Raw genomic sequence first — 57,671 nt, forward strand, 5'->3', positions numbered from 1 at the left:
GCACCATTTATTAGCAACTGTTGCGTAAAGCAGCATTGCAAAAGTTAAAGCCTAACCGCTTTTGCTTTTGCCTCGATAGCTCAGTCGGTAGAGCAGAGGATTGAAAATCCTCGTGTCGGTGGTTCGATTCCGCCTCGAGGCACCATATTAATAGAGCCGAGATTCAAGGTTCGAGAATCGAGTTGTTAAAACTCGATACTCTCCACTCGACTCCTAGAGATAATTCCCCCTTAGTTCAGTTGGTAGAACGGCGGACTGTTAATCCGTATGTCGCAGGTTCGAGTCCCGCAGGGGGAGCCAAACTTCGATTTAAGCTTCGGCTTGAAAAGAATAAAAATAAGTAGTTCATCTTTATAGAGATAACTGCACTTGTGCCGACTTAGCTCAGTAGGTAGAGCAACTGACTTGTAATCAGTAGGTCACCAGTTCGACTCCGGTAGTCGGCACCACTCTTTGAAACCTCATCTTTTGATGAGGTTTTTTTTCGTCTGAATCCCCGCCATAAACATTCCGTATCATATTGGGTCACTCGGCAGTTATAGTTTACAATATTAATAATTAAACAGTGTGCTATCAGTCTCATTGATTGTCTGACATTAATATTCTTATCAATCATTTTTCCAGCCGTCAGCTGATATCCACTAACTGGCTTGAAAGGAACGGCCCCACAGGTGTAAAGAATCATAAAAAGTAACAGGTTGCGCTAAATATAATGGCAAGTATAAAACTCTCAGTAGAGCGCTTAACCGAAGGTTTATATATTAAGCTACCATTGCAATGGACTGATCATCCTTTTCTACTGAACCATTTCAAAATCAAAGATCACCAGCAAATTCGCCTGATTAAGAATCTCGGGGTGAAGTTTGTCTACCTGATCCCGGAGAAAAGTGACAACAAACCACTGGACCCGGAGACACCTGTCGAAGAAATGAGCGACGATGAAAGCCAGTTTCTGGATAAGCAGGCTGAAAAGCTGTGGCAGGAAAAGCAGTGTCGCATCACAAAACTAAAAAACTACAAAAGAAAGCTGCAACGCTGCGAGAAGAACTTTGATCGCTCGATGTCTCAGCTACGCTCGATTGTCGGCAAGATTAAAAGCCGCCCTGTCACCGCAATTAGAGAAGCGGAAAGTCTGGTCGAAGAAATGGTTGATGCGTTAATGGAAAGCGACAACGTTGCCCTCCATCTGATGAACGATGCCAAAGAGTCTGAGGATATCTATTTTCACTCCCTGAATGTGGCCATCATGTCAATGATGCTGGCCAAGTCCAGCGGTATGCCGGCCAGTGACATCAAAACCATAGCCCTGGGGGCTTTGTTTCACGACATGGGCAAACTGAAGGTGCCGACGGCTATCACCCGTAAGACAACGCCCCTGACGGCCCCTGAAGAGAATTACCTTAAGCTGCATACCAAATACAGCCTTGAGCTGGCAAACATTGCAGAGGATTTCCCTCCGGCCGCCAAGCCCATTTTGAGCCAGCATCACGAGCTTTTGGACGGCAGCGGCTATCCGCAGCAGCTCACAGCCAAGAAAATTGATTTGAAGGCCCAGCTTGTCTCGGTTGTCAATGCCTATGACAACCTGTGTCATCCGCAGGATCCGAGCAAGGCGCGTATTCCGTACAGCGCCCTCTCCTACCTGTTCAAAAACAAGAAAGAGCAATACAACAGCGATTTTATGGCGCTGCTGATCCGCCTGATGGGTGTCTACCCTCCAGGTAGCGTCGTACAGCTCTCCAATCAGCAGCTGGGGCTGGTGATCTCGGTCAACTCGGAAAGCCTGCTGTTTCCGAATGTCTTGCTCTATGACCCTTCGGTGCCTTCCAACGAAGCGCCTATCCTCGATCTCGAAGAAAGCGATCTGCGCATTGAGCAGGCCATCCCTCCGAGCAAACTGCCGGAGAAAGTCTATACCTATCTCAATCCGCGTATCAGGATCTCTTACTACTTCGATCCCAACGACTAACAGTTGCTCTGACGAGCAACTGTGCATTAGGCTGCTGCCACTGAGCCGTTACAGGCTAAACATATCTTTAATCCAAGCCGCAGGCTGATTGCCCTTACATTGTGCCTTCAGCGAACCATCCCGGTCCCACACTGGCAGGGACTGCTGACCGCTACAGTCCTGGCTCAGGGTACCATTGGACAAGCGGTTATATTTCATCGTGGTCAGCTTCTTGGGCCAGGTCAGGCGCAAAGGCTCCGGCTGACGACGCTGAAGGTAGTCGCTATACAGACGCAGGGCCCCGGCCGAGCCGGTCAGGTTGACGGGCTTGTTATCATCCCTCCCGACCCAGACAGTTACCACCTCGCGACCATCGGCCCCGACATACCAGCTATCCCGGGTTTTATCGGTTGTACCGGTTTTCCCAGCCAGTGCCGCCCAGCCGAAGGTCGGCTGCAGAAAGCGCGCAGTCCCCTGGCTGACCACATTCTTCATCCCGTAGGTAGTCAGCCACGCCGCCTGTTCCGGTACCGCCTGGGCTGATTTGGGATAGTTCTGGTAAAGCATACTGCCCTGCTGGTCAATGACAGCTCGCAGTGCAGTTAGCTCTGCCTTGCGTCCACCGCTTGTTACCGTCTGGTACATCTGGGTGACCTCAAACGGCGTCAGGGTAAAAGCACCGAGCAAAATCGACGGCAATTTAGGGATCTCATTACGGTCGACACCGAGCTGCACCATGGTATCGATCACCGGGTCGAGGCCGACTTGCAGCCCCAGGTTCACGGTCGGTACATTCAGCGATTTCGCCAGCGCATAATACAGCGGTACCTCGCCACGGAACTTGCGATCATAGTTCCTCGGCTTCCAGGCGGTTCCCCGGCTTCCTTTCAGCATAATGGGCTTATCGTCAATCGTCGTCGCCAGAGAGTATTGTCCCGGCTTGCGAAGGGCAGCCAGATACACGGCAGGCTTCACCAGTGAGCCTATCTGACGGCTTCCGTCCAGCGCCCTGTTGAATCCGGCATAGCCCGGCCTACTGCCCCCGACCATCGCACGAACCTCTCCGCTACGGCGGTCAACGGCAACGATGGCCGTCTCGACTTTTACGCCAGCCTTCTTGTTTAGCTTCGGCACCATCGCCATCACCGCTTTTTCGGCTTCTTGCTGCGACAGCGGATCCAGGGTACTGAACACTCTCAGGCCCACACCCGGGGTAAAGTTATCACCCACTTTCTGCTTCAGCTCTCGCTGCAACTGCTGGAAATACGCGGGCTGGCGACTGGCAATCATCGGACGGCTCTGCACATCCAGCGGACGGGATGCTGCCTGCTCGTATTGGTCACCGTCCAAAATACCGTTGTCCATCATCAGCCGCAGGATCAGATCCCGGCGCTGGCGGGCACGCTCAGGGTTACGCCACGGGTTGTAATAAGACGGGCCCTTTGCCAGCCCGACCAGCAATGCCTGCTGATCGATACGCAGTTCCTGCAGCGGTCGGCCAAAGTACAGTCGTGCCCCCAGGGCAAAACCGTGTACCTCTTTGCCGCCGTTCTGACCAAGGTAGATTTCATTGAGGTAGGCTTCGAGGACCCGATCTTTGCTGTAACGATAGTCGATGATCAGGGCGATATAGGCCTCACTCAGTTTCCGCAGCAAGGTACGCTCGCGGGAAAGGAAAATATTTTTTGCCAGCTGCTGTGTCAGGGTACTTCCCCCCTGTACTGTCCTGCCGGCTTTCAGGTTCACCAATAGCGCACGTACAATCGCCAGCGGGGAAACACCGTCGTGATGATAAAAATCACGGTCTTCGGTCACCAGCAACGCATCGACCAGCACCTCTGGGAAGCGCTCACGCGGCAGGAAAATTCGCTGCTCGCCTTCATTGGCACCCAGCATCCCCAGCATTTTCGGCTCGATACGCAGATAGCCCAGCTGACGCTTGCTGCCAACTTCGTGGATCCTGCTCAGCGTTCCATCGGCAAAAGTCAGCATCACATGCCGCTTGCCCTCGTGGCCATCCTCGAACTCAAAAGGCCGGCGGATAAGCTCAATACGGGTAGACGATGACGAATACTCACCGATCCGCTGCGGCGTTTTGACTTTGTGGTACTGCAACAGATCAAGCTCCCTGCGAACTTCCTGCAGGGTCATTGCCTGCTCTGGCTGCAACGTCAGCACCCGCCCGTAGACAACGGCCGGCAGGTTCCACAGCTGGCCATCAAACTTATCCCGTACCACATTGTCCAGATAGATCCCGACCACCAGCAGTACAGCCACTACAACAATAGCGACTTTGACCCCGAACCCTATCAGCCATTTCAGCCAACGCGGTAACCGGGAATACTTCTTGGTCGTTTTTTTCTTGCTACGGCGAGGTTTGGCCGTGCTTTTTTTAGCGGGGGCTTTGGCCGCTGTCTTGCGCCGGGTACCGGTTTTCTTCTCTGCAGGCTTCTTCGCGACAGGCTTTTTGCCTCCCGGTTTCTTTGGGGCTGGCGCTGCAAGGCGAACTGGCAACTTAATCTTCATGCTGTTCATCATTCCCGAAATTCAATCCCTGTATGGCTATAGCCTGAACACCGGGATCAAAAGGCTTCTGTCAGCCATCACGCTGTTCGCGACAGCTGACAATACAATTACATATACTTCTTGGTTTTTTTGGTTGGCGCATGGTTTGCCGGATCATCCGGCCACACATGTTTGGGATAGCGCCCTTTCATCTCTTTCTGGACCTCCCGATAGGAGCCTTGCCAGAAAGCGGCCAAATCCTGGGTGATCTGCAACGGTCGCTGCGCCGGGGAAAGCAGCTCCAGTACAACAGCAACCTTTCCGCTGGCAATCAGTGGTGAGGATTTTTCTCCGAACATTTCCTGCATTCGTACCGCCAGTACCGGTTTATGACCCAACTGATAACGGATCGGATAACGCGATCCTGTCGGCACCTGGTAATGCGTGGGCAGTATCGAGTCCAATGCCTTCGCCTGCTCCCAGCCAAGACGGGCTTCCAATGCCGCCACCAGATCAATTCTATCAATCGCTTTAAGCGTTTTTATACCATTCATGAACGGCAGCAGCCACTGCTCGGCTTCGGCCAACAAGCTCTCCTCGTCCATGGCAGGCAGCCCCAGCTCAGGCAGCCATTCGGCCGCACAACGAGCACGGTTGAGCAAACTCTCCGCGCGTTTATTCCACGGCAGTATACCAAGCCCCTTGCGCACAATCGCATTGAGCAGGGCTTCGCTGGCCTTGGCCGGATCCGGCTCGGCCATCGCGCTGCGCTTCAGGATCAGCTGGCCGCAGCACAAGTGCTTCTCGGCACTCAGACGCCCTTTCTTGTCATCCCAGTCCAGCCATTCACGTTCATCGAACAGCTGCGGCAGTAACTGTTGCAGCCGATCGGCATCTGCCGCAATCGCCGAGAAGATACGGCTGTCGCCCTGGCGCGTCTTGACGACATCGGCCACCACCAGCATGGCTTCGCTCGCCATCGGCTCGTCAGGCAACAACATCGCCCCCTGACCGTTGGCTAGCTGATAGCGTCCGTCCCTTCCTCGCGACAGAGCGATACGGTCTGGGAACCCCGCCGCCATCAGAGGAGCAATCCATTCGGCATCCACCTGTAAACTTGCCGCTGCCGTGGTCGTTAATTTACTCAGGTGATGCCTGGCACGCTGCATATACTGCCTGCTTCGCGGGAGCTTTCCGCCTTCCAGCAAGTTGAGCTGAAAATGCAGATCCGGGTTATTCATACCACGCGGAGGCTCTTCCAGCAGCGCCACCAGCATCGCGGCAGTCGTCATCGTCGACATACTCTGACTCTTGGCCATCATCAATACCGCGGCATGACGGGGATCGGCACCCAACTGCTGAATGTGCTTGCCCCTGGCGGTGAGCTTGTTATCGGCATCCAGCGCCCCCAGGCTTTGTAACAAACGTCGAGACTGGTGCAGAGCCTGAGCGGGGGGAATATCCAGCCAACGCAGCTCTCCAGCCTCCATACAGCCCCACAGGGCCAGTTCCATCGCCAACGCGGTCAAATCGGCCCGCAGGATTTCGGGCTGCGGTGTGGCAGGTTGCCTGATCAGCAACTCTTCACTGTATAAACGCAGGCAGATCCCCGGTTCAAGACGTCCGGCACGACCGGCACGCTGCTCGGCAGACGAGCGGGCAATGCGGACCAGCTCCAGCCGGCTGATCCCGGTCTTGGGATCCCATTGCGCGATCCGCTCCAGCCCGCAGTCAACAACGATGCGGATCCCCTCGATGGTCAAACTGGTCTCGGCGATATTGGTTGCCATCACCACCTTGCGCTTACCTTTCGGGGCCGGGGTGATCGCTTGCTGTTGCTGGGCAGTCGTCAGCTGTCCGTAGAGCGGACAGAGCTCTACCTCACTTCCAACCTTCTCTTCAAGCAATGTCGCCAGGCGCTTGATCTCGCCGGCACCCGGCAGAAAGACCAAAATAGAGCCTTGCTCGCCATTGAGCAGCTGAACCACTTCCCGCGCGGCACTATCGACAACCTGCTGGCTATCGGCGACCGTTTTGTATCTGTGCTCCACCGGAAAACAGCGGCCTTCGGATTCTATATATGCAGCATCGGGTAGCAAGGTGGTAAGCGCCTCGGCATCCAACGTCGCTGACATCACCAGCAACTTGAGATCGTCACGTAAGGCCTCCTGCACCTCCAGTGCCAGTGCCAGTGACGTATCAGCATGGATACTTCGCTCGTGAAACTCATCAAAAATCAGCAGCCCGATCCCCTCGAGCTCGGGATCCTGCTGCAGCATTCGGGTCATCACACCTTCAGTCACAATTTCCAGCCGGGTAGCCGCGCTGACACGGGTCTCGCCCCGCACCCTCATGCCGACGGTCTGTCCCACACTTTCCCCCAGCTGCGAAGCCAGATAGCCGGCAATATTGCGCGCCGCCAGGCGACGCGGCTCCAGCATGACGATTCGCCCCTCAATTCCGCCCTGCCGCAAAATCGCCAAGGGTAGCCGGGTCGACTTACCCGCCCCGGGCGGTGCCTTCAAAATAAGCTGAGAGCAAGACGTGAGCTGATCAAGCAACGGAGATAAAACGGTATCGATAGGCAGCTGTGACAATGTGAAAACCTTGTGTCATATTCAAACTATGCTGAAAGCTATTGTACAAGAAAGTCATTTGGCAAACTGAACAATTATCCGCCATCTCCTTATCCTGCGGGCTCACTAAGGTGAAAATCGGTTTTTATGGGGCGACTATCGATGAATGCGAATAAGCAAGAGCGTCTTTTCTTTGCCTTGGCACTGGATACCCCGGCCAATCAGCGCGCTTTCCTGCAGCTTTGCCAATTGATGCGGATCCTGCCCGGCGAGGGACGTCGGGTGCCGGACAGCAACCTTCACCTGACCCTGGCCTTTCTCGGGCCTGTCGACGAACAACAGAAAACGCACCTCATTGATTTGACTAACGCTGTCGTTGTTCCACCGTTTACCTTCCACGCCTCCGCGCTGAAATACCGCAAGCGAAGCCGGCTAATCTGGTTAGGGGGAGACACTATCCCCGCCCCGCTGGCACAATTGGCTTCTAATTTGAAAGAAGCAGTCTTACAAGCCGGGCTTGAACAGGAAAAGCGTAGCTATACCCCCCACATTACCCTCAAAAAGCAGGTCCGGCAGCGACCTGATCCGATGCCGGAAAATGTGGATTTCAGCTTTCATTTTCAGCACTTTGGATTGTATATTTCAGAACAGGTCAATACAGCCCGAGGCTCCGGCGTCCGTTATAGGTGTCTTCGCCAGTGGCCACTGGCCCCAACCCAACCGGACAACCAGGATCTTGAATGAAATTTGACCCACCGCTACAGGCTGCTAAATTAATCAGACGCTATAAACGCTTCCTCGCTGACATTGAATTCCCAGACGGCGAAGTACGCACCATTCACTGTGCCAATACCGGTGCGATGACCGGCTGTGCCGAGCCAGGAAGTACGGTGTGGTACTCCACATCAGATAACCCGAAGCGTAAATACCCCAACAGCTGGGAGCTTACTCACACCCTTGACGGAGACTGGATTTGCGTCAATACGGCTCGGGCCAACCGCCTGGTCGAAGAAGCAATAAACAAGAATGTCATCACAGAATTACAAGGCTATTCATCACTCCGTACTGAAGTAAAGTATGGTTGTGAAAACAGCAGGATAGATATATTGCTGACTGCCGGTGACAAACCACCGTGCTATATTGAAGTAAAGAGCGTTACCCTGCTGGAGGATGGACAAGGCTTTTTCCCCGACGCAGTCACCTCGCGGGGCCAGAAACACCTGCGGGAGCTGATGGAGGTAGCTAAGAACGGAGACAGAGCCGTACTTTTTTTCGCTATTTTACATTCAGGGATTGAAAATGTATCCGCGGCACACCATATAGACCCGGACTATCATACTTTAATTCAACAGGCAGAACGGGCAGGCGTTGAGATCATCTGTTACAAAGCGGTATTGAACCAGGATGAACTCTATTTAAACAACTGTATAAAATTTCATCAACAATTGTGAAAAATGATGCTTTCTTCACATTGGTATAAAATTGAATATATGCAGCAATTGCCACACATACCCCTTTCTGCTATAGATACCGCCCAAAATTAACCAGTGACGGTTATTAGGTATATTAGGAGATGCTATATGCCAGAGAGCAACGTTAAAAAATCGCTAGGCATCCTGGCTATTGCTGGGGTAGAGCCATATCAGGAAAAAGCCGGCGAAGAATACATGGGTGAAGCTCAGCTAGAGCACTTCCGTAAAATTCTTGATGCTTGGCGTAACCAGCTTCGTGAAGAAGTTGATCGCACCGTTAACCACATGCAGGATGAAGCGGCAAATTTCCCTGATCCTGTTGATCGTGCTGCACAGGAAGAAGAATTCAGCCTGGAGCTTCGTAACCGTGACCGCGAACGTAAACTGATCAAGAAGATCGAAAAAACGCTTCAGCGCATCGAAGACGATGACTTTGGCTTCTGTGACTCTTGCGGTATCGAGATCGGCATCCGCCGCCTTGAAGCCCGCCCGACAGCCGAACTATGTATCGACTGTAAAACGCTTGCAGAAATCAAAGAAAAGCAGATGGCAGGCTAATACTTCGGTATTATACATCAACTGTTTTAAGGGGGAGCAGCAGCTCCCTCTTTCATTTTTTATGATTTGTTTATGAGTACAAAAAGCTACTATATCGGCCGCTTTGCGCCCTCTCCGTCAGGCCCCTTGCACTTTGGCTCTCTTGTCGCTGCCCTCGGCAGCTACCTGCAGGCCAGATCCCGGCAGGGCACCTGGCTGGTACGTATGGAAGATCTCGATCCGCCCCGGGAAATGCCCGGTGCCGCGGACGATATCCTATATACGCTGGAAGCCTACGGGCTAACCTGGGACGGCAGCATCATGTATCAGAGCCAGCGCCATGACGCCTACCAGGCCCAGATTGATGCCTGGCTCCACAGCCGAGAAGCCTACTATTGCCAATGTACCCGTAAACAAATCAAACTTGCCGGTGGATTTTATCCCGGAACCTGCCGCGAACTGAACTGCAGCGCCAATAACAGCGCCGTTCGACTTAAAGTTAATACACCTGTTACCTTTTTTAATGATGTGCTGCACGGCCACATTGAGATCCCGCAGTCCCTGGCCCGGGAGGATTTCATTATCCATCGCCGTGACGGACTGTATGCCTACAACCTCGCCGTCGTCCTGGATGACATCGAACAAGGCGTCACCGAGGTCGTTCGCGGCGCGGATCTCATTGAGCCGACAGGCAGACAAATCGGCCTGTATCGCCAGTTAGGACAGCCGGAAGTCAGCTATCTGCACCTACCGCTGGCTGTCACCGACAACGGCAACAAACTATCGAAGCAGAACCATGCCCCGGCAATCGACAAGGCCAACCCGAAGCCTGCTTTAATTAGGGCAATGATGTTTCTCGGCATGCAGCCGCCTGCTGATTTGGCTGCCTCCAGTCTGGAAGATATCCTCCGCTGGGGCTGTATGCACTGGCAGGTTGACAGGCTGCCGCAAACCACAGCTATCACACTAGGATTCTAAAATGGCCCGCCGTGATATATGATATGCGGCTGTTTGTTGAACCCGATCCACGTTTATGAGGTGTATTATCTTTAATCGAGTAGCCAGCTTTTGCCGTAAGGTATTGAATCGCGACAGTAGTACTCTCGTTACCGAGGACCTAACCTTGCAAATTTTTCAACGCCAAGAGCACGGTATTTCACGTAAAGATATCAGCGAAAATGCGCTGAAGGTACTTTATCGTCTCAATAAGGCCGGTTTTGACGCCTACCTTGTCGGTGGCGGCGTCCGCGATCTGTTACTAAACAAACAGCCGAAAGATTTTGATATCGCAACCAACGCCACACCGGAAGAGATCAAGAAGCTCTTTCGCAACTGTCGACTAATCGGCCGTCGCTTCCGCCTGGCACATATTCTGTTTGGCCGCGATGTTATCGAAGTGGCAACTTTCCGTGGCCACCATGCCGATGCCAAGCCGAATCCAAGGGACAAACAACCAATTGCCTCGCAAAACCAGGAAGGCATGCTGCTGCGCGACAATGTCTACGGCACTATCGATGAAGACGCCGAACGCCGCGACTTCACGATCAATGCCCTTTACTACAGCATCAAGGACTTTACCGTCAGCGACTATGCCAACGGTGTCCACGATCTGGAGAACCGCATTATTCGCCTGATTGGCGATCCGGAAACCCGCTACCGCGAAGATCCGGTACGCATGCTGCGTGCAGTCCGTTTTGCAGCCAAGCTCGACATGACGATCGAAAGCAAGACAGCCGACCCTATCCACGGGCTTGCCACCTTGCTGCAGGACATTCCGCCTGCCCGCCTGTTTGAAGAAAGCCTGAAGCTACTCCAGTCGGGCAACGGACTGGCAACCTACAAGCTGCTCCGCGAGTATAACCTGTTCCAGCAACTGTTCCCGCTACTCTCTGAGCACTTTACCGAGGATCACGGCAGTCAGACCGAATTAATGATTGAGCACATTCTCGCTGCGACCGATAAACGTATCGTCGATGAGAAGCGTGTCAATCCGGCCTTCATGTATGCAGCGATGCTGTGGTACCCGATGGTGACCCGGGCCGAGGAAATTTCGATTACCAGCGGCCTGTCGTACTATGATGCCTTTATGGTTGCCTCGAACGATGTCCTCGACGAGCAAGTGAAGTCGATTGCGATCCCGCGCCGCTTTACCACCACTGTTCGCGATATCTGGCAACAACAGATGCGCTTTAGCCGCCGCAGCGGCAAGCGTGCCTTCAAGATGCTGGAACACCCTAAATTCAGGGCTGCATACGATTTTCTTGAAATGCGCGGCAACTTCGAGAGCGCCGACATTGCCGAGCTGGCCAACTGGTGGAACGAATTCCAGTCCGCCGACCGTAACAAACGCAGTAAGATGGTACAGAAAATCAACGACGAGGGTGGCCAGCGCCGTCCTCGACGCCGCCGTCCTCAGCGTCGTAAAAAGCCGCAAGTGAAGTCATCGTCATGATCCGAGCCTATATCGCGATCGGCAGTAACCTGGGCGATCCCGTCGCCCAGGCGAAAAAAGCCATTGCCGCCCTGAAAGAGATTCCTGAAACCCAGGTGGTTGCAGAATCATCGCTCTACAGCAGTACCCCGATGGGACCTCAGGATCAGCCCGACTACATCAATGCGGTGGTGGCGATTGATACCACCCTGTCCCCGCTTGACCTGCTCGATCGCACTCAGGCAATCGAGCTTGAGCATGGCCGGACTCGCAAGGCCGAGCGCTGGGGACCGAGAACACTGGATCTCGACATTATCCTGTACGGCGATCTGGTACATAACTGTGAACGGCTGACCGTTCCGCACTACGGGATGAAGGTACGTGAGTTTGTACTTTACCCGCTGGCAGAAATTGCCCCTGATTTAATCCTGCCTGATCAGACAGCCCTCCAGACGCTGCTTCGTCAGGTAGATCGCAATGGCCTCGCCATCTGGCATGCTTAAGGCATTGTTTTAGGGAGATAAAATTATGAAGAAAATTACTATCAACGACCTGATGAAATGGAAGCAGGAAGGTCGTAAATTTGCGTCTGTCACAGCCTATGACGCAAGCTTTGCTCAGCTGTTTGAGCAACAGGAAGTCCCGGTCATGCTGGTTGGCGACTCGCTGGGTATGGTCCTCCAGGGCAAACCCGATACCCTGCCGGTCAGTGTCCAGGATATTGCCTACCACACGCGCTGTGTTCGCGCTGGCAGCCCGAATGCGCTGCTGATGGCCGATATGCCATTTATGAGCTATGGCACCCCTGAGCAGGCCTGTGAAAGCGCTGCCGAGCTGATGCGAGCCGGTGCCAATATGGTCAAGCTGGAAGGCGGCGCCTGGCTGGCCGAAACGGTCTCCAAGCTAACCGAGCGTGCCGTGCCGGTTTGTGCTCACCTGGGGCTAACCCCTCAGTCAGTCAATATTTTTGGTGGCTATAAAGTTCAGGGACGTGACTCTGACCACGCAGAGCAGATGGTGAAAGATGCTATCCTGTTGAAAAACGCTGGTGCCCAGATCATTTTACTCGAGTGCGTACCAGCCAGCCTGGCTGAGCGCATAACCAAAGCCGTCGAGGTACCTGTTATTGGTATCGGTGCCGGTAATGTCACCGACGGCCAGATCCTGGTCATGCACGATATGTTCGGGATCTCAGCTAACTACATGCCACGTTTCTCAAAGAACTACCTGGCTGAAACCGGCGAGATGCGCGCGGCAGTCACCAAATACCTAGAAGATGTCGAGGCCGGTGTTTTCCCGGGCCCAGAACATACCTTTGAGTAAGGAATAAAAATGCAAACATTCGCTGAGATCGCCCCGATTCGCGAACAAGTACGAGTATGGCGCCGAGAAGGCCGCCGTATCGCTTTTGTTCCAACCATGGGCAATCTTCATGAAGGTCACCTTACGCTGGTTCGCAAAGCCCGTGAGCACGCTGATGTGGTTGTTGTCAGCATCTTTGTCAATCCGATGCAGTTCGACAAAGCCGATGATCTGGCCAACTATCCGCGCACGCTGGAAGATGATCTCGCCAAACTAAATGGCGAAGCCGTCGATATGGTATTTACGCCAACGCCGGATGTCATGTACCCGAAAGGCCTGGATCGCCAGACATTTGTCGATGTACCTGAGCTATCGACAATGCTTGAGGGAGCATTGCGCCCTAACCACTTCCGCGGCGTTTCTACCGTGGTTACCAAGCTGTTTAACATTGTCCAGCCGGACGTCGCATGCTTTGGCGAGAAAGACTACCAGCAGCTGGCGCTTCTCCGCCAGATGGTTATCGACATGGCCATGGATATCGAAATCATCGGTGTTCCGACAGTCCGTGAAATGGACGGCCTGGCCATGAGCTCGCGCAACGGTTACCTCACCGTAGACGAACGCCAGCGCGCACCTGTACTGGCACGTACGATGCGCTGGATCAGCAGCCAGATGCGTGGCGGGCGTACCGACTATGCCGAAATCGTTGTCGATGCCAGCGACCAGCTGCGTGCTGCCGGCCTGCAGCCGGACGAAATCTATATCCGCGATGCTGTCAGCCTCCAGCTGATCGGCGAAGAGACCCAGCAGGCTGTGATCCTGATGTCGGCCATCCTCGGCAAGGCACGCCTGATCGACAACCAGGTGGTTGACCTGGCTGCACCGCAGCAAGCTTCTGAATAATCCCCAAAGCAAGATATGTACAAGGCCCGGCATCAATGATGCCGGGCCTTTTTGTTAGAGCAAACACACAACAAAGCCCTGCGACAAACTGGGCTTTGCTGACGATTTAGCGTAAAGCACGCCGTTATGACTATGAACGCAAGCCAATCCCGCGCGAGATCAGGTAATAGACAAACCCGTACAGCGCGGCAATAAACACCCCGAGTACAGCAAAGGATGTTCCGATACCGACATCCGACACCCCGAGGAAACCATACCGGAACGCATTCACCATATACACGATCGGGTTGAGCTTGGAGACCCCCTGCCAGAACTCAGGCAGCAGGCTCAATGAATAGAACACCCCGCCAAAGTAAGTCAGCGGCGTCAGTACGAAGGTCGGAATAATACTGATATCATCGAACGTCTTGGCATACACGGCATTGATCAGCCCGCCCAGCGCAAACACAATCGAGGTCATCACGACCGTCGCCACAATCACGCCAAAGTGGGCAATATTCAAATCCACAAACAGCAGCGAGACGACCGAAACGATAAAGCCGACAGCCAGTCCGCGCAGCACACCACCACCAACATAACCGGCAATGATGATATAGCTCGGCACCGGTGCCACGAGCAACTCTTCGATATTGTGCTGCAGCTTGGCACTGAAAAACGACGACGCCACATTGGAATACGAGTTGGTGATCACCGACATCATGATCAAGCCCGGTACGATGTATTCCATATAGGTAAAACCGCCCATCTCGCCAATCCGGCTGCCGATCAGGCTGCCAAAGATAATGAAATACAGGGTCATAGTAATTGCCGGCGGCACCAGGGTCTGTACCCAGATCCGGGCAAAGCGGTTAACTTCTTTGTTGATCAAGCTTTTGAAGGCAATCCAAAATTGATGTCTCATGCCTGCTCCCTTTTTTCGGCGGCGACCAAATTGACAAACAGCTCCTCTAGGCGGTTGGCTTTGTTTCGCATCGAGAGCACCTCGACGCCCTGGCTGGTCAGCTGATTAAACACAGTATTAAGCCCTGTCCCCTTGGGAATGTCGATTTCCAGGGTATGGTTATCCGGCATCTTCCACATCACATCGTCAAGCACCGGCCGCTTCCCGTTCAGCTTGATATCAAGAATAAAGGTCTCCACCTCCAGCTTGCCCAGCAGCGCTTTCATGCTGGTATTCTCAATCAGCACTCCCCGATTGATGATACCGATATTGCGACAAAGCATTTCGGCCTCCTCGAGGTAGTGGGTCGTCAGGATTATCGTGACCCCCTGACGGTTGATCTCACGCAGAAAGTCCCACATCGAGCGCCTCAGCTCAATATCGACCCCGGCCGTTGGCTCATCGAGGATCAGCAACCTGGGCTCATGCATCAACGCCCTGGCAATCATCAGGCGACGTTTCATCCCACCCGACAGGTTACGGGACACCTCATTGCGCTTCTCCCATAGATCCAACTGGGTCAGGTATTTCTTCGCCCGCTCCCTGGCCACGCCCTTCTCGACCCCGTAGTAACCGGCCTGGTTCACCACGATCTGCTCAACAGTTTCAAACTGGTTAAAATTAAATTCCTGCGGGACCAGTCCAAGCTGGTTTTTGGCTTCTACCAGCTGGGTGTCCAAATCATAGCCAAAGACATTCACCGAGCCAGAGGTCTTGTTAACTAACGAACTAATGATTCCAATGGTGGTAGACTTGCCGGCTCCATTCGGGCCGAGCAAAGCAAAGAAGTCTCCTTCACCAACAGAAAGGCTCATATTTTTCAAAGCTTTAACGCCACCCTTGTAATTTTTACTTACATTTTTTATTTCCAATGCGTTCATAAAATGCAATCTTTATGTTAGAAATTTTCATCAACGGATAACTAATCCGATTTGCTAATTTACCAGCTTGTGTATAGTGGGGCCGGTTTACATAACTTTCAGCCTCTGCGTAAACAGGACTGACACTTATGTGAATTGGTATAACGAATGTATCAAACAAAGGCATCATCATGGCAGATATTAAACAGCTATTCGCAAATAATCTCTCTTGGTCAGAGAATATTAAGGAAGAAAAGCCCGAGTTCTTTTCCCACCTAGCAAAAGCTCAGAAACCTGAATACCTATGGATTGGCTGTGCTGACAGCCGTGTACCCGCCGAACGTCTTACCGGCCTTGACTCGGGAGAGTTGTTCGTACACCGAAACGTTGCCAACCAGGTTATCCATACCGACTTAAATTGCCTCTCCGTCGTCCAGTACGCTGTTGATGTTCTCAAGGTAAGGCACATCATCGTCTGTGGCCACTACGGCTGTGGCGGCGTTACAGCCGCGATTGATAACCCGCAGTTGGGGCTCATCAACAACTGGCTGCTGCATATCCGCGACCTTTACCTGAAGTACCGTCCGGAGCTTGGTGTCCTGCCTCGCGAAGAGTGGAGCGACAAGCTTTGTGAAATCAATGTCGCAACCCAGGTTTATAACCTCGGCAACTCCACTATCATGCAGCAGGCATGGGAGCGGGGCCAGAAAATAAAAATCCATGGCTGGGTTTACGGTATCGGCGACGGTGTGCTTCGCGATCTGGGCGTTGCAGCCACCAGCCGCGAAGGCCTGGAAGAAGCCTACCAAGCTGCAATGGAAACCATTCTGCCAGTCAAAGCCTAAACGCAGCTGTATAGCGCTATACATTGCAACAAAAAAAGCGACCTTACGGTCGCTTTTGCTATTGGGGTAACAAAGCCGGTTCTTCAGCTTAATCTTCCTCCGGAACCACTTTACCAATGAAAGGCAGGTGACGGTATTTCTGGGCATAGTCAATCCCCACACCGACAACAAACTCATCTGGGATCTCAAAGCCGACCCACTCGACATCCACCTTCACTTCACGGCGCTCGGGCTTGTCCAGCAGCGTACAGATGCGGATGGAGTTTGGTTCACGTAGCGATAAAATCTCGCAGACTTTATTCAGAGTGTTACCGGTATCGATGATATCTTCGACCAGCAACACGTCTTTGCCCTGGATATCATCGTCCAGATCCTTCAGGATACGGACGTCACGATTACTTTCCATAGTATTGCCATAACTTGATGCAGTCATGAAGTCGACTTCATGAGGAAGCTCAATCGCACGCGCCAAATCCGCCATAAACACGAAAGAGCCTCGTAGTAAGCCGACCATCACAAGGTTCTCGGAATCCTTGTAACACTCGGTAATTTGCTGTCCCAGCTCTTTGACGCGGGCCTGAACATCCTGCTCAGAAATCATTACTTCAACTGTATGCTTCATCTTTTTCTCCATCAGGACGACTGCATAAGCCGCCTGCAGGCTAACTATCACAACGGATCTCTATTCTAACATTCCTGCCGAACAATAGTTATTTTATCGAAGCTGTCAATTATATGACACAACTTGAACAAAACCAGTTTGAATGCAACTGACTGCTATTGTAAAGTTATTATGTAAAACAAACATATAACTTAAATAAATAATCAAGGCTAGGGAATAAACGAAATGGATACGATCGTCAAAAAGACCAGAACACGTCTTTCTCCAGAAAAACGAAAACAACAGTTGCTTGATTTTGCCTTAGAGGTTTTTGCCCGGCGAGGCATCGGCCGAGCAGGCCATGCCGACATTGCTGAAATGGCCAATGTATCCGTAGCGACCGTATTTAACTATTTCCCGACCCGGGAAGCGCTGGTTGAGCAAGTCCTGACTCAGGTGGAAAACCGCTTCAGTCAGCTGATCACCGAATGTCTGGGTAGCCAGAGCAAGCCGCTCTACCCCCGTCTGAGCTGTATCACCCACCATCTTATCGATGCGGTCATCGAACAGCAAGACTGGATCAAAGTATGGTTCGAGTGGAGTACCTCTGTTCGCGATGAGATCTGGCCGCAGTTTATCGGCGACAACAAGCAAAGCCATGATCGCCTCGCAGAGATGTTTGCCCAGGGAATTGAACATCAAGAGCTGAATACCCAGCAGTCTCCAGACGAGCTTGCCTGGCAACTACACGGGATCTGCTATGTCCTCTACCTCCAAGCCAACATCAACCCGGATCAGGACAAAATGCGCGAGCAGGCTGCCACCTACATTTCAGCGCTATTGGCGAAGTAAATGGCAACATGAGATCCGGCAAATCCTGATTTTTGATCAACAAGGCCAGCATTCCGCTGGCCTTGCTTGTTATACCGAACAGGTCAGCCGGCTATTAGCAGGCAGTCGCGAAAACCACCGGCTCGTGGGGCTCGACTTCCACTTTGACACGATCACCCACCTGCAAGATCAAATGCGAATTCACCACTAATGTGTGCCCCTGAAAATCGACGGTATAACGGCAGTTATCCCCCATGAACAGCTGCTCGGTGATCACTCCCTGCCCATCCTGCGCCTGCCTCACCTTCAGGTTTTGGGGACGCAGCAGCCATTCCACACTGGTCTCCTGACCATACGGCTGTTCGGCCTTCATACCAATCTCACCGAACGGGGTAAACAGCTGGTTATCATTCTTAACCGTGGCCGGAAGATACGAACCCGAGCCGAGAAACTCAGCCACAAAGCGGCTGCTCGGATGGTAATACAGATCCGTGGCACAACCAAACTGTTCAATTACACCATGGTTCATGACAGCTAGGCGATCGGCAAAGGCAAATGCCTCTTCCCGGCTATGGGTCACGAAAATAGCCGTGACTCCCTGGGCCTTGAAGATACGGCGGATCTCTTTGATCAGCCCGTGACGAACCTGGGTATCAATATTGGAAAATGGCTCATCAAGCAGGATCAGGTCGGGCTCGCAGGCCAGTGCACGGGCAATCGCAACCCGCTGCTGCTGTCCACCCGATAGCTGGTGCGGATAACGGCCATCCAGGCCGGTAAGGTGGACCAGCTCGAGCATTTCCTTCACTTTGGCAGCGATACGAGCCTTGTCCCAGTCACGCAGGCCAAAGGCGATATTTTCAGCCACCGTCAAATGAGGAAACAACGCATAGTCCTGAAAAATCATCCCGATATTGCGCTTTTCCGGCGGCAGCCATGTGTGCTGATCGGCAATCGTACGGCCGTTGATATGAATATCACCACTCTCCAGCGGCAACAGGCCGGCAATGGCCTTGAGCAAAGTCGTCTTACCGCAGCCACTGGCTCCCAGCAGACAGACGATTTCATTGTCTTTGACTGGCAGAGAGAGGTTCTGTAATACCGCCTGGCCGTTGTAGGTACAGGTCAGGTTTTGGACGGATAATGCATGGCTCATCAGTGTTTCTGCTCCAAAGAACGGTTAACCATGACCAGCGGGATCAGGCCAACAATTACCAATAAAATCGCCGGCAGGGCAGCCAGTTCCAACTGCTCGTCTGACGCGAAGTTAAATACATAGGTTGCCAGGGTTTCAAAATTAAACGGCCGCAGCAGCAAGGCGGCATTAAGCTCTTTCATCGACTCGATAAAGACTAACAGCCCAGCTATCAGGCAGCCCCGGCGGATCAGCGGCAGGTGAACCCGGCGTAACATCTGGGTCGAGGCATAGCCCATGGTTTTCGACGCCATATCCAGCGACGGCGGCACCTTGGCCAGGCTGCTCTCGATACTGCCGATTGCCACCGCGGCGAAGCGAACGACAAAGGCAAAGATAATCGCGATCATCGTCCCTGAGAACACCAGCCCCGGACGGCCGAGGCCAAAACTAATGGCAACATCATTCAGCAGGTGGTCGGCACTGGTCAGCGGGATCATTACCCCAATCGCCAATACAGTCCCCGGCACGGCATAACCGAGCGATGATGCGCGGATCGGCACCAGGGTCGAGCTGCGACCATCCAGGCGATGGTAGAAATTCACAATCAGTGCCAGCATCACGGCAAACAGGGCCGCAGCCAGCGACACCACAAGGCTGTTGATGCTGTACTGCTGAAACTCGGTCGTCCAGCTCTCGGCAAAATAATGCCAGGCATAGTAGCCAAGCTGCAGCAACGGCATCACAAAGGCACAACCCACCAGTCCCCAGCACCAGCCAAGGGCCAGCCATTTCTTCGCACCGGTCAGGCTGTAGCGAACATCATCGCCGTGCTCGAATTCTTGCTGAAACAGTTTCTGCTTACGCCGACTAAAGCGCTCGGCACTGATCAGCAAAAAAATGACCATCAACATAATAGCTGAAATTTTCGCTGCCGCATTGAGGTTGGAATAGCCCAGCCAGGTATCATACACCGCCGTTGTCAGGGTATTCACTGCAAAATAGCTGACGGTACCGAAATCGCCCAGGGTCTCCATCGCCACCAGCGACATACCGACGGCAATTGACGGACGGGCCAGCGGCAGGGAAATCCGGCGGAAGCTGTCCCAGGGGGAACAACGCAGCAAACGGGCAGACTGAAGCAAGCTGACACTCTGCTCCATAAAGGCCGCGCGCGCCAGAAGGTATATATAAGGGTAGAGAACGAGCGCCAGTACCATGCTGGCACCGCCGAGAGAGCGGATATCCGGGAACCAGTAGTCATGGATACTCTGCCAGCCAAAGACATCACGCAGGAAAATTTGGATTGGCCCGGCATAGTCAAACCAGTCCGTATAGATATAGCCAATGATATAGCCCGGCATAGCCAGAGGCAGGACCAGCGCCCACTGCAATATTTTCTCACCGGGAAGGCGGCACATCGCCATGATCCAGGCCGCAGGCAGGCCAAACAGCAGTGCCAGCAGCACTGTGCCCGACACCAGCCAGAATGTATTACTGGTGTAGGTCGCCATGACGGTGCCCATCAAGTGGGAGAAGACTTCGTCCGACTCACCTATCGCGGTATAGAAAATCGCCAGAATAGGCAAAACCAGCAGTAGGGATAACCCCCAGCCGCTGGTCCGCCAAAACATATATTTTTCTTTCATTGCTTACTACTTAGTATCCTTTGCAATAAATTTATGGCGTCGCTACAACCCGATGCTGCAATAGAACCACACAAAAGTCCCTACTTTTTTTCGGGATAGTGAAGCTACCATAAGTTATTGGAAAAGATACTAGGGCTTAAGCAAAAATGGGGCATCTCGCCCCATTTTTATGTAACAACTTACAGATCAAACTTCACTTCATCCAGTAGTTTGATTGCTGTGCTGTGGTAGTCTGCCACTTTTTCAAGCGATAGATCGTCAGCCTGGAAGTCACCCCAAGATGCAACCAGCTCAGAGCGCTTAACGCCGTCTTTAACCGGGTACTCATAGTTCACTTCAGCGTACATCTGCTGGGCTTTATCGCCAGTCAAAAATTCCATCAGCTTCTGCGCGTTATCCTTATTAGGCGCGTACTTGGCCATTGCCATGCCGCTAACGTTAACGTGTGTACCGTCTGCTTTCTGGCCAGGGAAGTTGATGTAAACCGCTTCAGCCCATGCCTTCTGCTTCTCGTCGTTAACCATCTTGCCTAGGTAGTAGCTGTTGCCGATAGCCAGATCACACAGGCCTTCTTTGACAGCCTTCACCTGCGCGCGGTCGTTACCCTGAGGCTTACGGGCAAGGTTGGCTTTAACACCTTCCAGCCACTCTTTCGCTTCTGCTTCGCCATGGTTGGCAATCATCGAAGAAACCAGAGAAACGTTATACGGGTGCTTACCAGAGCGAGTACAAATCTTGCCTTTCCACTCAGGCTTCGCCAGATCGGCATAGTCAAAGTCTGCTGGCAGACGGCCAACACGATCACGAGAAGAGTACACGTTACGAGAACGCAATGTCAGTGCAAACCACTCATCTTCGCTATCACGGTATTGCGCCGGTACGTTTTGCTCAATTACTTTGCTATCAACAGGCTGAACCAATTGTTTGTTTGCCAGCTCCACCAGACGGCTGATATCAGTTGTCAGAATCATATCTGCCGGGCTGTATTCGCCCTCTTGCTGCAGCTTCTCTGCCAGGCCTTTTTTCGCGAATTTCACGTTAACCTTAATGCCGGTTTCTTTTGTGAATTCGTTAAACATAGGCTCAACCAGGAAAGGCTGACGGTAAGAGTATACATTCACTTCTTCAGCAGCAGTTGCTACCTGAGGAGCAGCCAAACCAAGCAAAATCGCCGATGCCAACAGCTTTTTCATTAATCCATCCCTTAATGCAAAATGTAATGATAATGTTTATCAATATCGAACTAATTATACTGTAGCACGACGCTAAAACAATGCGTGGTTACAATTAAACACAAAAAAAATGCTGCCAAATGGCAGCATTTTTTAAAGATGTGAACTAAATATATGTTACTGGTTTCTTAATTATTCAGTAACTTGTCAATAGTTACACCACACTTAATACACCTATCTGCATATCAAGCTTAAGCCTTATTTTACGCTAACAAATTCAGGGTAGGCATCAATACCACAGTCATGCAGATCCATTCCCGCCATTTCTTCCTCTTCCGTCACACGGATGCCCATGGTGGCTTTCAGTACCGCCCACACCGCGAAGCTTGTTACGAATACCCAGCCGAAGATAACTGCTGCACCCAGTAGCTGAGCACCGAAGGTGGCATCTGCATTGTTGAATGGCACCACCATCAGACCAAAGAACCCGCACACACCGTGGACCGAGATGGCACCGACAGGGTCATCAATTTTGATTTTATCCAGGCCGATGATACTAAACACAACCAGCGCACCGGCAACCACTCCGATCACCACTGCAGACATTGGTGACGGAGACAGCGGGTCAGCCGTGATAGCAACCAGACCAGCCAGGGCACCGTTTAGTACCATAGTCAAATCCGCCTTGCCCCAAGTTGTCTTACACACTGCCAGCGCTGCGATAGCACCGGCTGCAGCCGCCGCATTGGTATTAAGGAAAATCTGGCCCACCGCCGTTGCATTTTCAAAGTCTGATACCATCAGCTGCGAACCGCCGTTGAAGCCGAACCAGCCGAACCACAGGATAAAGGTACCCAGAGTTGCCAGCGGCATGTTCGAGCCCGGGATAGGGTTGATTGAACCGTTCTTGCCGTACTTACCTTTACGGGCACCCAGCAGCAATACACCGGCCAACGCCGCCGCGGCACCTGCCATATGGACAATACCCGAGCCAGCAAAATCACTAAACCCTGCTTCTGACAAGAAGCCACCGCCCCATGTCCAGTATCCTTCCATCGGATAGATAAAGGCCGTCAAAATGACTGAGAAAATGAGGAACGACCACAGTTTCATACGCTCGGCCACGGCGCCGGATACAACCGACATTGCTGTTGCCACAAACACCACCTGGAAGAAGAAGTCAGATTCCAGCGAGTGATCCGCACCCTCGGCCTGAGAGCCTATCAGGGCACCGAACGATGGCAGCCAGCCACCCTCACCGTTATCGACGTACATAATGTTGTAGCCCACCAGCAGGTACATAGTACAGGCGATTGCATACAGGCAGACATTTTTGGTCAGGATCTCGGTGGTATTCTTCGAGCGAACCAGACCGGCCTCGAGCATAGCGAAACCGGCCGCCATCCACATCACCAGCGCACCTGACATCAAGAAAAAGAAAGTATCGAGTGCATAACGCAGCTCTGTTACCGTTGTTGATAGTTCCATGGTCATCATCCCCTACTCATCCAATTCTTATAAGGCTTCTAGATCTGTTTCACCGGTACGGATCCGTACGGCATGATCAAGGTCATATACAAAAATCTTACCGTCACCAATTTTTCCTGTTTGAGCGGCTTTCGAAATAGCTTCGACAATGGCTTCCAAGTTCTCTGCCTGAGTCGCAATTTCCAGCTTCACTTTAGGCAGGAAGTCCACCTGGTACTCTGCGCCGCGGTACAGCTCGGTATGCCCTTTCTGACGGCCAAATCCCTTGACCTCGGAGACTGTCATCCCCTCGACACCGACATCTGCCAGTGCTTCGCGGACGTCATCCAACTTGAATGGTTTAATGATTGCGTTTATCAATTTCATTGCCTGCTCCTAATCTTCTGAATTCCTTTCCGATTACAGTTGATTAACAAACAATCTTTATGCCAACTTTTTATTTTTTTATTTTTCAATACCTTATACATTCTATATAAAAACAACGAAAAAGGGCCGCACCTTTATGGTGCAGCCCTTTCACTGAAAAGAAGCAAATTGTGCAGAGTCGGAGGATGGCGCTCAGAAGCGGGTGACAAATGCACGCCAGGCATGCAACATTTGCTCAAGATCTTCAAATCCGCACAGAGACATACATTCGTCATCATAGAAATTCATGTCTTCATCCAGCTCGGTATCATCTTCAGAAAACAGATAGTTAGCTTGGACAAGCGCTTCATTGTCCTGCAGGCTCAGGGTTAGATCCTCTCCCACCAGCCGCCATTCCCGGGTGCTGTTTTTCAGCGCACCAATTTGGGCCAAAATAGCATCGATCCTGGAAAAGTCCTTCCCCACCTCTTCGATTAACCAGCGCCCCAGTGCCTCGTGACCCATAGAGAAAATGGCATGATAGCTACCGTCCAGGGTATTTTTCTTAAATTCGTAGTCCATAGCTATCCCCTATATCATCATTCGGTACCCAGCGACAGGATAAGCTTGGTACAATAAAATTACGTCACAACACGCCCGCTCGCAGGCCGAAAACGGGTTTCGCTCGGTGCCAATCGCGACAAAGTCCGCACATTGTCAGGATCTGGAACAAGAATGCAACTAAATGCCACCATTGCCCGACAGATTGTCGAGCGCGCCAAGCAAATCATTCATCTGAACAGGTAGAGTTTACGCTATCGACTATTTAGGATCGCTTGCAAGGCTGCCAGAGCCACCCTCAAGCGACAATGCTGCTCACCCGCGGGCCTGGAGGTTTCTCACCATGAAAATTGTAATTGCCCCTGACTCCTACAAAGAAAGCCTGACGGCGATGGAAGTCGCCACTGCCATTGAGGCGGGATTCCGGCAAGTGCTGCCTGATGCCGAGTACCACAAGGTCCCGATGGCTGACGGCGGCGAAGGGACCGTGCAGTCACTGGTTGATGCCACTGGCGGCTCGATTATCAAGCAACAGGTAACAGGCCCCCTCGGTGAACAGGTTGACGGTTTTTACGGGGTAATGGGTGACGGAAACACCGCCATCATTGAAATGGCAGCCGCCTCCGGGCTGCACCTGGTATCCCCTGAACAACGTAACCCGCTGCTGACCACGACATTCGGCACCGGGGAGCTGATCAAAGCTGCTCTCGACAAGGGCGTAGAGCATATTATTGTCGGTATCGGCGGCAGTGCCACCAACGACGGCGGTATCGGAATGGCCCAGGCACTCGGGATAAACATGCTGGACGCCGAAGAAAACGAACTTGGCTATGGCGGCAGCGAGCTAGCCCGGCTTGCCACTATCGATACCAGCCAGCTTGATCCTCGTCTGGCTGACATCAAGTTGGAAGTCGCCTGTGATGTCGACAATCCGCTATGCGGCCCCAAAGGTGCTTCCCACGTATTCGGCCCGCAAAAAGGGGCCACTGCCGAGATGGTTCAGCAGCTCGACAGCAACCTTGCCCGATACGCAGGCATCATCAAAAATCAATTGGATCGTGGCGTTAAAGATATGGCCGGTGCCGGTGCTGCCGGTGGGCTGGGTGCCGCCCTGCTTGGCCTACTTGATGCCAACCTGCGTCCGGGGATCGATATCGTTATGGATGCGGTCAATCTGGCCGACACCGTTGCCGATGCCGATCTGGTCATTACTGGCGAAGGGCGCATTGACAGCCAGACCATTCACGGCAAAACCCCGATTGGTGTCGCCCGCAGTGCGAAAAAATACGATATTCCGGTGATCGGGATTGCCGGTAGCCTGTCTGATGATTGTGATGTGGTCCACGACCACGGTATCGATGCCGTCTTCAGCGTCGTACCACGCGCGATGGCCCTGAGCGAGGCACTGGAGGAAGCGGCGTTCAATGTCCAGGTAACGGCACGCAATGTCGCGGCAATGATAACGGTAGGGTCTACAGGATTAACATAAAAAAAGAGGTAAGTCAGAAACTGACTACCCCTTTTTATATTGAACTATGACTATTTGACTTGTCCTGGGTCCTGCATTTCCCAGAACCCGTTCTTTCGGCTTTAAACCGCAGCCTGAATAATCACATCATCCGCTTTCTTGGTGTAACTATCCATGCGGTGGAAGTTCAGATAGCGGTAGGTATCCGCAGCTGTAGCATCAATCTGCTTCGCATACTCCAGGTACTCTTCCTTGGTCGGAATGCGACCCAGGATTGCACCGACAGCAGCCAGCTCGGCTGATGACAGATACACATTGGCACCGGTACCCAGACGGTTCGGGAAGTTACGGGTCGAGGTCGACATCACCGTCGCTTTATCCGCAACACGCGCCTGGTTACCCATACACAGCGAACATCCCGGCGTTTCGATACGCACCCCCGCGCGACCAAAGATGCCGTAGTAGCCTTCTTCCGTCAGCTGATCCTTATCCATCTTGGTCGGCGGTGCAACCCACAAACGGGTATCCAACTGACCACCGAACTTCTCAAGCAGTTTACCTGCCGCGCGGAAGTGACCGATGTTGGTCATACAAGATCCGATAAAGACTTCGTCGATCTCTGTGCCATGAACCTCAGACAACAGACGGGCATCATCAGGATCGTTCGGTGCACACAGAATTGGCTCGTTGATTTCAGCCAGATCGATTTCGATCACATGCGCGTACTCGGCATCTTTATCGGCTTCCATCAGCTCAGGGTTAGCCAGCCACTCTTCCATCGCAGTAATACGGCGCTCGATGGTACGGCGATCGCCATAACCTTCGGAGATCATCCACTTAAGCATCACAATGTTGGAATTCAGGTACTCGGCAATCGAGTCTTCAGATAGCTTAACAGTACAGCCAGCCGCACTACGCTCAGCCGAGGCATCAGACAGCTCGAACGCCTGTTCGACAGTCAGGTGCTCAACACCTTCAATTTCCAGTACTCGACCGGAGAATTCGTTGATCTTACCGGCTTTCTCAACCGTCAGCAGACCCTGCTTGATCGCATAATAAGGGATGGCATGAACCAGATCACGCAAAGTGATCCCTTCTTGCATCTCGCCCTTGAAGCGAACCAGAATAGATTCCGGCATATCAAGCGGCATCACACCGGTTGCTGCAGCAAACGCCACCAGGCCAGAACCGGCCGGGAACGAGATACCCAGCGGGAAGCGGGTATGGGAGTCACCGCCGGTACCGACAGTATCAGGCAGTAGCATACGGTTTAGCCAGGAGTGGATAACACCATCCCCCGGACGCAGAGAAACACCACCACGGTTCATGATGAAATCAGGTAGCGTATGGTGGGTGTTCACATCAATCGGTTTCGGATAAGCCGACGTGTGGCAGAACGACTGCATAGTCAGTTCGGCAGAGAAGCCCAGACAAGCCAGATCTTTTAGCTCGTCACGGGTCATTGGACCGGTGGTATCCTGAGAACCAACAGTGGTCATCTTAGGCTCACAATAGGTGCCCGGACGAACGCCCTCGACACCACAGGCCTTACCGACCATCTTCTGCGCCAGGCTATAGCCTTTGCCGGTATCGGCTACGGCGCCCGGACGGCGGAACACATCAGAAGATACCAGGCCAAGTGACTGACGGGCACGATCTGTCAGGCCACGGCCGATGATCAACGGAATACGGCCACCGGCACGCACTTCATCAATCAGAACATCAGTTTTCAGTTCGAATGTCGATACCAGCTCATCGCTATCATGGCGACGAACTTCACCTTTATACGGGTAGACATCAATCACATCCCCCATGTTAAGCGCGGTCACATCGACTTCGATTGGCAAGGCACCGGCATCTTCCATAGTATTGAAGAAAATTGGGGCAATCTTGCCACCCAGGACATACCCCCCAGCACGCTTGTTCGGTACATTTGGGATATCATCACCCATGAACCACAGCACAGAGTTAGTGGCTGACTTACGGGATGAACCGGTACCGACAACATCGCCGACATAAACCAGCTGGTGGCCTTTTTCTTTAAGCGCTTCGATTTGCTTAACCGGGCCAATCGTACCCGGCTGCTCCGGCTCAATGCCTTCACGTTCGTTCTTCAGCATCGCCAAGGCATGCAGCGGGATATCCGGACGCGACCAGGCATCTGGGGCCGGAGACAGATCATCGGTGTTAGTCTCACCGGTGACCTTAAACACGGTCAGGGTAATTTTTTCAGCCAGTTCAGGCTTAGACAGAAACCATTCGGCATCAGCCCATGACTGGATAACTTGCTTGGCAAATTCGTTGCCTGCCTTGGCTTTCTCTTCTACATCGTAGAAAGCATCGAACATCAGCAAAGTATGAGAAAGGGCTTTAACGGCGATAGGCGCAAGCTCGCTATCATCAAGAAGTGCAATCAGCGGTTCAATGTTGTAACCACCTTGCATGGTGCCCAATAGCTCAGCCGCTTTTGCGTTGCTGACGATCGGGGATGCAGCCTCACCTTTGGTTAGAGCGGCGAGGAAACCGGCTTTCACATACGCCGCTTCATCAACACCAGGGGGAATACGGTTTTCAAACAGATCCAGCAGGAAGGCTTCTTCACCCGCTGGTGGATTTTTCAGGAGCTCAACCAGAGCTGCAACCTGCTCAGCATCGAGTGGTTTAGCAACAACTCCTTCTGCAGCACGTTCTTCGACGTGTTTACGGTAGGCTTCAAGCACGACATATTCCTCTTATTTCGGTTTAGCCTAGTGGCCAAACATCCTTGGAAGTGATTGATCCATTCTGCACAGTGCGCCCTGTCATTCTTCTTACTAAGCGCACACTACAGGCAGAAGAGACCAAAACCGTCCAACCAGCATACCATTTTTAACTTAAAATTAAAAATCACCCTCTTTTTACAACATTCACACTTTGAGCATAATTATGACGTAGCGTCTACGACTTTAGCCTTATAGCGCCGCGCCAAAGAACAGGTAATAGGCATTGTTATTCTGCTCCGTCTGGCCATATGCGAAGATAAGCGGCCCAAATGGCGTCGTAATACCGGAGAACACACTGCCGGCCCAATACATCGGGGCTTCGTTGAGCGGGATATCGCTATCGTTATACACCCCGCCCCATTCGACGGAGCTGCCGACATACACCGTCGAGTTGAACAGCCCGAAATCCTGCTCTAACAGGTGGTAACGATATACAAGGGCAGAGAATAGTTTGTTGTTACCAGACAAGCTGTTTTTCGGGATCCCCGACAGGTTCAAAAAGCCCCCCAGCTCTTTGGGATCCAGGCTTAGGCTTTCATCCGACTTCACTCTGCCTATCTCGGCCTTGCCCATGAGGGTATGATCCCCGATCGTATAGGCACCTTTCCATTTGGCGTCGATATGGAAAGCAAGATCGGTCAGCTCCAGCCCCAAAAACTCGTTGTTGTCATCCGATGCGGCAAGCTCGACCTGTAACAAATTTCCGCGTTTTGGCAGCATAAACTCATCCAGGGTGTCGAGGGTATAACTCACATAGCCAATCTGGCTTTCCCGCTTCTCCTTGCCAAGATCACCAAAAATGCCCGGAAATTCAGTCTCGCCATAGATATAGCGAAGGCCTATCCGAAACTCCTGCCAGAGCTCCGGCTGCCAGCCAAACGAAGCATCCAAAATCGTGTCATTGTAGGTCGCCGGAATAAAGCTGTCGATTTCTTCGAGACTTGGCTCCTCACCAATTGCAGGCACGTTCTTCTCGGAGTTTTTATACTCGGCACTAATCTGGCTAAACCATTCCTGATTTTTGATAAACGGCAGGTACAAGCCCGTTGCAATTCGTTTATCAGTGCCGTATTCCAGCTCGGTCCGCCACTCCGCCCCGGCTTCGCTTAGCCCGGTCACATTAAACGCCACGCCTATCGAATAATCGGTACTGTTTTCGAAGTCATCTTCCAGGGCAAACCGGAGATCAATAAAGTTAGGTCCCCAGCTCTTCTCCTTGACCTCGACCAGCACCACATTCTCGCCTTCCTCAGCCTGGATCCGGTAGTCAATCCGCTCAAAACGATCGAGGGCATACAGATTTCGAACGCTTTCCGCCAACTCTTCAGAGCTAATGCGCGAGCCCGGCTCGAGCTCCAGCCGATCCAGCAACACCTGATCCGAATAATGGCTGTTGTTAACCAGCTGAATATCATCCACCTTCAACTGATCAAGATGGTTCAACGTACGACGCTTGAGCTGTTTGCTGTCTATATAATTCTGATACCAAATAGAGCCACCCAAGCCCTTGAGCTGTTCTTCCAGCGCCATGGCTGCTGTATAGCCGTTTTCAAAAGCCACTGGCATCTGCTCAAAATCTGCCGTCGTGATCCCCTGAATATCTGGGCGGATCAACACATCCTCGCCACTTAATAGTTTTATCTGGCGGGTCGCATTATCACGCACCATGAAATCGGTCAGCTGATCCATCACGGCAAAGTAATTGTTGAGATCATCACGGCGCTTAAACTCATTACTGATATCAACGGCAATCACAATATCAGCGCCCATCGCCTTGACGACCGAAACCGGCAGGTTGTTGGTGATCCCGCCATCCACCAATAGCTTGTCACCCAGCTCCATCGGCGGTAGCAGCCCCGGAATCGACATACTGGCCTGCATCACCTCGGCCAAATCTCCACTTGCCAATATAACCGGCTCCAGATTTTCGATATCGGTCGCCACCGCCCGATAAGGGATAGGCAGCCGATCAAAGCTTTTCATCGTTGGCAGATTGCCGGATGTGGTGCGCAGGATTTCGCCCATGCTCTGTCCTTGGACAAAGCCACGGGGTACCTTCAGCTCCCAGAAATCAAAGCCAATTTCGCTACTGACCTGAAAGCGGTCCTCCTGCTGCTTTTCCCTGACCCGGCGATCGCTGCGCTGGACCCGGTCCTCGTAGCCTTTGCCCCAGTCCACCGTCGTCAGCAGCGCCTCGATATCATCGGCACTCATGCCGGTCGCATAGAGGCCGCCGACATAAGCCCCCATGCTGGTACCCACGATATAGTCCACCGGGATCTGCATATCCTCCAGCGCCTTGAGCACCCCGATATGGGCAGCCCCCTTGGCTCCCCCGCCACCGAGCACAACACCAATTTTTGGCCGTTCTGCAGCAAAAACAGGCTGATAGAATAGCACCTGAATTATTGTGAGAATTATCACTAAAGTTATGTAACGACTCGGCAGATACATGCACAGAGAGAGATTTCTAACAGATGGCTTTATTTGGGTCATTGGCAACTTTTTCCATGAACGAACTGTTCGTTCATTACTATATCGATAAGCAGCTAGCATTATGAAGTTCAACCAGCTCACCATTAAACAAAAACTAATTATGGCGATGATCCTCGCCGTACTTGCCTCAACAGTCCTTGTTGGCGCTATTGGTCAAAACCAGGCCCGCAGCGTGGTAGAAAGCCGTTTGCTTGAATCTGAGCTACCGGCAAACCTGATGCAGATCCGCAATACTATCGACAAGGAAGTGTCACTGCTACAGTCCGCGGCGCAACAATTGGCAACAAACCGTTTTATTACCGATATGTATAAAGAAAACGGCCGCCCGCAGCAAGAAGATCGACTGATAAAACAGCTCAATGATATCAGAACTCAATACAACCTGTTTGACGCCTCTGTTGCGGATCGTACGACAGGCAACTACTGGAACCAGAATGGCTTTCTTCGCCGCCTTAACCAGCAGCAGGACAGCTGGTTCTACGGCTTTACCGGCAGCGGCAACGCCAAAATGCTCAACGTGTTCCAGGAAGCGAACGGCGAGGTCAAACTGTTTGTTAACTATCAGCAGCTTAACGGTCGTGGGATGGCGGGCCTCTCAAAGTCGATGGACGAGATGGTCCGGTTCATCAACCAGTTCAAGCTGGAGCAAACTGGCTATGTCTACCTCACCGATGCCAGCGGCATGGTGCGTCTGCACAAAGACAAGAGCAAGATGGGCGGCAGTGATCTGAACCAGCTGTACGGTACCGAGGTCTCTCGCCAGCTGCTGAACAAGGATGACTTCAACGTTGCCGAAGCAACTATCAACGGCAGCGATACCCTGATTGCCACCAGCTATATCCCGTCAATGGAATGGTATGTCGTGGCAGAGCTACCGAAGGAAGAGGCCTTTGCCGGACTGAACCAGGCACGTAACCAAATCATGGTCTGGACAGCCGCTATCGCTGCAGTATTTGTCCTGATGGCAATCTGGCTCGGTAGCAACATTACCCGCCCGATCGAACGCCTTGCTGCTGTATTCAAAGACCTTGGCGAAGGTGAAGGCGATCTTCGCCACCGCATCGATATCAAAGGCAAGGATGAGATCGCCCAGCTGTCAGAAGGTTTCAACACCTTTATCGGCAAGATCCACTACTCGGTGCGTGAAGTGGCCGAAACCGGCAACTCACTGCGCAGCGCCGCAGAATCGGTGGCTTCCCAGGCTCAGCTGACCCTGGATAACAGCCACACCCAGCGTGACCGTACGATTCAGGTCGTCACCGCTATCAACCAAATGGGCGCAACGGTTAACGAGATTGCCGGCAACGCCGCACAGGCCGCCGATGCCGCTCATAATGCCGAATCCGAAACCCAGAACGGCCAGGCCGTTGTCGGACAGGCACGCGACAGCATCAGCCAGCTATCCAACGATGTTTCCAACGTCAGCGAGGTGATCGAATCGCTTGCCAACAATACCCAGGCTATCGGTAGCATCCTAGACGTGATCCGCGGTATCTCGGAGCAGACTAACCTGCTGGCGCTCAATGCCGCAATCGAAGCAGCCCGTGCCGGCGAGCAAGGCCGTGGCTTTGCCGTCGTGGCCGACGAGGTACGCAGCCTGGCAAGCCGGACTGCCGACTCGACAGACGAGATCCAGACGATGATCAACCGCCTGCAGGAAGAAGCCAGCAACGCCGTTAATGCTATTGTCCAGAGCCGCCAGCTAACCTCCGACGGTGTCTCGGCAGCCGACGAGGCATCCGGTGCACTGGTATCTATTGCCGATCGCATCACTCTGATATCCGATATGAACACCCAGGTTGCAACAGCTACCGAAGAGCAGTCAACAGTCGTCAACGATATCAACTGCAATATCGAGGAAATCAACGAGACGACCCAGCGCACAGCCGATACCGCCACCGAACTTGCCCACTCGAGTCAGGAGCTGCGCGAGCTGTCCAAGCGCCTTGATGACATGGTAGGAACGTTCAAGCTGTAACGGCTTTAACCCCACTAGTCCTCCCCCTTTTCAAGGGGGAGCTAGAGGGGTTCCCCCTACGCCTTCAAAATCAAATTCGCAACTATCTAAAAACGCAAAATAACATTATTCTGCACGGGCATTATTTTGTGACGCCCTCCAAACTTTAATATGTCGCATAGGCGTATTTTTGCAGCTCAATTTGATCAATAACTAAAACCAACAATGAAACTCACTAAAATTGCAATTTCTTCCCTTCTGGCTTGCGCATTCGCATCAGGTTCCGTATTCGCCGATCCTAAATTGCCGGGTACCGAAACCGGGTACAGCTCAATCCAAATCATGCAGCAGGGGGAACCTGCCCAGCTTCATTGGGTATCGGTTGAGGAGATTGAAAAGAGCCTAGAGGGCAAGGAGCCAATGACCGTCGGTTTTGATATCGACGACACGGTACTGTTCAGCTCACCTGGCTTTTATCGCGGACAGCAGGTGTTCTCGCCAAATGGCTACAGCTACCTCAAAACTCAGAAATTCTGGGACAAAATGAACTGTGAGTGGGAAAAATTCAGCTTGCCAAAAGAGATCGGCAAGAAGCTGATTGCGATGCACCAGAAGCGCGGGGACGATATCTACTTTATTACCGGCCGCACCGGATCCGAGTGCGAAATTTCGACTCAGTACCTGAAAGACTCGTTCGGCATTAACAACATGCACAAGGTCATTTTTGCCGGCTCTAGCAAGACGGAATACACCAAAACCAAGCACATCAAGGCGCACGACATTAAGATGTACTACGGTGACTCAGACGGCGATATCATCTCGGCTCGCAATGCCGGTGCCGAAGGGATCCGTATCATGCGTAACGCCAGTTCCAGCTACAAGCCGGTACCGCAAAACGGTATCTACGGAGAGAAGATTGTGAAGGACTCTCAGTACTAATCCATTGCACTATTACTAAAACCAAAAAAGCGCCCTGGGGCGCTTTTTTCGTATCAGTATCAATCGCAAGAATTACTTCTTACGCTTAACCGCTTTCGGGTTTGGAAGGTCAGTGATAGAACCTTCAAAGACTTCAGCAGCCAGACCGACAGATTCGTGTAGCGTTGGGTGCGCGTGGATTGTTAGCGCGATGTCTTCTGCATCACAACCCATCTCGATCGCCAGACCGATTTCACCCAGAAGCTCACCACCGTTGGTACCAACGATAGCACCACCGATCACACGGTGCGTGTCTTTGTCGAAGATCATCTTCGTCATACCGTCTGCACAGTCAGAAGCGATTGCACGGCCAGAAGCCGCCCAAGGGAACGTAGCAACTTCGTAGTTGATACCTTCGGCTTTTGCTTCTTTCTCTGTCTTACCAACCCATGCCACTTCTGGCTCAGTGTAGGCAATAGAAGGAATCACTTTAGGGTCGAAGTAGTGCTTCTTGCCAGAGATAACTTCAGCGGCAACGTGGCCTTCATGCACACCTTTGTGCGCTAGCATTGGCTGGCCAACGATGTCACCGATAGCATGGATGTGCGGTACGTTGGTACGCATCTGCTTGTCAACGTTGATAAAGCCGCGCTCGTCAACCTCGATACCCGCTTTCTCTGCATCAATCAGCTTACCGTTTGGTACACGGCCGATTGCCACAAGTACTGCATCATAACGTACAGGCTCAGCTGGTGCTTTCTTGCCTTCCATTGAAACGTAGATACCGTCTTCTTTCGCTTCAACTGCCGTCACCTTGGTTTCCAGCATCAGGTTGAATTTCTTCTTGATGCGCTTGGTGAAGACGCGAACAATATCTTTGTCCGCTGCAGGGATCACTTGATCGAACATTTCAACAACGTCGATCTGAGAACCTAGCGAGTGGTAAACCGTACCCATTTCCAGGCCGATAATACCGCCACCCATGACCAACATCTTCTCAGGTACTTCTTTTAGCTCAAGAGCGTCAGTTGAGTCCCAGATGCGTGGGTCTTCATGCGGAATGAAAGGTAGCTCGATAGGACGAGAACCTGCCGCAACAATCGCGTTGTCGAAGTTAACCGTTGTCTGACCTTCTTCGCCTTCAACTACGATAGTGTTAGGACCGGTGAATTTACCGTAACCGTTAACAACGTTAACTTTACGCATCTTAGCCATACCGCCAAGACCGCCAGTCAGCTGAGTGATTACTTTTTCTTTCCAGACACGGATCTTGTTGATATCTGTCTGCGGCTCACCGAACACAACACCGTGCTCAGCCATCGCCTTCGCTTCCTCAATAACTTTAGCAACGTGAAGAAGGGCTTTTGATGGGATACAACCCACGTTCAGACATACACCACCAAGCGTGCTGTATTTTTCGATTAGAACCGTATCTAGACCTAAGTCCGCGCAACGGAATGCCGCAGAGTAACCAGCAGGGCCTGAACCCAACACCACTACCTGGGCTTTAATTTCTTTACTCATCATGACCTCGTTGTAGTCTTTTATCCCTAACAGGCTATCAGGTAAGTTGTACTTATTTGCTGTTGTACATTCTTCTTTCAGATTGCCAACAAGTTTACAGACCTGTTAACAAAGTGAAAAGTATATTGCCATAGCCTGTGAGCTACACAACAATTCCATGCCTGCTGTTGCAGGCATGGCGTTGCGGATGTGAAACCTTAAAGCACCAAACGGCGGATATCTGATAGACAGCCGTTCAGGTAAGTAATGAAGCGTGCACCTTCGGCACCGTCAATCACACGGTGATCGTATGACAGTGACAATGGAAGCTGTAGGCGTGGTTCGAACTCTTTACCGTTCCACACTGGCTTCATTTCAGACTTAGATACACCCAGGATACCGACTTCTGGCGCATTCACGATAGGTGTGAACGCAGTACCACCAATGCCGCCAAGGCTAGAGATGGTGAAACAGCCACCCTGCATGTCTGCCGCAGTCAGCTTACCAGCACGTGCTTTCTTAGACACCGCCATCAGTTCTTCAGAAAGCTCGTAGATACCTTTCTTGTTTACGTCCTTGAAGACAGGAACAACAAGACCGTTTGGCGTATCTACCGCGATACCCACGTTTACGTACTTCTTCAGGATCAGGCTTTCACCGTCTTCTGATAGAGAAGAGTTGAACGCTGGGAAGGCTTCAAGCGCTTTCGCAACTGCTTTCATGATGAATACTAGCGGAGTGATCTTCATGCCACTGTCTTTCTTCGCTTCAATCGCGTTCTGCTCTTTACGGAAAGCTTCAAGCGCTGTGATGTCTGCGTTGTCCCACTGTGTAACGTGAGGGATCATCACCCAGTTACGGTGCAGGTTAGCACCAGAGATCTTCTTGATGCGAGAAAGCTTCTGAACTTCGGTTTCACCGAACTTGCTGAAGTCAACTTTCGGCCATGGTAGTAGACCCAGTGCAGAGCCGTCACCTTTGCCAGATGCCGCAGCACCCGACTCAAGACGCTTAAGTGCTTCTTTAACGAAGTTCTGTACGTCTTCTTTCAGGATACGGTTCTTACGGCCAGTACCTTTAACCTTAGACAGGTTAACACCGAACTCGCGAGCCAGGCGGCGAACAACTGGAGACGCGTGAGCGTAGTCGTTGTTTTCCTGGAAGTCGCCTGCGGCCGGCGTCCCGGTAGAAGCTGGAGCTGCCGCCGCTGGCGCTGCTGCTGGAGCTGCTGCCGCAGGAGCCGGACGGTTCGACGACTCGACCGCTGCTGGAGCTGCACCCGCAACCGGAGTGCCGGCCACCTCAAATACCATGATTAGCGAGCCAGTCGACACTTTGTCACCTGCTGCAATCTTGATTTCTTTAACCTTACCAGCAAACGGTGCAGGTACTTCCATAGAAGCCTTGTCACCTTCAACAGTGATCAGAGACTGCTCTTCTTCAATCATGTCGCCTACAGCTACCATGATTTCAGTCACTTCTACTTCGTCGCCACCGATGTCCGGTACGTTAACTTCTTTCGCTGCAGATGCTGCAGGAGCCGCCGCTGGCGCTTCTGCGGCTACAGATGCTGCTGGAGCGCCTGAACCTGCTGTTTCGAAGACCATGATAAGTGAGCCAGTCGATACTTTATCGCCTGCTGCTACTTTGATTTCTTTTAGGGTACCGGCAAATGGTGCAGGTACTTCCATTGATGCTTTGTCGCCTTCAACAGTAAGAAGAGACTGCTCTTCTTCGATGCTGTCGCCGACTGCAACCATGATTTCAGTCACTTCTACTTCGTCACCGCCGATGTCCGGTACGTGAACTTCTTTCAGCTCAGCCGCTGCTGCCGGTGCTGGAGCAGCAGGCGCTGCTTCAGCCGCAGGAGCAGGTGCTGCAGCGCCGGCCGCCTCTGCTTCGAAAATCATGATTAGAGAACCGGTAGAAACCTTGTCGCCTTCAGCCACTTTGATTTCTTTAACGATACCCGCCTGAGAAGCTGGTACTTCCATAGAAGCCTTGTCGCCTTCTACAGTGATCAGAGACTGCTCTTCTTCAACCTTGTCGCCAACGCTGACAAGAATCTCAGTGACTTCAACCTCATCCGCACCGATGTCAGGTACATTAATTTCGATTGCCATGTTTAATTTACCTCTTACGCGTATAGCGGGTTGATCTTGTCAGCGTCAATGTCGAACTTCGCAATTGCTTCAGCAACTACAGACTTCTCAACATCACCACGCTTAGCCAGCTCGGTCAGTGCAGCAACTACAACGTAGCCTGCGTTAACTTCGAAGTGACGACGTAGGTTCGCACGGCTGTCAGAGCGGCCGAAACCATCAGTACCAAGTACTTTGAAAGACTCAGAAGGCATGAACGCACGAACTTGCTCGGCGTAGTTCTTCATGTAGTCAGTTGCAGCGATTGCAGGCTCAGTACCCATTACCTGTGCAATGTAAGGTACTTTCTGCTCAGCTTCTGGGTGAAGCATGTTGAAACGCTCAACGTCCTGACCTTCGCGAGTTAGTTCGTTGAAAGACGTCACAGAGTAGATGTCAGAAGCGATACCGTAGTCGTCGCTTAGGATCTGAGCGGCTTTACGAACTTCGTTCATAATCGTACCAGAGCTCATTAGCTGAACTTTAGACTTATCACCGGCGTAAGATTCTAGCTTGTAGATACCCTTACGGATGCCTTCTTCAGCGCCTTCTGGCATTGCTGGCATCGCGTAGTTTTCGTTCATAACCGTTAGGTAGTAGAACACGTTCTCTTGCTCGCCATACATGCGACGGATACCGTCTTGCATGATCACAGCAACCTCGTAAGCGAACGTTGGGTCGTAAGAGATACAGTTAGGAACAGTGTTAGCCATGATGTGGCTGTGACCATCTTCGTGCTGCAGACCTTCGCCGTTCAGGGTAGTACGACCTGCTGTCGCACCCAGTAGGAAACCACGCGCCTGCTGGTCACCTGCCATCCACGCCATGTCGCCCACACGCTGGAAGCCGAACATTGAGTAGTAGATGTAGAACGGGATCATTGGCAGATCGTTGGTGCTGTATGACGTTGCCGCAGCAACCCATGAAGACATAGCACCCAGCTCGTTGATACCTTCCTGTAGTACCTGGCCCGACGTTGCTTCTTTGTAGTAAGAAACGATGTCACGGTCCTGCGGTGTGTACTGCTGGCCGTGCGGGTTGTAGATACCGATTTGACGGAACAGGCCTTCCATACCGAAAGTACGTGCTTCGTCAGCAATGATAGGAACGATGTTCTTACCGATGTTCTTGTTCTTAAGCAGAACGTTTAGCGCACGAACGAATGCCATAGTCGTTGAGATATCACGCTTCTGCTCGTCTAGCAGCGGCTTGAACTCTTCTACTTCTGGGATCACTAGTTCTTCAGTGAAGTTTGGCAGACGCTGTGGCGTGTAGCCGTGAAGTGCGTTACGACGAGCATGCAGGTACTCGTGCTCTTTCGAACCTTCTTCCAGTTTCAGGTAAGGCAGGTTCTTCACGTCTTCGTCAGAAACAAGGTCTTGCAGGCCTAGGCGGTTGCGCAGGTGCATAACAGAAGACATGTCCATCTTCTTAACCTGGTGCGCAATGTTCTTGCCTTCAGCCGCTTCACCCATGCCGTAACCTTTAACAGTCTTAGCAAGGATAACGGTTGGACGGTCTTTGGTTTCTGCCGCGTTCTTGTATGCCGCGTACAGCTTAGATGACTCGTGACCACCACGCTTAAGCGCGAAGATTTGATCGTCAGTCATATCAGCAACCAGTGCTGCTGTTTCTGGGTACTTGCCGAAGAAGTGCTCACGAACGTAAGCGCCGTCTTTCGACTTGAATGTCTGGTAGTCACCGTCGATAGTCTCGTTCATAAGCTGTAGCAGCTTGCCCGAGGTATCTTTCGCCAGTAGAGAATCCCAGTTGTTACCCCAGATAACTTTAACAACGTTCCAGCCAGCACCTTTAAACAGGCCTTCCAGCTCCTGGATGATCTTGCCGTTACCCATTACCGGGCCGTCAAGACGCTGCAGGTTACAGTTGATTAGGAAACATAGGTTGTCCAGCTTCTCACGCGCAGCGAATGAAATCGCACCGCGTGATTCTGGCTCATCCATCTCACCGTCACCCAGGAAGGCATAAACGCGCTGCTCAGAAGTATCTTTCATGCCGCGGCCTGCCAGGTACTTAAGGAAGCGAGCCTGATAGATAGCAGAGATTGGACCCAGCCCCATAGATACAGTCGGGAACTGCCAGAACTCAGGCATCAGTTTAGGATGCGGGTATGAAGGGATACCTTTACCGTCTACTTCTTGACGGAAGTTATCTAGCTGCTCTTCTGTCAGACGACCTTCAACAAACGCACGCGAGTAGATACCCGGGGAAATGTGGCCCTGGTAGTAAACTAGGTCACCACCGTCCTTCTCGTTCGGAGCACGGAAGAAGTGGTTGAAACAAGTCTCATAGAACGCCGCAGCAGACTGGAAAGATGCCATGTGGCCACCCAGCTCAAGATCTTTCTTCGAGCCGCGTAGTACGATCATTGCAGCATTCCAACGGATGATCGCGCGGATACGGCGCTCAAGCGTTGTGTCGCCAGGGTAAGCTGGTTCTTGATCTGATGGGATGGTGTTGATGTAGTTGGTAGTGATACCTGTTGGCATATCTACGCCATCAAGACGTGCTTTATCCAGTACTTGCTCTAGTAGGTACTGTGCGCGCTCTACACCTTCTTCACGAACGACTGATTCAAGGGCTGCTAGCCACTCTTGAGTTTCCAGTGCGTCCACGTCATTTTTCATGACTTCAGACATGCGATCTATCCTTTCGTTGATAATCTACAAAACTTAATACCAATCGTGTGTTTTATATCCGCTGAATGAACAGATAATGATGACGACTGGTATATTGTCGCGACTGTTTACTACCCGGCTCGACGTATAATGAGCGGTACTAATCCAGCCCGTCCTTGCGTTGTTGAATCCGACGAAGAGAGCGTTCACGTCTGCTATCTTCACGCGATAAATCCAACAAGGTTTCCTCGATATAAGCCAAATGTGCATGCGATGCTTCACGGGCCTTTTCCGGCTCGCCAGAAATAATCGCCTGGACAATATTGGCTCGATGCTTTCTCACCTTCCCCACCACATCTTGGCGGCGGTTCAGGAGTTCAAAGTTTTGTAATACGTTTTGCTCCAGCAATGGTGCAAGGCTGCGGATAATGTGCAGGAGTACCACGTTGTGGGCGGATTCGGTCACCGCGATCAGGTACTGCATGACTGCACTGGCTTCGGCCTTCATATCGCCTTGCTGCTGGGCATCTTGTATCCGCTTATGGCAGTCACGGATACGAGTGAAATCTTCTTCGTTGCCTCGCAGGGCTGCATAGTAAGCAGCCAGGCCTTCTAGGGCGTGACGAGACTCAAGTAAATCTAGCTGGGTTTCCGGGTGGGCGCTCAGCAAATCCAGCAGTGGCTCAGAAAAACTCTGCCATAGTTTTTCCGTCACAAAAGTGCCCCCGCCCTGACGGCGAGTCAGGAGGTTTTTGGCTTCAAGACGCTGGATAGCTTCCCGTACTGACGGGCGTGAAACGTCGAATTGCTTGGCTAGCTCGCGCTCAGGCGGCAGCTGCTGCCCCGGAGACAGGGTGCCTTCCAGGATCAGGTGCTCTAGTTCCTGCTCGATGGCATCGGAGAGCTTTGGTTGGCGAATTCGTTTATAAGTCATTTTTTTCGTTATGCTTCTTGTACTTATAGCGTTTCGGGTAACCCGTTAGTGGGTAAATTGGTATTACCAATTAAATTATGGAAGGAAAGTTTACATAAATAATTGAAGATGTCCACCAGCAACTTGATGGAAATCATAGAATGGAGGGGGATTTAACAAAAATTTCAACTTATGAAAACTTGTTAAAACATAGAGAACATCATTCATCAACAGTCATGAAGGGAAATATGGGCGAAAAAATGTTTAATGGTCTGACCAATTTGAATACGGCCGTTTTTCGCCCGACGGTTGCTATTTATCAAGCAACGCTGTTTTAAACGCCCGCCAATCGAACGCAATACCGGGATCCGTTTTACGTCCGGGAGCGATAAACTCGTGTCCGGTGATCCGTGAAGCATTGATGTCAGGGTAATGTCGAATAATAACCCGCGTCAGCTCAGTCAATGTAGTGTACTGGGCCTGGGTATAAGGGAGGGTGTCCGTTCCTTCCAGCTCAATCCCGATAGAGTAATCGTTGCACTTGTCACGGCCTGCAAATTGCGACACGCCAGCATGCCAGGCACGACAATCAAACGGGACGAACTGGATAATATCGCCATTTCTTCTCACTAAACAGTGAGCAGAGACACGAAAGCCTGAAATTAACTCGAAATAGGGATGTTCCTCCGGGTTAAGCTGACCGGTAAAAAGCTGTTCGATATACGGGCCACCAAACTGCCCCGGCGGCAAGCTGATATTGTGGATCACCAGCAGCGAGATATCCTGGCTGTCTTCTCGCTGATCATAGAAGGGGGACGGGACATGCTTAACACCTTCGAGCCAGTGGGTATTGTCGATTGTTAACATTTGATTCAGATCCTAGAGGCGAGGTACTGGGTACTGGGTACTGGGTACTGGGTACTGGGTACTGGGTACTGGGTACTGGGTACTGGGTACTGGGTACTGGGTACAGCATTTGTGAGATGGGTATTTATGTCAAGATCTTGCTTCTGCTTTTCGCTCTTCCCAACACCTAGAACCTGCTTTCCCTCTTTTCCTAGGAACTAGGCACTCGCACCTAGGATCTCCTCGCCCATCGCGGTATGATCAGCGCCAGTAAACCCGGGAGCGGCTCCCGCCCCTATTCAGCAGCTCAACCTTGCTACGGACATGTCATGACTCAGATGGAAAAGAAGCACGACAGCGAATCGCGCTTAAACTACTTAAAGCAGCAACTCCCACAAGAAATTACCCGTGCCGTCGCCGACACCTTACGTGAAGATCTGGGCGGAACGATTGATCCGACGCTCGATATCACCGCCAGCCTGATCCCGGCCGACAGCCAGAGTATCGCCACGATCATCACCCGTGAGCACGGTGTCTTCTGCGGTCAGATGTGGGCCGAGGAAGTCTTCAAGCAGCTGGGCGGTGAAGTTAGCATCGAATGGCATGTCCAGGATGGTGAGGTCGTCGAACCCAACCAGACCCTGTGTACCCTGAGCGGCCCGTCCCGCATCCTGCTGACTGGCGAGCGTAACGCGATGAATTTCATCCAGACCCTGTCAGGCTGTGCGACAACGGTTGCAGAATATGCCCAGCAGCTGGAAGGGACCCAGTGCCGCCTGCTCGATACCCGAAAAACCATTCCGGGCCTGCGCAGCGCACTGAAATACGCCGTTACCTGCGGCGGCGGTTTCAACCACCGTATCGGCGTGTTTGATGCCTACCTCATCAAGGAAAACCACATCATTGCCTGTGGCGGTATTGAACAGGCCATTTCGACAGCCAAGCAACTCAACCCTGGCAAGCCGATAGAAATCGAGACCGAGAGTCTGGATGAACTGCAACAGGCCATTGATGCCGGCGCCGATATCATCATGCTCGATAACTTCACCACCGAGATGATGCGCCAAGCGGTGAAAATCAACGCTGGCCGCGCGGCCCTGGAGAACTCCGGCAACGTCACGCTCGAGACTATCCGGGAATTTGCCCTGACCGGTGTCGACTACATTTCAGTAGGCGCGCTGACCAAGCACCTCAAGGCCATGGACTTGTCAATGCGCTTTAAGTAATACGGTTTAAGTAACGTGCGATCAGTAATACGAACTACTGAGCAAGTTATTATCAAAAAAGCAGCCTAATATCCAGCGGCTGCTTTTTTCTGACATCCAAACGCCTCAATCTATCCCACTAGACTATTACCACCTACTCTCGTATTACTCCTTCCCCAAATAACCTATACATCAACAGCCCCCTAACCTGATAATTTCATTAGTAAAATTTGCGTCGGCAACCACTTATGGATATGCAACCAATGTAAATCAATGAGTTTAAATTAAATGTAGGCCGAGTAATCATCGCCATATTATTCATCACTTTGCCTAAGTGAGTATGCTGGAATGACTTTGAAACAATATTCACAGGCTGAATAAAAAGGATAAATGAATGAAAGGACAAAAAGGTTTTACATTAATTGAATTGATGATTGTGGTGGCGATTATTGGCATCATTTCCGCTTTTGCCATTCCAGCCTACTCTGACTACACACAGCGTACCCGTGTAGCTGGTGCGGTAGCAGGAGTTACTGGTATTAAAACTGCGGTTGCATTATGTGCCCAAGACCTAGGCACACTTGCTGGCTGTGATGCCGGTAGTAACGATATTCCTGCTGCTATTGCTGCAGCGGATGCTGGTGCCACTATTTCTTATGTTGATCAGCTAGCAATAGATGATGGCATAATAACGGTAACATCAACAGCAAACGATGGAGCTGCAACCCCTGCATTATTAATAGTAACTCTCACGCCAACTATTCAAAATGGAGTTTTTGATTGGGATTTAACCGGAACAGGATGCGCCGCTACAACACCGGGTCGTGGCATAGATTGTTCAAGTAACTAATGCAAACCAACCTCGCCTCTATCCTGCACCAGGCTAGCCTGATTGGCCCGGAGCAGGAGCAGCAAGTGGTCGATGTTGTCCGGGCAGAAGGCACCAGTGTGCCTTCTGCCATGGTCGAACTCGGTCTGTTCAGCGGCACGGAACTGGCCCGCCACCTCGAGCACATCTTTGCCATCGCCCTGATTGACGTTCACCAATACGACTACCACGCCTGCTGCAAAGCGCTCAACCAGCGCGAACTGGTGCTCCAGCACCGGGTGCTCCCCTTGCAGGTAAACGACAATACCCTGTTTATCGGCCTCAGCGATCCGACCCGGATCGATGCCCTGGATGAGTTTCGCTTTGCCACAGGCAAAAATATCGAACCTTTACTGCTTGAAGCCAAGCAGCTGGAAAGCGCGATCCGACGGATTTACGGCAGCGAGATCGGCGAAAATCATCATTCGCTCCAGCACCAGCGCAGCGTGACAGATGCCGATCTGGGCGAGCTGGTTGACTTAGGTGACGGCGAGTTGCTTGATGAAGCAACCGATCTTAGCCAGGACAGTGCCCCGGTTACCCGCTATATCAACCAGGTATTGATGGATGCCGTACGCAAGAAAGCTTCGGATATCCACTTCGAGCCCTACGAAGAATCGTACCGGATCCGCTTTCGCTGTGATGGCATCCTCCACCAGCATGCCATGCCACCGGCGCACCTGTCGCGACGACTGTCCACTCGCCTCAAGGTAATGTCGAAACTCAATATTGCCGAGCGCCGCCAGCCACAGGACGGCCGGATCAAACTTAAGCTGACGCCGACGCTGGCGATCGATCTTCGGGTCTCGACCCTGCCGACACTGTGGGGGGAGAAAGTGGTACTGCGGATCCTCGACAGTTCCAGCGCCAATTTGGATATTCACATCCTCGGCTACAACGAACCGCAGAAACAAGCTTATCTGCACGCCCTGAAAAAGCCGCAGGGGATGATTTTAATGACCGGTCCCACCGGGAGCGGCAAAACGGTATCACTCTATACCGGGCTCAAGATCCTCAACACCGATGAGAGGAATATCTCTACCGCCGAGGATCCGGTCGAAATCAACCTGCCGGGGATCAACCAGGTCCAGATCAACAGCCAGATCGGACTAGGCTTTGCCGAGGCACTGAGATCTTTTTTGCGCCAGGATCCCGATGTAGTCATGGTCGGCGAGATACGGGATCTGGAAACCGGATCCATTGCGGTCAAGGCGGCACAAACCGGCCACTTGGTGCTGTCTACCCTGCACACCAATTCAGCGGCCGAAACCATCACCCGTCTGACCAACATGGGGATACAGGACTTCAACCTGGCCTCATCGCTCAGCCTGATCATTGCCCAGCGCCTCGCCCGCCGCCTGTGCAATAGCTGTAAACAACAGCAGCAGCTTGATAGCCTGGTATGTGAACAGCTAAAAATACCGCCGGCAGCCACTGTCTACCAGGCCAACAAACAGGGGTGCGACGACTGTAACCAAGGCTACCTCGGCCGGGTCGGGATCTATGAAGTCATGCCGTTTAGCCGCGAGCTCGCCCAAGCTCTGGTAGCAGGCGCCTCGACCCTCGAGCTGGAAGAGCTTGCCTGCCGCCAGGGAATGCAGACACTGCAACAGTCTGGCATCGACACACTCTGCGCTGGTATCACCAGCCTGGAAGAGCTGCAGCGGGTGCTGCATTTTAGCTAACGTTCATACAAGGAATACCGATGGCACAAGTTAGTAAAATTCGCTATTTCCATTGGCGGGGCGTTAATCAGGCCGGGAAAAAAGTCTCGGGGATTACCTTGGGCTTTCAGGAACGTGACGTTCGCACTATGCTCGGCGAACAGATGATCCAGGTAAAAAAAATAAAACGCCACAAGCCATCGACGCTAAGCAAGCTCAAAAACCAGCTCAAACCAGCCGATGTTACGGCCATCACCCGCCAACTAGCGACAATGATTGCCTCGGGCGTACCGGTTGTCCAGGCGCTAAAAATGATGGCAAACAGCCATAACAAGGCTGAAGGCAGAGCGGTTCTGGCCCAGGTAACCACCCAGATAGAAGCAGGGGCATCGCTGTCACGGGCGCTGAAAACCAGCTCCCCCCTGTTTGATAACTTCTACTGCGATCTGGTGCTCACCGGCGAGCAAACCGGCCACTTGCCTGAGGTGTTCGATCGCATCGCAACCTACCGGGAAAAAAACGAGTCAACACGAAAAAAAGTCATCAAGGCGATGATCTACCCTTCAATGGTTACTCTCACGTCAATCGGTGTCACGATTATGATGCTGGTGTTTGTCATCCCGCAGTTTGCCAGCATCTTCAGCAACTTCGGCGCCGAGTTGCCCTGGTTTACCCAGCAGGTGATCAAAGCCTCTGATTTCATGCTCGGCTACGGCATTTACCTGGCAATTGGCCTGTTAACATTTCTATTTTTATTCATTTTTCGCTATCAGCGCTCTCGCCGATTCAAGCTGGCAATTCACCGCCTCAATTTAAAGCTGCCTATCGTTGGCAATGTTCTGCTCAAGGCGACGGTGGCAAGGTTCTCCCGCACCCTGGCCACTACTTTCAGTGCCGGGATCCCCTTGTTGAGCGGCCTCCAGTCCGCTGGTAAAACGGCCGGCAACAAATACATCGAGCAGGCTATCGAGGAGGCTCACAGCAGCACTGCTGCAGGTATGCCACTCCATATAGCCCTGCGCCAGAGCGATGTCTTTCCTGAATTGATGCTACAGATGACAATGATTGGTGAGGAGTCCGGCTCGTTAGACGATATGCTCAATAAAATGGCCGCTTTGTATGAAGATGATGTCGACAATACGGTCGATAACCTCGGCAAAATCCTCGAGCCGCTGATTATTATTTTCCTCGGCGGCATGATTGGCGGCCTGTTGGTCGCAATGTATATGCCTATCTTTAAGTTAATGAGCGTGATGGGGTAAAAGCCAGCCGTGCTTAACCTAGGATCTGCCGTTGTGATCCCCTACAATACCCTGACATATTTGTATGAGATGTCTTTCATGGAACTGCTGACTTACTACCCATGGCTATTTCCTGTTTTTGCTGCCATTTTCGGCCTGCTGGTCGGTAGCTTTCTCAACGTCGTGATCTACCGCCTGCCTGTTATGATGGAAAGGCAGTGGAAAGCCGAGTGCGCCGAATGTTTCCCGGAGTTCGGTCCGGTAGAAAACACGCCTCCTTTTAACCTGAGCGTGCCCCGCTCCCGCTGCCCGCACTGCCAGCATCAAATCAGCATGTGGGAGAACATTCCTGTTATCAGCTGGTTGATCCTCAAAGGGCGCTGCAGCTCATGCCAGGCAAAAATCAGTGCCCGCTATCCGGCCGTCGAGCTTTTCACGGCCATCGTCACGGCAACCGTAGCCATTGTTCTGCCCGTATCCGAATGGGCAATCGCTGCGATCTTCTTTAGTTTTGCCCTTATTGCCCTGACCTTTATCGATCTCGACAAAATGCTGCTGCCTGATCAGATCACCCTGCCGCTGCTATGGGCCGGTATTCTGGTTGCCCTGCTGGGCTGGGGGCCGATATCGCTCACCGAATCCGTTATCGGTGCAATGGCTGGCTACCTGTCCCTCTGGAGCCTTTACTGGTGCTTTAAGCTGCTTACCGGCAAGGAAGGCATGGGCTACGGTGACTTTAAGCTCCTGGCAGCACTGGGAGCCTGGCTCGGCTGGCAATTGCTGCCTTTTGTTGTACTCTTGTCTTCCTTGGTCGGGGCGATCTGTGGCATCATCTTGATGCGTATACAAAGTTCAGACTCTCAGACCCCGTTTTCCTTTGGTCCCTACCTGGCACTGGCAGGCTGGATCGCCATCTTATGGGGTGAGCCCATGCTGAACTGGTACCTAACTTCATACCTGGGATTGTAGTCATGACAATGGTTATCGGACTCACCGGCGGCATCGGCAGCGGCAAAACAACCGTTGCCGAGCGATTTGGCCGCTATAACATTGATATTATTGATGCCGATATCGTTGCCAGAGAAGTCGTAGAACCTGGCACTCCGGGGCTAACAGCCATTGTCGACAAGCTGGGAACTGACATTCTGCTGACAGATGGCACCCTTGACCGCAGTAAGCTACGACAGGCCATTTTTGACGATAACAGCTTGAAAGATTGGTTAAATGCCCTTCTTCACCCTATGATCAGGGAACAGATGAAGGCCGATATCGCGCAAGCAACGTCACCTTACTGCCTGCTGGTGATCCCGCTAATGGTGGAAAACAACCTGCAGACCATGGCCCACCGCTTACTGGTCGTAGATGTGAGCGAAGAGGTGCAAATAGCACGCACCCGGCAACGCGATCAGGTGGATGCCAGCCATGTCAAAAAAATCCTGGCAGCCCAGGCTTCACGCCAGGAGCGCCTTGACGCCGCCGACGATGTGATCAACAACAATGGTGACAGTAACGAGCTCGACGATGCCGTTTCCGAACTACATCAGCAGTATTTAGCGATGAGCCTTCACTATCAGTAACGGGTTAACCTCGGATAAACAAGTATGCTAACAAACCGCTTTGAACATCCGCTAAACGAAAAAGTACGCATTTATCTGCGTCTTGAGTATTTGATCAGGCAAATGACACATGCCAGCCAGCTTAATGATCAGTGGCAGCATCAGATCTTCTTCCGGGCCCTGTTTGATCTATTAGAAATTCTCGATCAGATCCAGCTCAAGTCCGAGCTGGCGAAAGATCTCGACAAACAACGCACCAAGCTCAAAAGCTGGCTCAATATCGACGGGGTCGATCAATCCGCCCTGCTCGCGATTCTCGATAACATTGATCTGGCTCATCACCAGCTGATCACTGCCAGCCGGCTCGGCCAGGAGATCCGCGAAGATCGCTTTCTGAGCGGTATCAAGCAGCGCTTTTCTATTCCTGGCGGCAGTTGCTGCTTTGACCTCCCGGCCCTGCATCACTGGCTACACTTACCATTGGCACACAAGCAAAATGACATGGCCAACTGGCTCAAGCAGCTTGCCGAGCTAACCGAAGCACTCAATTTATGGCTCCGCCTGATCCGAGACTCGGGCCAGTATCAGCCACAAATCGCTCGCGGCGGTTTTTTCCAGCATGATGCCGACGATGCCAACTTGTTACGGTTGGAAATTTGCCCTAGCTATGGGGTATACCCTATGATATCGGGCCATCGCAGCCGCTTTGCCATTCGCTTCTCGCCTTTTGAAGAAGGCGCAGGCATTGCCGAGGCCATCGACTTTAAACTAGCAATCTGCTGAGGTTTATGTGACACAATCTAATACGGTGCTTTCAAGCAACATTACCATTGTTAAATGCCCGACCTGCCAATCAAAAGTGAAGTGGAGCGTGGAAAGCCCATTTCGTCCGTTTTGCTCCAAGCGCTGTCAGCTAATTGACCTGGGTGAATGGGCGGAAGAGGAAAAAGCCATACCGGGCGCGCCGGATATGTCCGATTCTGACGGTTGGTCAGAAGATATGGGCTATTAAAAGGCTACGAGAATATTCGGCCCTGGGAGCGAGGAAGAGCCAAGCCAGCTCATCCTAGGGCCCAGGAGCCACAAGCTATAATCCTTAATCCAGAACCAACCGGGGTTATATCCCCATCAGCTTATCCAGCACCACCTCGTTGGCTTCGGGAAACGCATAATCGCGCAAACACGTCAACTTGACCCACTCGCCAGGCTGCCCTTCCTTGCCGTAGGCTTCGCCCTCAAATGCCTTGATCAGGAAGAAGTCAAACTTCAGTGACTTTTCCGGGTAATCATGTTCAAGCGCCATAAAATGCTCCAGCTCCGTTGCCTGAATACCGACTTCCTCATCCAGCTCACGGATCACTGCCTGCTCGGCTGTCTCTCCCCGCTCGACCTTGCCACCGGCGAACTCCCAAAATCCTCCCTTATGGGCTTTGGCTGCACGTCGGGTGATAAAAACCTCATCTTGTTGAGCATTAAGAATGATCCCTGCCGAGATCCACACCTGTTTCTTTTCCAAACTGATACCTGCTATCCATATCGAGTCGCCAGCGGTGCACACGAAAACCACATGTTTCCAAAGTACGCCCCTGCCCATCCCGCTTTTATTTCGACTAATACCAATCTACATAAGTATTTGATCATTCTTGCTGGTTAAAATCACTTTTAACTACGTTATGAATTTTGTAATTAGAGTAACTAGTTAGCGGCAATTCATGCCTTGTTCTAAGTAATTTTTCCTGCGCAACTATCTGAACAACTACTTATCCAGATTGGTATAAACAAAAGGCCGCTTGCGCGGCCTTTTCACTGTATCAAACTGTTTTACGGCTAATCAATTAGCTGATCTTACCGTGGCACTGCTTGTATTTCTTGCCGGAGCCACATGGACAAGGCTCATTTCGACCCACTTTGCGATCTTCACGCTGGAAAGGAGCGCTTTCGCCACTTTCAGTGCTTTCATCGGCAATCTGGCTTTCTGCATTCTGGTGCTGGAACTGTTGACGACGAGCCAGCTCTTCCGCCTGACGGCGACGCTCTGCTTCCAGACGCTCAACTTCTTCCTGCTGCTGAACACGCACCTTGCTGAGGATCATAATAACATCAGATTTAAGGCTCTCCAGCATTCCCTCGAACAGCTCAAACGACTCGCGCTTGTATTCCTGCTTAGGGTTCTTCTGGGCATAGCCGCGCAGGTGAATACCCTGACGCAGGTGATCCATCGCAGCCAAGTGCTCTTTCCAAAGCGTATCAAGGTTTTGCAGCATGACCGTCTTCTCGAAGTTACGCAGTACCGCAGCACCGACAACCTCTTCTTTCTCACGGTAAATCTCTACAGCCTTCTCGACGATACGCTCACGCAGTGCTTCTTCGTAAAGCTTCTCTTCGGTATCCAGCCACTCCTGAATTGGCAGCTCCATATCGAAGTCTGTTTTCAGACGCTCTTCCAGCCCAGGTACATCCCACATTTCTTCCAGAGATTGCGGCGGAATATGGCCATCGATAACAGCCTGGATCACATCTTCACGGTTCTGCTCGATCATCTCGCTGATGTCTTCGGCATTCATCAGCTCGTCACGCAGCTCGTAAACCACCTTACGCTGATCATTGGCAACATCATCGAATTCAAGCAGCTGTTTACGGATATCGAAGTTACGACCTTCTACCTTGCGCTGGGCATTCTCAATCGCCTTGGTCACCCATGGGTGCTCAATCGCTTCGCCTTCTTCCATCCCCAGCTTCTTCATCATGTTGGAAACACGATCAGAGGCAAAGATACGCATCAGGCCATCTTCCATCGACAGGTAGAAGCGAGATGAACCCGGATCCCCCTGACGACCAGAACGACCACGCAGCTGGTTATCAATACGACGAGATTCATGGCGCTCAGTACCGATAATATGCAAACCACCGGCAGCCAGCACAGCGTCATGGCTTTCTTTCCACTTGGCTTTAATCGCTGCAACCTGCTCATCAGTCGGGTTATCAAGCTTGGCCACGTCACTCTGCCACGAGCCACCCAGTACGATATCGGTACCACGACCTGCCATGTTAGTTGCAATTGTTACCGCACCAGACTGGCCAGCCTCGGCAACAATGTCAGCTTCCTTCTCGTGGAACTTGGCATTCAGTACCTGGTGCTTGATGCCTTGCTTTTTCAGAGCGTTAGACAGAAGCTCAGATTTTTCAATCGATACGGTACCGACCAATACCGGCTGACCTTTGCCGACACGCTCTTTAATGTCTTCGCTAATCGCAGCAAATTTTTCCAGCTCGGTCATATAAACCAGATCACCCATGTCATCACGGATCATCGGTTTGTTGGTTGGCAGCACAACAGTTTCCAGGCCGTAGATTGACTGGAATTCGAACGCTTCTGTATCGGCTGTACCTGTCATGCCAGACAGCTTGGAGTAAAGGCGGAAATAGTTCTGGAAAGTGATCGAGGCCAGCGTCTGGTTCTCGTTCTGGATCTTCACATTTTCCTTGGCTTCTACTGACTGGTGCAGGCCTTCAGACCAGCGACGTCCCGGCATAGTACGACCGGTGTGCTCATCAACGATGATCACTTCATCATCTTTAACAATGTAGTCAACATCACGCTCGAACAGAACATGGGCACGCAGTGCGGCATGAACATGGTGCAGCAGGCTGATATTGGCTGGCGAGTACAGGGTATCGTCCTCGGCCATCATTTCTTTCTGCTTGAGCAGCTCTTCGACAAACTCCTGGCCATTTTCGGTCAGGTGGGCCTGCTTGGCCTTCTCGTCGACAGTGTAGTGGCCTTCACCACGGTATTCTTCGCTATCTTCCTGATCCTGTTTTACCAGTTCAGGGATCAGCTTGTTGATCTGGATGTACAGCTCAGAGCTGTCTTCTGCCGGACCGGAGATGATCAGCGGGGTACGGGCTTCATCGATAAGGATGGAGTCGACTTCATCGACTACCGCGAAGAAACGCTCACGCTGAACGCGATCTTCCGGACGGAAAGCCATGTTATCGCGCAGGTAGTCAAAACCAAACTCATTGTTGGTTCCGTACAGGATATCTGCCGCATACGCTTCTTTCTTCGCTTGCGGCGGCATGTTCGGCACGTTAACGCCGACAGTCATGCCAAGGAATTCAAATAGAGGACGGTTAGTTTCCGCATCACGCGCGGCCAGGTAATCATTCACCGTAACGATGTGAACGCCTTTACCCGTCAGGGCATTCAGGTAAGCCGGTAGTGTCGCCGTCAGGGTTTTACCCTCACCAGTACGCATCTCGGCGATCTGGCAATCGTTAAGCACCATGCCGCCAATCAGCTGGACATCGAAGTGACGCATACCAAATACACGCTTCGACGCTTCACGCACGGTTGCAAAGGCTTCTGGTAGCAGCTGGTCCAGGTTCTCACCTTGTTCCAGACGCTCACGGAACTCAGCAGTTTTCGCTTTCAGCTCTTCGTCTTGCAGGCTTTCTAATTGAGGTTCTAGCTTGTTGATCTGATCAACAATTTTACGCAAACGACGCAGAGTGCGGTCGTTACGGCTACCGATAACTTTGGTCAGTAGTTTTGATAACATGGCGTTGCCGTTTTCTCTTTGTTATTTCAGCTTCAGTACTGGCTGAATCGCTTAATCTGGGTTTCATAACCGGGATTCCTGTCCCGCCTGAATCCGCCACAAGAATGTGACAACAGAAGCCGACACGAAAAACAATGGTTATAAATGATATTGTGACCCTCTGGTTTAATTTCAAGGGCTAGATGAAAACAATACCAATGTTTTGCTTGGGGACAGTGTTTTAGCAACAGCTGCATCCCTCGCGGCCAGGCATATCTGCCATTGCTATAGAAAACAGCCAATCATTAACCTGCATTCTATAGACTTGATATAATATGACATATTAACGAGGTCGCCTATGATAAAAGCGGACGACTTACGACTCATATTCGAAAAATTAGAACTTAGCCCTAATTAGGACATGTCACATGCGTGATCACCGCCCCCGAACCACCGCCAGCCTGCTCGATGACAGCCAGATTGGCAACATCCAGCAACGTGCTATCGCGCTGAGCAAACTCGACAAAGCCGTCAAACAGCACCTGGATTGCTCGGATCACTGCCGGGTCAGCAACTATCGCCAGGGTACGTTAATCATTGAAACGGCCTCTGCATCCTGGTCGATGCGGCTCAACTACGAGCGGAACAATCTGATCCGAAAATTACGCGAGCAGCTGCTGCCGCAACTGGCAAGTATCGAGGTAAAGGTGAACCCGGCACTGGCCGCGGTCGAAAGAAAGCAGGAAGACAAGGCGCCGGATATTGTTCAGAAGCCAATATCCCCGCTGGCAGCCCAATATTTACTGACGACGGCCAAGAACGCGCCGGATAAGGTCAAGAAAAAGCTAGAGAGGCTGGCAGCATTGGCCGCGAATAAACGCCGGGAGTGATGATGTCGACGGGTGGTGTAACAGCGCCAGCGATGGTTCAGTTGATACAAAAACGCCGGACAATGTCCGGCGTTTTTTAATTCTGCATTTGTGCTTAGGCGAGCACCATACCCGGCTGGGCAAAGGTAACCGGCACTTCACGCTCATCTTCGAAGGTAGACCATTCGTAGGCTTCCTGATCAGCCAGGACTGCACGCAGCACCTTGTTGTTCAGGGCGTGGCCCGATTTATAGGCACACATCTCGCCGATAATGTTATGGCCACACATGTACAGGTCGCCAATCGCATCCAGCACCTTGTGCGTCACCAACTCGTTATCAAAGCGCAGGCCTTCGTCATTCAGGATGCGGTAATCATCCAGAACAATGGCGTTATCAAAGCTACCCCCCAGACACAAGTTCTGCGACTGAAGGTACTCGATATCACGCATGAAGCCGAAAGTACGGGCACGGCTGATGTCCTTGACAAATGACTGGCTCGAGAAGTCCAACACTAAACGCTGCTGCTCAGATTCAATCGCCGGGTGATTAAAATCGATAGCGAAGTCCAGACGGAACCCGTTATACGGACGGAGCTCAGCCCATTTGTCGCCATCTTCGACGCGAACAGTTTTTTTGATACGCAAGAAACGCTTAGGAGCGCCCAGGGTCTCAATACCGGCAGACTGCAACAGGTAGATAAACGGGCTTGCACTGCCATCCATAATTGGGATTTCAGGTGCATCAACCTCGATAATCACATTATCGATTCCCATACCTGCCAAAGCTGCGTTTAGGTGTTCAACCGTTGAGATGCGCACACCTTCCTCGTTTACAAGGGCGGTACACAGCATGGTATCACGCACAGAGTCGGCATCTGCGGGAAAGTCCACAGGCGGATTCAAATCTGTACGACGATAGATCACACCGGTATTTGCGGCAGCAGGACGCAGAATAAGCGTGACTTTACGTCCAGAGTGAAGTCCCACCCCAGTCGTTTGCACTATGCTTTTCAGTGTACGTTGTCTGATCATCTGCTCTTCTCAACTTAAATTAGCCAATACATCGGCCCATTACCGTGCAATTGCACGATAAATGGGCAAACATCTTACCACTTATTGAGCGGTAACCCAAACAATTTACGCTGGCTAGTCAGCCTGCTTGCGTAAAAATGCTGGAATATCAAGGTAGTCATGGTCAGCCTGAGGCTTTGACTTCGCCGCCGCTGAAGATGAGCCTTGTTGCACATTCGCTTCGGCCGCAGGAGCCTGCTGGCTCAGCGGTGCTGGCTTAGTCTCCTCGACGGTCGGTGCTGCTGCAGCGGGCTTTTCCTGCGCAACTGCCTGGACCGGCTTAGACGACGTCACCAGAGTGATATCCGGCTTGCTCTCTTTACCAATACCCGTAGCAACAACCGTTACACGCAACTCATCCGTCATCTCAGGATCCAGAGACGTACCGATAACAACCGTTGCGTTGTCTGATGCGAACGCTTTCACTGTGTTACCCACAGTTTCGAACTCGTCAAGACGCATATCCAGACCCGCAGTAATGTTAACCAACACACCACGAGCACCAGCCAGGTCGATGTCTTCCAGCAGCGGGCTGGAGATAGCCATTTCAGCGGCTTCTTCAGCACGATCATCGCCAGTTGCAACACCGCTCCCCATCATGGCATGACCCATTTCAGACATCACGGTACGTACGTCAGCAAAGTCGACGTTAATCATACCCGGACGGGTAATTAGCTCTGCAATGCCCTGTACTGCGTTCTTGAGTACGTCATTTGCCTTGGCAAAGGCATCCAGCAAAGTAATACCGCGGCCCAGCACTTTCAGCAGCTTTTCGTTTGGAATCGTGATCAGCGAGTCGACGTGCTTTGACAGCTCTTCGATACCCTGCTCAGCAAAGGCCATACGCTTCTTACCTTCAAAGCTAAATGGTTTGGTCACCACAGCAACAGTAAGAATGCCCAGCTCTTTCGCCACCTCAGCAATGATCGGAGCCGCACCGGTACCGGTACCGCCACCCATTCCTGCCGCGATGAAGATCATGTCCGAGCCTTGCAGCTCAGCCTTGATCGCCTCACGATCTTCCAGTGCCGAGTCACGACCCACCTGAGGGTTCGCACCCGCACCCAAACCTTTGGTGATATCACCACCGATCTGGATCACTGTACTTACACTGCTTTTCCGAAGCGCCTGAGCATCAGTATTGACACTGATGAACTCAACACCTTCAATCGACTCACGTACCATGTGATCGACAGCATTACCGCCGCCGCCGCCAACGCCAATGACCTTAATTACCGCTTCATCAGACATTTCCATCATCGGTTCAAACATTTGTTCTCTCCGTTTATCCTGTTCGCATCAGGTTTTAAAATTCTTTTCTTAGCCAGCCACTGATTTTGGAGAAAATTCCGGATACCGAACGCTTCGGCTCCAGCTCACCATCATCAAATGTCTGACTGTCCTTTCCGTAATGCAGTAAACCTACTGCAGTTGCATAGTGCGGAGCCTGAACATAATCAGTCAGCCCACTTAGCTCAAGCGGTTGCCCGATCCGTACCTGATTGCGAAAAACTCGCTCGGCACATTCAATCAGGCCTTCCATCTGTGCGGCACCGCCGGTTAGAACGATACCTGCCGCTAAATGGTGCTTCACCCCTGCATTACGCAGTTGTTCTTGTATTTCCAGCAGTTTCTGATTAACCAGCCCCAACAGCTCGCTGTAACGGGGTTCTATCACTTCTGCCAGTGTCTGGCTCTGCAGGCTGCGTGACGGTCGACCACCGACACTCGGTACATCGACCTTCGCATCTTTGCTCACCAGCTCGCTCAACGCACAGCCAAATTTCACTTTGATTTCTTCGGCATCACCCGGAGGCGTACCGAATGCATAGGCGATATCACTGGTCACGACATTGCCGGCGTAAGGGATCACTTCGGCATGCCGCAATGCTCCGCCAGTCCAGACCGCTAGATCCATGGTACCGCCGCCGATATCAACCACACAAACACCCAGTTCGCGCTCATCGGCTGTCAGTACCGCATGGCTGGCCGCCAAACCAGAGAAAATCAGCTGATCAACCTTTAGTCCACAGCGCTCGACCGCTTTTACAATATTGCGAGCCATATCGTTGTGACAGGTGATCAAATGCACACTGGCTTCCATCCGAACGCCTGATAATCCAACAGGGTTTTTAATTCCCTCTTGATAATCAATAGCAAATTCCTGAGGAATTACATGTAAAGTTCGGTGTTCATCGCTAATTTTTACTGATTTCGCTGTATGAATAACATTATCAACGTCATCCTGCGTTACCTCTTTGTCAGAAATAGGCACCATGCCTTTTTCTGTCTGGCAACGTATATGTTTGCCGGATAACGACAAAAACACAGAGGAAATCTGGCAATCTGCCATCAGCTCAGCCTGATCGACTGCGCGCTGAACAGATTTGACGACGGACTCAAGATCATTAACCCCGCCTTTATCCATTCCCCGTGACGGGCTGCTGCCGACACCAATGACATTTACATTGCCATCAGGCAAGACTTCCCCAACCAAAGCACTCACTTTGGATGTGCCGATATCCAGGCCCACTATGAGTTTTTTATCTGCCGCCTTCGTCATTAGCGCACGCTCTTATAGTTATACTCACCGAACAGCCCTGGTTATTCAGAGGCTTGTTCTGGTTGTATTATTCTGGAACCACTTTCCAACCCACAGCAGCCCCGGTATCGTAGCGCAAGTCTACGTACTCAATGGCTTTTCCCTGCTGCTCTAATTCAGGATATATGCCGATAAAGCGCTCTAGGCGCTCCATTCGGGCTTCTCGACCCAACTCGAGTCGAATTCCATTCTTTAGCCATACTCGCCAGGCCCGGCGTTCATTCAATGCCAATCTGGCAATGTCGAACCCGGCAAGCTGTAATATTGGTTGCATTTCATGCAACGCAGCCAGCACTTCGTGGCTGCTAC

47 protein-coding genes and 3 tRNA genes (1 of these 50 running past the window's edge) are annotated in these 57,671 nt (G+C 51.9%); 26 read left to right on the forward strand and 24 right to left on the reverse strand.

All coding sequences use genetic code 11. The features are described 5' to 3' along the window. Positions 1–69 precede the first annotated feature (69 nt). The 4 genes from EIZ48_RS13150 (at position 70) to EIZ48_RS13165 (ending at position 1,969) form a co-directional block, all read left to right on the forward strand. Positions 70–145: transfer RNA gene (locus tag EIZ48_RS13150), tRNA-Phe, on the forward strand. 79 nt (positions 146–224) lie between these two features. Continuing rightward, positions 225–300, forward strand: a tRNA-Asn gene (locus tag EIZ48_RS13155). Positions 301–373: 73 nt separating this feature from the next. Beyond that, positions 374–449: transfer RNA gene (locus EIZ48_RS13160), tRNA-Thr, on the forward strand. 263 nt (positions 450–712) lie between these two features. Further along, a complete protein-coding gene (locus tag EIZ48_RS13165) occupies positions 713–1,969 on the forward strand; it encodes a cyclic di-GMP phosphodiesterase (protein ID WP_075762316.1) in 1,257 nt (418 codons plus the stop codon). 48 nt (positions 1,970–2,017) lie between these two features. Here EIZ48_RS13165 and mrcB read toward each other — a convergent pair whose 3' ends face one another. Both mrcB and hrpB read right to left on the reverse strand, forming a co-directional pair. Beyond that, positions 2,018–4,483, reverse strand: a complete 2,466-nt coding sequence (gene mrcB, locus EIZ48_RS13170; RefSeq protein WP_439126580.1) for a penicillin-binding protein 1B — start codon at positions 4,481–4,483, stop codon at positions 2,018–2,020. A gap of 98 nt (positions 4,484–4,581) precedes the next feature. Beyond that, a complete protein-coding gene (gene hrpB, locus EIZ48_RS13175; protein WP_160652084.1) occupies positions 4,582–7,050 on the reverse strand; it encodes an ATP-dependent helicase HrpB in 2,469 nt (822 codons plus the stop codon). Positions 7,051–7,191: 141 nt separating this feature from the next. Between hrpB and thpR the strand changes: the two genes are divergently transcribed. The 8 genes from thpR to panC all read left to right on the forward strand — a co-directional run bounded on the left by thpR (position 7,192) and on the right by panC (position 13,674). Further along, entirely contained in the window at positions 7,192–7,773 is a 582-nt protein-coding gene (gene thpR / locus EIZ48_RS13180) for an RNA 2',3'-cyclic phosphodiesterase (protein WP_160652087.1), read from the forward strand. Beyond that, positions 7,770–8,480, forward strand: a complete 711-nt coding sequence (gene sfsA / locus EIZ48_RS13185) for a DNA/RNA nuclease SfsA (protein WP_160652091.1) — start codon at positions 7,770–7,772, stop codon at positions 8,478–8,480. Before thpR ends, sfsA begins: the two co-directional genes overlap by 4 nt. Positions 8,481–8,609: 129 nt before the next feature. After that, on the forward strand, positions 8,610–9,059 hold the full coding sequence (dksA, locus tag EIZ48_RS13190) for an RNA polymerase-binding protein DksA (protein ID WP_075762320.1): 450 nt from the start codon (positions 8,610–8,612) through the stop codon (positions 9,057–9,059). Positions 9,060–9,131: 72 nt separating this feature from the next. Continuing rightward, positions 9,132–10,016: a tRNA glutamyl-Q(34) synthetase GluQRS gene (gene gluQRS / locus EIZ48_RS13195; protein WP_160652094.1), complete on the forward strand. Its 885-nt coding sequence runs from the start codon at positions 9,132–9,134 to the stop codon at positions 10,014–10,016. A gap of 103 nt (positions 10,017–10,119) precedes the next feature. Then, a complete protein-coding gene (gene pcnB, locus EIZ48_RS13200; RefSeq protein WP_240152967.1) occupies positions 10,120–11,490 on the forward strand; it encodes a polynucleotide adenylyltransferase PcnB in 1,371 nt (456 codons plus the stop codon). Continuing rightward, the gene (folK, locus tag EIZ48_RS13205) at positions 11,487–11,972 is read left to right on the forward strand and encodes a 2-amino-4-hydroxy-6-hydroxymethyldihydropteridine diphosphokinase (protein WP_160652099.1); all 486 of its coding nucleotides are present in this window, start codon (positions 11,487–11,489) and stop codon (positions 11,970–11,972) included. Before pcnB ends, folK begins: the two co-directional genes overlap by 4 nt. A 25-nt stretch (positions 11,973–11,997) precedes the next feature. Beyond that, positions 11,998–12,792, forward strand: a complete 795-nt coding sequence (gene panB, locus EIZ48_RS13210; protein ID WP_160652101.1) for a 3-methyl-2-oxobutanoate hydroxymethyltransferase — start codon at positions 11,998–12,000, stop codon at positions 12,790–12,792. Positions 12,793–12,801: 9 nt separating this feature from the next. After that, positions 12,802–13,674 (forward strand): pantoate--beta-alanine ligase, encoded by an 873-nt coding sequence (gene panC / locus EIZ48_RS13215; RefSeq protein ID WP_160652132.1) that lies wholly within the window; start codon positions 12,802–12,804, stop codon positions 13,672–13,674. A 130-nt stretch (positions 13,675–13,804) separates the two neighbouring features. Here panC and EIZ48_RS13220 read toward each other — a convergent pair whose 3' ends face one another. Both EIZ48_RS13220 and EIZ48_RS13225 read right to left on the reverse strand, forming a co-directional pair. Further along, positions 13,805–14,575: an ABC transporter permease gene (locus tag EIZ48_RS13220; protein WP_160652135.1), complete on the reverse strand. Its 771-nt coding sequence runs from the start codon at positions 14,573–14,575 to the stop codon at positions 13,805–13,807. Continuing rightward, positions 14,572–15,495 carry an ABC transporter ATP-binding protein gene (locus tag EIZ48_RS13225; RefSeq protein WP_160652139.1) on the reverse strand — a complete coding sequence of 308 codons (924 nt, stop codon included), beginning with the start codon at positions 15,493–15,495 and terminating at the stop codon, positions 14,572–14,574. The genes EIZ48_RS13220 and EIZ48_RS13225 overlap by 4 nt, the downstream gene beginning before the upstream one ends. A 170-nt stretch (positions 15,496–15,665) precedes the next feature. On the opposite strand from EIZ48_RS13225, the gene can reads away from it, so the two are divergent. Beyond that, positions 15,666–16,319: a carbonate dehydratase gene (gene can / locus EIZ48_RS13230; protein WP_160652142.1), complete on the forward strand. Its 654-nt coding sequence runs from the start codon at positions 15,666–15,668 to the stop codon at positions 16,317–16,319. An 88-nt stretch (positions 16,320–16,407) separates the two neighbouring features. On the opposite strand, the gene hpt is transcribed toward can, so the two are convergent. Then, positions 16,408–16,941, reverse strand: coding sequence for a hypoxanthine phosphoribosyltransferase (gene hpt / locus EIZ48_RS13235; protein WP_160652145.1), 534 nt, complete (start codon positions 16,939–16,941; stop codon positions 16,408–16,410). Positions 16,942–17,166: 225 nt separating this feature from the next. Here hpt and EIZ48_RS13240 point away from each other — a divergent pair, with 225 nt between their 5' ends. Next, complete coding sequence (locus EIZ48_RS13240) at positions 17,167–17,772, forward strand: TetR/AcrR family transcriptional regulator (RefSeq protein WP_160652148.1); 606 nt, start codon at positions 17,167–17,169, stop codon at positions 17,770–17,772. 94 nt (positions 17,773–17,866) lie between these two features. Here EIZ48_RS13240 and EIZ48_RS13245 read toward each other — a convergent pair whose 3' ends face one another. The 6 genes from EIZ48_RS13245 to EIZ48_RS13270 all read right to left on the reverse strand — a co-directional run bounded on the left by EIZ48_RS13245 (position 17,867) and on the right by EIZ48_RS13270 (position 24,122). Then, positions 17,867–18,907, reverse strand: a complete 1,041-nt coding sequence (locus EIZ48_RS13245) for an ABC transporter ATP-binding protein (protein WP_160652151.1) — start codon at positions 18,905–18,907, stop codon at positions 17,867–17,869. Then, positions 18,907–20,535 carry an ABC transporter permease gene (locus tag EIZ48_RS13250; RefSeq protein ID WP_160652154.1) on the reverse strand — a complete coding sequence of 543 codons (1,629 nt, stop codon included), beginning with the start codon at positions 20,533–20,535 and terminating at the stop codon, positions 18,907–18,909. Before EIZ48_RS13250 ends, EIZ48_RS13245 begins: the two co-directional genes overlap by 1 nt. Before the next feature lie 179 nt (positions 20,536–20,714). Beyond that, positions 20,715–21,728, reverse strand: a complete 1,014-nt coding sequence (locus EIZ48_RS13255) for a Fe(3+) ABC transporter substrate-binding protein (RefSeq protein WP_075762332.1) — start codon at positions 21,726–21,728, stop codon at positions 20,715–20,717. A gap of 237 nt (positions 21,729–21,965) precedes the next feature. Next, on the reverse strand, positions 21,966–23,195 hold the full coding sequence (locus EIZ48_RS13260; protein ID WP_160652157.1) for an ammonium transporter: 1,230 nt from the start codon (positions 23,193–23,195) through the stop codon (positions 21,966–21,968). Positions 23,196–23,222: 27 nt separating this feature from the next. Continuing rightward, entirely contained in the window at positions 23,223–23,561 is a 339-nt protein-coding gene (locus tag EIZ48_RS13265) for a P-II family nitrogen regulator (RefSeq protein ID WP_075762333.1), read from the reverse strand. 192 nt (positions 23,562–23,753) lie between these two features. Next, positions 23,754–24,122 carry a YacL family protein gene (locus EIZ48_RS13270; protein WP_160652160.1) on the reverse strand — a complete coding sequence of 123 codons (369 nt, stop codon included), beginning with the start codon at positions 24,120–24,122 and terminating at the stop codon, positions 23,754–23,756. 322 nt (positions 24,123–24,444) lie between these two features. On the opposite strand from EIZ48_RS13270, the gene EIZ48_RS13275 reads away from it, so the two are divergent. Then, positions 24,445–25,590, forward strand: a complete 1,146-nt coding sequence (locus tag EIZ48_RS13275) for a glycerate kinase (protein ID WP_160652163.1) — start codon at positions 24,445–24,447, stop codon at positions 25,588–25,590. A gap of 101 nt (positions 25,591–25,691) precedes the next feature. On the opposite strand, the gene acnB is transcribed toward EIZ48_RS13275, so the two are convergent. Together acnB and EIZ48_RS13285 are read right to left on the reverse strand one after the other, a co-directional pair. Further along, the gene (gene acnB, locus EIZ48_RS13280) at positions 25,692–28,289 is read right to left on the reverse strand and encodes a bifunctional aconitate hydratase 2/2-methylisocitrate dehydratase (RefSeq protein WP_160652166.1); all 2,598 of its coding nucleotides are present in this window, start codon (positions 28,287–28,289) and stop codon (positions 25,692–25,694) included. A gap of 231 nt (positions 28,290–28,520) precedes the next feature. Then, positions 28,521–30,731 (reverse strand): patatin-like phospholipase family protein, encoded by a 2,211-nt coding sequence (locus tag EIZ48_RS13285; RefSeq protein ID WP_338046917.1) that lies wholly within the window; start codon positions 30,729–30,731, stop codon positions 28,521–28,523. Between the two features lie 157 nt (positions 30,732–30,888). On the opposite strand from EIZ48_RS13285, the gene EIZ48_RS13290 reads away from it, so the two are divergent. Both EIZ48_RS13290 and aphA read left to right on the forward strand, forming a co-directional pair. After that, entirely contained in the window at positions 30,889–32,805 is a 1,917-nt protein-coding gene (locus EIZ48_RS13290) for a methyl-accepting chemotaxis protein (protein ID WP_160652172.1), read from the forward strand. A gap of 204 nt (positions 32,806–33,009) precedes the next feature. After that, complete coding sequence (gene aphA / locus EIZ48_RS13295) at positions 33,010–33,723, forward strand: acid phosphatase AphA (RefSeq protein WP_160652175.1); 714 nt, start codon at positions 33,010–33,012, stop codon at positions 33,721–33,723. Between the two features lie 72 nt (positions 33,724–33,795). Here the strand turns inward: aphA and lpdA are convergent, their stop codons facing one another. From lpdA to ampD, 5 genes are all read right to left on the reverse strand, one after another. Further along, entirely contained in the window at positions 33,796–35,226 is a 1,431-nt protein-coding gene (lpdA, locus tag EIZ48_RS13300) for a dihydrolipoyl dehydrogenase (RefSeq protein WP_075762437.1), read from the reverse strand. 197 nt (positions 35,227–35,423) lie between these two features. Then, positions 35,424–37,328 carry a pyruvate dehydrogenase complex dihydrolipoyllysine-residue acetyltransferase gene (aceF, locus tag EIZ48_RS13305; RefSeq protein WP_160652177.1) on the reverse strand — a complete coding sequence of 635 codons (1,905 nt, stop codon included), beginning with the start codon at positions 37,326–37,328 and terminating at the stop codon, positions 35,424–35,426. Positions 37,329–37,342: 14 nt separating this feature from the next. Continuing rightward, on the reverse strand, positions 37,343–40,006 hold the full coding sequence (gene aceE, locus EIZ48_RS13310) for a pyruvate dehydrogenase (acetyl-transferring), homodimeric type (RefSeq protein WP_160652180.1): 2,664 nt from the start codon (positions 40,004–40,006) through the stop codon (positions 37,343–37,345). Positions 40,007–40,145: 139 nt separating this feature from the next. Next, the gene (gene pdhR / locus EIZ48_RS13315; protein WP_160652183.1) at positions 40,146–40,919 is read right to left on the reverse strand and encodes a pyruvate dehydrogenase complex transcriptional repressor PdhR; all 774 of its coding nucleotides are present in this window, start codon (positions 40,917–40,919) and stop codon (positions 40,146–40,148) included. Positions 40,920–41,210: 291 nt separating this feature from the next. Beyond that, positions 41,211–41,765: a 1,6-anhydro-N-acetylmuramyl-L-alanine amidase AmpD gene (gene ampD, locus EIZ48_RS13320; protein ID WP_160652186.1), complete on the reverse strand. Its 555-nt coding sequence runs from the start codon at positions 41,763–41,765 to the stop codon at positions 41,211–41,213. A 317-nt stretch (positions 41,766–42,082) separates the two neighbouring features. Between ampD and nadC the strand changes: the two genes are divergently transcribed. From nadC to yacG, 8 genes are all read left to right on the forward strand, one after another. After that, positions 42,083–42,970, forward strand: coding sequence for a carboxylating nicotinate-nucleotide diphosphorylase (nadC, locus tag EIZ48_RS13325; RefSeq protein WP_160652379.1), 888 nt, complete (start codon positions 42,083–42,085; stop codon positions 42,968–42,970). Between the two features lie 373 nt (positions 42,971–43,343). Continuing rightward, on the forward strand, positions 43,344–43,799 hold the full coding sequence (locus EIZ48_RS29740) for a pilin (RefSeq protein WP_160652188.1): 456 nt from the start codon (positions 43,344–43,346) through the stop codon (positions 43,797–43,799). After that, complete coding sequence (gene pilB / locus EIZ48_RS13335) at positions 43,799–45,502, forward strand: type IV-A pilus assembly ATPase PilB (RefSeq protein ID WP_160652189.1); 1,704 nt, start codon at positions 43,799–43,801, stop codon at positions 45,500–45,502. The genes EIZ48_RS29740 and pilB overlap by 1 nt, the downstream gene beginning before the upstream one ends. A 14-nt stretch (positions 45,503–45,516) precedes the next feature. Then, complete coding sequence (locus EIZ48_RS13340) at positions 45,517–46,743, forward strand: type II secretion system F family protein (protein ID WP_428454176.1); 1,227 nt, start codon at positions 45,517–45,519, stop codon at positions 46,741–46,743. A 78-nt stretch (positions 46,744–46,821) separates the two neighbouring features. Next, positions 46,822–47,691 carry a prepilin peptidase gene (locus EIZ48_RS13345; protein WP_160652382.1) on the forward strand — a complete coding sequence of 290 codons (870 nt, stop codon included), beginning with the start codon at positions 46,822–46,824 and terminating at the stop codon, positions 47,689–47,691. A 2-nt stretch (positions 47,692–47,693) separates the two neighbouring features. Further along, on the forward strand, positions 47,694–48,299 hold the full coding sequence (gene coaE / locus EIZ48_RS13350; RefSeq protein ID WP_160652193.1) for a dephospho-CoA kinase: 606 nt from the start codon (positions 47,694–47,696) through the stop codon (positions 48,297–48,299). Between the two features lie 24 nt (positions 48,300–48,323). Then, the gene (gene zapD / locus EIZ48_RS13355) at positions 48,324–49,061 is read left to right on the forward strand and encodes a cell division protein ZapD (protein WP_160652195.1); all 738 of its coding nucleotides are present in this window, start codon (positions 48,324–48,326) and stop codon (positions 49,059–49,061) included. A 25-nt stretch (positions 49,062–49,086) separates the two neighbouring features. Further along, positions 49,087–49,290: a DNA gyrase inhibitor YacG gene (gene yacG, locus EIZ48_RS13360; RefSeq protein ID WP_338046919.1), complete on the forward strand. Its 204-nt coding sequence runs from the start codon at positions 49,087–49,089 to the stop codon at positions 49,288–49,290. Between the two features lie 105 nt (positions 49,291–49,395). On the opposite strand, the gene mutT is transcribed toward yacG, so the two are convergent. After that, the gene (mutT, locus tag EIZ48_RS13365) at positions 49,396–49,794 is read right to left on the reverse strand and encodes an 8-oxo-dGTP diphosphatase MutT (protein WP_160652199.1); all 399 of its coding nucleotides are present in this window, start codon (positions 49,792–49,794) and stop codon (positions 49,396–49,398) included. Between the two features lie 319 nt (positions 49,795–50,113). Beyond that, the gene (gene secA, locus EIZ48_RS13370) at positions 50,114–52,840 is read right to left on the reverse strand and encodes a preprotein translocase subunit SecA (protein WP_160652201.1); all 2,727 of its coding nucleotides are present in this window, start codon (positions 52,838–52,840) and stop codon (positions 50,114–50,116) included. 407 nt (positions 52,841–53,247) lie between these two features. Here secA and EIZ48_RS13375 point away from each other — a divergent pair, with 407 nt between their 5' ends. After that, positions 53,248–53,709 (forward strand): DUF721 domain-containing protein, encoded by a 462-nt coding sequence (locus EIZ48_RS13375; RefSeq protein ID WP_075762352.1) that lies wholly within the window; start codon positions 53,248–53,250, stop codon positions 53,707–53,709. A gap of 94 nt (positions 53,710–53,803) precedes the next feature. Here the strand turns inward: EIZ48_RS13375 and lpxC are convergent, their stop codons facing one another. From lpxC to EIZ48_RS13395, 4 genes are all read right to left on the reverse strand, one after another. Next, positions 53,804–54,721, reverse strand: coding sequence for a UDP-3-O-acyl-N-acetylglucosamine deacetylase (gene lpxC, locus EIZ48_RS13380; RefSeq protein ID WP_075762353.1), 918 nt, complete (start codon positions 54,719–54,721; stop codon positions 53,804–53,806). A 114-nt stretch (positions 54,722–54,835) separates the two neighbouring features. After that, positions 54,836–56,032, reverse strand: a complete 1,197-nt coding sequence (gene ftsZ, locus EIZ48_RS13385) for a cell division protein FtsZ (RefSeq protein ID WP_160652203.1) — start codon at positions 56,030–56,032, stop codon at positions 54,836–54,838. 34 nt (positions 56,033–56,066) lie between these two features. Beyond that, a complete protein-coding gene (gene ftsA / locus EIZ48_RS13390; RefSeq protein ID WP_075762355.1) occupies positions 56,067–57,323 on the reverse strand; it encodes a cell division protein FtsA in 1,257 nt (418 codons plus the stop codon). 67 nt (positions 57,324–57,390) lie between these two features. Continuing rightward, positions 57,391–57,671, reverse strand: partial view of a cell division protein FtsQ/DivIB gene (locus EIZ48_RS13395; RefSeq protein ID WP_160652384.1) — the 3' end only. 475 nt of this gene lie beyond the right edge of the window; 281 of the gene's 756 nt are visible here — the last part of the coding sequence; the start codon falls outside the window, past its right edge — the gene reads right to left on this strand; its stop codon occupies positions 57,391–57,393.

The organism is Photobacterium alginatilyticum (assembly GCF_009910675.1).
GTDB classification, from domain to species: domain Bacteria; phylum Pseudomonadota; class Gammaproteobacteria; order Enterobacterales; family Vibrionaceae; genus Photobacterium; species Photobacterium alginatilyticum.

Excerpts from the sequence above, each read along its gene's own strand:
- aceE (WP_160652180.1), bottom strand. The coding sequence starts at position 40,006 with ATGTCTGAAGTCATGAAAAATGACGTGGACGCACTGGAAACTCAAGAG.
- EIZ48_RS13255 (WP_075762332.1), bottom strand. The coding sequence starts at position 21,728 with ATGAAAAAGCTGTTGGCATCGGCGATTTTGCTTGGTTTGGCTGCTCCT.
- EIZ48_RS13220 (WP_160652135.1), bottom strand. The coding sequence starts at position 14,575 with ATGAGACATCAATTTTGGATTGCCTTCAAAAGCTTGATCAACAAAGAA.
- aphA (WP_160652175.1), top strand. The coding sequence starts at position 33,010 with ATGAAACTCACTAAAATTGCAATTTCTTCCCTTCTGGCTTGCGCATTC.
- gluQRS (WP_160652094.1), top strand. The coding sequence starts at position 9,132 with ATGAGTACAAAAAGCTACTATATCGGCCGCTTTGCGCCCTCTCCGTCA.
- sfsA (WP_160652091.1), top strand. The coding sequence starts at position 7,770 with ATGAAATTTGACCCACCGCTACAGGCTGCTAAATTAATCAGACGCTAT.
- EIZ48_RS13375 (WP_075762352.1), top strand. The coding sequence starts at position 53,248 with ATGCGTGATCACCGCCCCCGAACCACCGCCAGCCTGCTCGATGACAGC.
- EIZ48_RS13265 (WP_075762333.1), bottom strand. The coding sequence starts at position 23,561 with ATGAAATTGATAAACGCAATCATTAAACCATTCAAGTTGGATGACGTC.
- panB (WP_160652101.1), top strand. The coding sequence starts at position 11,998 with ATGAAGAAAATTACTATCAACGACCTGATGAAATGGAAGCAGGAAGGT.
- EIZ48_RS13260 (WP_160652157.1), bottom strand. The coding sequence starts at position 23,195 with ATGGAACTATCAACAACGGTAACAGAGCTGCGTTATGCACTCGATACT.
- lpxC (WP_075762353.1), bottom strand. The coding sequence starts at position 54,721 with ATGATCAGACAACGTACACTGAAAAGCATAGTGCAAACGACTGGGGTG.
- panC (WP_160652132.1), top strand. The coding sequence starts at position 12,802 with ATGCAAACATTCGCTGAGATCGCCCCGATTCGCGAACAAGTACGAGTA.
- mrcB (WP_439126580.1), bottom strand. The coding sequence starts at position 4,483 with ATGAACAGCATGAAGATTAAGTTGCCAGTTCGCCTTGCAGCGCCAGCC.
- EIZ48_RS29740 (WP_160652188.1), top strand. The coding sequence starts at position 43,344 with ATGAAAGGACAAAAAGGTTTTACATTAATTGAATTGATGATTGTGGTG.
- secA (WP_160652201.1), bottom strand. The coding sequence starts at position 52,840 with ATGTTATCAAAACTACTGACCAAAGTTATCGGTAGCCGTAACGACCGC.
- EIZ48_RS13165 (WP_075762316.1), top strand. The coding sequence starts at position 713 with ATGGCAAGTATAAAACTCTCAGTAGAGCGCTTAACCGAAGGTTTATAT.
- hpt (WP_160652145.1), bottom strand. The coding sequence starts at position 16,941 with ATGAAGCATACAGTTGAAGTAATGATTTCTGAGCAGGATGTTCAGGCC.
- EIZ48_RS13275 (WP_160652163.1), top strand. The coding sequence starts at position 24,445 with ATGAAAATTGTAATTGCCCCTGACTCCTACAAAGAAAGCCTGACGGCG.
- dksA (WP_075762320.1), top strand. The coding sequence starts at position 8,610 with ATGCCAGAGAGCAACGTTAAAAAATCGCTAGGCATCCTGGCTATTGCT.
- zapD (WP_160652195.1), top strand. The coding sequence starts at position 48,324 with ATGCTAACAAACCGCTTTGAACATCCGCTAAACGAAAAAGTACGCATT.
- EIZ48_RS13270 (WP_160652160.1), bottom strand. The coding sequence starts at position 24,122 with ATGGACTACGAATTTAAGAAAAATACCCTGGACGGTAGCTATCATGCC.
- lpdA (WP_075762437.1), bottom strand. The coding sequence starts at position 35,226 with ATGAGTAAAGAAATTAAAGCCCAGGTAGTGGTGTTGGGTTCAGGCCCT.
- ftsZ (WP_160652203.1), bottom strand. The coding sequence starts at position 56,032 with ATGTTTGAACCGATGATGGAAATGTCTGATGAAGCGGTAATTAAGGTC.
- ampD (WP_160652186.1), bottom strand. The coding sequence starts at position 41,765 with ATGTTAACAATCGACAATACCCACTGGCTCGAAGGTGTTAAGCATGTC.
- aceF (WP_160652177.1), bottom strand. The coding sequence starts at position 37,328 with ATGGCAATCGAAATTAATGTACCTGACATCGGTGCGGATGAGGTTGAA.
- nadC (WP_160652379.1), top strand. The coding sequence starts at position 42,083 with ATGGAAAAGAAGCACGACAGCGAATCGCGCTTAAACTACTTAAAGCAG.
- EIZ48_RS13225 (WP_160652139.1), bottom strand. The coding sequence starts at position 15,495 with ATGAACGCATTGGAAATAAAAAATGTAAGTAAAAATTACAAGGGTGGC.
- folK (WP_160652099.1), top strand. The coding sequence starts at position 11,487 with ATGATCCGAGCCTATATCGCGATCGGCAGTAACCTGGGCGATCCCGTC.
- can (WP_160652142.1), top strand. The coding sequence starts at position 15,666 with ATGGCAGATATTAAACAGCTATTCGCAAATAATCTCTCTTGGTCAGAG.
- coaE (WP_160652193.1), top strand. The coding sequence starts at position 47,694 with ATGACAATGGTTATCGGACTCACCGGCGGCATCGGCAGCGGCAAAACA.
- EIZ48_RS13290 (WP_160652172.1), top strand. The coding sequence starts at position 30,889 with ATGAAGTTCAACCAGCTCACCATTAAACAAAAACTAATTATGGCGATG.
- EIZ48_RS13240 (WP_160652148.1), top strand. The coding sequence starts at position 17,167 with ATGGATACGATCGTCAAAAAGACCAGAACACGTCTTTCTCCAGAAAAA.
- EIZ48_RS13245 (WP_160652151.1), bottom strand. The coding sequence starts at position 18,907 with ATGAGCCATGCATTATCCGTCCAAAACCTGACCTGTACCTACAACGGC.
- EIZ48_RS13250 (WP_160652154.1), bottom strand. The coding sequence starts at position 20,535 with ATGAAAGAAAAATATATGTTTTGGCGGACCAGCGGCTGGGGGTTATCC.
- ftsA (WP_075762355.1), bottom strand. The coding sequence starts at position 57,323 with ATGACGAAGGCGGCAGATAAAAAACTCATAGTGGGCCTGGATATCGGC.
- pilB (WP_160652189.1), top strand. The coding sequence starts at position 43,799 with ATGCAAACCAACCTCGCCTCTATCCTGCACCAGGCTAGCCTGATTGGC.
- pdhR (WP_160652183.1), bottom strand. The coding sequence starts at position 40,919 with ATGACTTATAAACGAATTCGCCAACCAAAGCTCTCCGATGCCATCGAG.
- thpR (WP_160652087.1), top strand. The coding sequence starts at position 7,192 with ATGAATGCGAATAAGCAAGAGCGTCTTTTCTTTGCCTTGGCACTGGAT.
- EIZ48_RS13345 (WP_160652382.1), top strand. The coding sequence starts at position 46,822 with ATGGAACTGCTGACTTACTACCCATGGCTATTTCCTGTTTTTGCTGCC.